Here is a 57,671-nt window from a genome sequence, read left to right on the forward strand (position 1 = left end):
CGGATTCGAACCATCGAAGGCGGAGCCGGCAGATTTACAGTCTGCTCCCTTTGGCCACTCGGGAACCCCTCCAGGGTGTTTTCCTAATCTCATCTGGATTAGGCTTAAGCGGTGTTTTCCCAACGCATCGCTCAAGTGCGGAGCGCATCATAGCAAACCAGTTCAGTGTGTAAAGCCTTTTTCTGTGCTTTACATGTTGAATGCTGCCTTTTTGGGCAAAGATGCCAGAAAGTACACATTTTGGTGACAACTTAGGCCGCTAAATCCTTCACTTCTCACCATAATTTACACAACTTGACGTTACAGTACGCTAGAGCTGATAAACTTATAATCTCAACTATGGCTTTATTGATTGACGGAACATGAAAAAACGCATTCTTATCTCATTTATTACTCTGGCTCTTATGGGGACTTCCTCTCTATCCCATGCTGCTCCAAGAGGGCCATCTGCTGTTACTGTGGTTGCAGAAGAAGTGCAAACACACCAAATTAGCCAATCTTTAGCGCTGGTCGGCAAATTGGAAGCGGTGCAGTCAGTGGTGATTGCGTCCGAAGTGTCCGGCAAAGTCGAAAGCATTCAAGTGAAAGCCAACCAGAATGTCACTAAAGGGCAACTGTTGGTCAAGCTTGAGGACGATAAAGCCTTAGCAGCGGTATCTGAAGCAAAAGCTTATCTAAAAGATGAGCAGAGAAAGCTGAAAGAGTTTGAGCGACTGGTCAGCCGCAATGCGATTACGCAAACAGAAATTGACGCGCAAAAAGCCAGTGTCGAGATTGCACAAGCGCGTTTGACCGCGGCCAATGCCAACTTGAATGATCTTCATATCACCGCGCCTTTTGCCGGAACGGTGGGTTTCGTCGATTTTAGCCGCGGCAAGTTGGTGAACTCAGGCACTGAATTACTGACGCTCGACGATCTGTCGTTGATGCAACTGGATCTGAGAATTCCGGAACGTTATCTGTCGATGTTGTCGATAGGCATGCCTGTGACAGCAACATCCAGCGCTTGGGGCAAACAAGTGTTCACTGGCAAGGTGGTGGGCATTGACTCACGGATTAATGCTGAAACGTTGAACCTACGCGTGCGCATTCAATTTGAAAATCCAGAAAATCAGTTGAAACCAGGGATGTTACTCAATACTGCCTTAGCGTTCCCGGCGATTGAAGCGCCGATCATTCCGGTGCAGGCATTAGAGTATTCCGGGACCAAACGTTACGTTTATGTCATCGGCAGCGACAACAAAGCGAAACGCACAGAAGTTCTGCTTGGCGCGCGAGTAGAGAACCAAGTGGTGATCGAGTCGGGTGTCAACATCGGCGATAAAATCGTCGTGCAAGGTATCGTGAACATGCGTGATGGTGTGTTAGTCAAAGAAATTGGCGGCGCAGCAGCAGGGCAAAAGACCGTAGCGAAGAAGGATGAGCAATAATGTTACTCTCTGATGTTTCGGTGAAAAGGCCAGTTGCTGCGCTGGTATTGAGTTTGTTGCTGTGTGTGTTTGGTTTTGTCTCGTTCAGCAAATTGGCGGTGCGCGAGATGCCGGACATCGAAAGCCCGGTTGTCTCCATTAGTACGCGTTACGATGGGGCGTCGGCGACGATCATCGAAAGCCAGATCACCTCAGTGCTTGAAGATCAACTCTCAGGCATCAGTGGTATTGATGAGATTTCGTCGACCACGCGTAACAGCATGTCTCGTATCACCATTACCTTTGAACTGGGTTATGACCTCAATACTGGGGTGAGTGATGTTCGTGATGCGGTTGCGCGTGCGCAGCGTTCGCTACCCGAGGAAGCCGACGATCCTATCGTGTTTAAAAACAACGGTAGCGGTGAGGCATCCGTTTACATAAATCTCAGTTCGTCAGAGATGGATCGTACTCAGCTCACCGATTACATCGAGCGTGTACTCATGGATCGCTTTAGTCTTATCACCGGAGTGAGTTCCGTTGATATCTCGGGTGGCTTGTACAAAGTTATGTACGTGAAGCTAAGTCCTGAGCTGATGGCCGGACGAGGTGTGACTGCCACGGACATTACCGCCGCGCTACGCAGCGAGAACCTTGAAAGCCCGGGGGGCGAAGTGCGTAACGATCAAACGGTGATGTCTGTTCGTACCGCGCGCAGCTATAACTCAGTAGAAGACTTCCAATATCTGGTGGTCAAGCGTGCCAGTGACAACACGCCGATTTATCTCAAAGACGTGGCGGATGTCTTTATCGGTGCTGAGAATGAGAACTCGACGTTTAAAAGTGACGGGGTAGTCAACGTCAGCATGGGGATTGTCCCTCAGTCGGACGCCAACCCGCTTGAGGTGGCAAAAAGAGTACATGAAGAAGTCGATAAAGTGCAGAAGTTTTTGCCAGAAGGGACACGTCTCGCTATCGACTACGATTCAACCGTGTTTATTGAGCGCTCTATTTCTGAAGTTTATAGCACCTTGTTCATCACTGGCGGGCTCGTGATTCTCGTGCTGTATATCTTCATCGGTCAAGCTCGCGCGACTTTGATCCCTGCGGTGACCGTGCCTGTGTCGCTGATTTCCTCGTTTATTGCCGCGTACTACTTTGGTTTCTCGATTAACCTCATCACCTTAATGGCCTTGATCCTCTCTATCGGTTTGGTGGTCGACGATGCGATTGTTGTGGTTGAGAACATTTTCCATCATATCGAGAAAGGTGAATCACCTCTGCTTGCGGCCTATAAAGGCACGCGAGAGGTGGGTTTTGCGGTTATTGCCACCACCTTAGTGTTGGTGATGGTGTTTTTACCGATCTCCTTCATGGATGGCATGGTGGGCCTGCTCTTTACCGAGTTTTCGGTGTTGCTGGCGATGTCCGTGATTTTTTCATCATTGATTGCGCTGACGCTCACCCCCGTCTTAGGCAGCAAAATTCTCAAAGCCAATGTTAAGAAAAACCGCTTCAATGACGTCGTGGACGTGTTGTTCGGCAAGTTAGAGTCCGGTTATCGCGCGTTGCTAAAGCGAGCCCTCGCATGGCGATGGCTTGCGCCCGTGATCATCCTTGCTTGTATGGGCGGCAGCTACGCGCTAATGAATCAAGTGCCAGCACAATTAACACCACAAGAAGACCGAGGGGTCATTTTTGCCTTTGTCCGTGGCGCCGATGCCACCAGTTACAACCGCATGTCTGCCAATATGGACTTAGTGGAAGAGCGTTTAATGCCGCTGTTAGGGCAAGGGTTCCTCAAATCATTCAGCATCCAGTCGCCGGCGTTTGGGGGCCAAGCGGGTGACCAAACCGGATTCGTTATTATGATCTTGGATGATTGGAATGAACGTTCAGTGACAGCGCAACAAGCCTTAGGCGAAGTGCGTAAGGCGCTGGCGGGCATTCCTGATGTCCGTGTATTCCCGTTTATGCCCGGATTCCGTGGTGGTTCGAGCGAGCCTGTGCAGTTTGTGCTTGGCGGTTCGGATTACAACGAACTGCGCGATTGGGCCGAGGTGTTGAAGAACAAAGCGGAAGAATCCCCAATGATGGAAGGGGCGGAGATCAACTATTCTGAGAAAACGCCGGAACTGGTGGTGTCGGTGGACAAACGTCGTGCCGCAGAACTGGGCATCAGCATCAAAGAGATTTCCGATACCTTAGAAATCATGTTGGGTGGGCGTAAAGAAACCACCTTCGTGGAACGTGGTGAAGAGTACGATGTTTATCTTCGTGGTGATGAAAATCGCTTTAATAACGCAGCAGATCTGAGCCAAATCTATCTACGAACAAAAAGTGGCGATCTGGTTACCTTAGATACAGTGACCAACGTTGAAGAAATTGCGTCGTCGATTCGCTTATCGCACTACAACAAGCAAAAGGCGATTACGATCACCGCCAACTTATCGGATGGTTACACGCTGGGTGATGCGTTGGATTTTCTTGATCAGCAAGCGATCGAGACGCTGCCGGGCGATATTACCATCAGCTACTCTGGTGAATCGAAGGACTTCAAAGAAAACCAGTCTAGCGTTGCCATTGTGTTTGCGTTGGCCTTGCTGGTGGCCTACCTCGTTCTTGCTGCGCAGTTTGAAAGCTTCATCAACCCTCTGGTGGTGATGTTTACCGTGCCGATGGGGGTGTTTGGGGGTTTCTTAGGCTTGCTCATCATGCAGCAAGGTATGAACATCTACAGTCAGATCGGCATGATCATGCTGATCGGTATGGTGACCAAAAACGGTATCTTGATTGTGGAGTTTGCTAACCAACTGCGTGACCGTGGCTTTGAGTTTGAACAAGCCATTATTGATGCCTCGGCACGACGGTTGCGCCCGATTTTAATGACCGCCTTCACGACCTTAGCGGGCGCGATTCCACTTATCCTGTCGGATGGGGCGGGCTACGAAAGCCGCGTGGCCGTTGGTACCGTTATTTTCTTCGGTATGGGTTTTGCCACCCTCGTCACTTTGTTCGTTATCCCTGCGATGTATCGTTTGATATCTCGATACACAGAAGCGCCAGGGCATGTGGAAGCGGAACTAAATCAAGCCCTCAGCCATGATACGAAAGGCCGAGTAAGCCACGGTTAAACCAATCCTAAAACCCAAAGAGCCGAGGAACAAAACCTCGGCTCTTTTATCTCGGCTGGTATAGAGTGCTACGATGCTAGAACTGCTTACCGATGGAGAGTTGGAAACCAGAATACTTATCGTAGAAATCGTCAAAGCCTGCGTCAGCAAAGCTATAGACATATTCGGCTTTCAGCCAGAAATTTTGCCCCATATCCCAGCCTAATCCACCCCCGACGTTGAAAATCATTCCCGCTTCTTCAGAGATTTTCACTGCGTTGTTTGTCACGTCATACATGTTTGCTTGGGTGATCAAACCCGACAAGCGACCGAAAAGTGAAATCGGGGTATCCCCTAAGTTGCCCGTGGAGAGCAGAGCGGAAACGCCCGCTTGATAATAGTCTAGGTTAAGGCTGGTTCCTGCCGTGCTGTTAGTGACTTCATTTTGCGTGTAGCGAAACAGGCCTTCCACAGCAACATGTTCATTGAAGTTTTTACCAAAGCCGATCGTAAAGTTTGGGGTGGAAAGCTCGCTGCCACTGTTGTCGCCGTAAGCAGAAACGTCAAAAGCGATGGTGCCTGCACCAAGGTAAAAGTAGTTCGGCAACTCGCCCATTTTCTCCGCGAAAACCGGTTGGGAAAGTAATAATGTTGAACACGCCAGCATAATTTTTTTCATAATTGTTCGCCACCTAAGAGTGTTTCAATAAGATGCATAAGAGAGTGTTGGCTGAGATAGTACACAATTCCTCGGCGAAGAGCTTGGTTTTATTAGTGGATTTTGTACTATGCTGGTCATCCGCCCGTGATTAAGACGGAAAAATGAGAATAAAGGAAAGTAAAGTGACACAGTTTAAATACCAAGAGTTGACTCAAGAGCAGCAAGACAAACTCGATGCTGCTGCATTTCGCCGTTTGCTGGCTCACCTTGATGCCAACAAAGAGGTGCAAAATATTGATTTGATGATTTTGGCTGGCTTTTGTCGTAACTGCTTTAGCAAATGGTATAAAGCCGAAGCGGATGTTTTAGGGCTAGATCTTGATTTAGATGATGCTCGTGAGCGTGTTTACGGCATGACTTATGACGAGTGGAAAACCAATCATCAACCTGAAGCCACGCCAGAGCAATTGGCGGCTTTTGAGGCAAAACAGAACAAGTGAGGCAGTTTTGTGTTCTATGTAATTATTTCGGTTTAAGTTGTAAAGGCTAAAGAAAAACCATTTTGGTGCGAGAGCACTTAAAGCCTTTGATTATTAGATTGTCAAATCGATAAAACAGTATTTAAACCTGATAAATAACCAAGGTGATCGTTGAAATAGTCTTGAATGTAAAAATTAACGAGCGTCTTGGTTATTAACAAGTTTATCGTGGCTTGTTATTTTTAATAGTAGTAATTTGCCAATATAAAGGACACAAAGACTAGCACTAAAGAGTACTTCCTATATCTTCTATTAAAAGAAGAAAAAAAACCAAGTGCGCATGCTAAAGATATTAGTAAACTACCTATTTTATCAACGATATAATCATTGTTATACCCCATAAAGACTGTTAAGTGAAAAACAGAATTTATCAGACAAAAAAATCTAAACAAAAACCACATATTGTTCATAAATAATAACCAGAAAAGATAGCAGTGAAATAAGAAATGACCAGTTAATGATGAGTCGCAACCTTTCCCTAATCAAAATCCCTTGTTCATTCAAAAACTCTTTTTTACTAAACAGCAATGTGAAGTCTCTAGGTCCTACTTTGCCATTGTCAGCTCTAAACCTTCTTAAAATAAGTGGGGAAAGAAAAAATGCCACTCCACAAGCAAAAAAAGTTATCGGCAATATAAATCGAAAAACGTCAAGAATATTCAATTTATTAGTTATCCTATATTATGAGATAGATTTGATATGTGAGTTTTTTACTTTCTAAAATAGAAGTGTTTAACTATAAATATGAATAATCTACTACACATTAGAAATTCTGTCACATCCACTCCTTTTATAAAATAATCTATATCTTATAAGCACAGCAATACTTAACCTTCTAGTAAATCTAAAAGATACTCTAAATCTGAAATAAACAACTCATCATCTTCATTTAAATGTTTCTTATTTTTACGTAAATAATATGCATCTTCCACAATGTTCTTACATTTTAAAATTGTTTCATAATCTATAAATCCATTTATATTCTCTATTGCATCCAAAGCATTATTTCTTGACTCTAATGTATCAGTTACTACATAGTGAGTCAGCTCATACAAGTATTCTTTAGCATTAAACTTTGAAATGGCGTAGAGAACTGTTCCTCTTCTTCTATAATTCTCCTCTGACCTTATACAGGCAAAAAGACACTCTAGAAAACTATCATCACCAATATCCCTCACTATCAAAGCCATGTTGTTTTTTACAAGATTCGAGCTAATTAAAAATATATTTTCCTTAATAAATATCCCTATTTCATTTATATCAACACACTCCAATTCATCTAGTTTTTTTCAGATCTATATAACGAGCTTCTTCACTACATAAACTTCTCTTAAAATTTGAAACTAAACTCATAACAATTAAATCTTGGCCTTAGCATTAAGAGATACAACCTACTCGACATTTAAGCTAAAGAATGAAAATATTAAGTGCAAACATAAAACTAAAAATTGTAGTGATCTTTTAGTTAAAAATAATACCAACTTCGGCCAGGATTGTGCATATATGAGCGCGCAAGTAATAATTTACTTTGATCATCATCTACGATATCCATAGCCAATTCTCTTTCTTTCGATAGTATATCTAATGACAACAATGACGAACTAGACACTAAAACAAAAATTATATAATTAACAATCTTTAAAGTAAATATCTTCATTTTATAATAACAAGTAAATACATGAATATTCATGCGTCCAACATTGACTCTTTATTTACCCTGACTATATCTATTACTCAAACGGGTATAGATCCACATCTAAACTAGCACCAATGTTACTGATCCAATTAATATATTTTCTTTCAAAGGTTAATGGCGGTGCATCTTCGCTGTAAATCGAAAGTGACACTTGAATATACACGTCCCCTCTATCAGACAACAATCTAATCGAATGTTCTTTATCTACAGTTCTCATGAATAAGCTTTCAAGGTGATCTTCAATTGTTGAAGAAGAATCGACTTCGGACTTTATTGTACAGCCATTGTCTTTCTCAACTATTGAACCTAATTTCCTTCTATCACCAACATCCCATAGCTCATCAAAGCTCATTCCAACCTGCCCTGAAATGTCTTTAGAAGAAACACTCTCACTCATAATACTTAATCTTGCATAAACTCTCATATTTTCCTCACAAGTTGTAAATATTTAAATCTTAACTCGCGTGGTTCTATTCCTTGGTCTTTTAGTTTATCAATTTCATCTTTAGAAAATTCCTATCATTGTAAGTCGTTATCGTGTGAAAGTATAATAGTGTTATATATCAATATATAGGCATATTTATAATGTAAAAGAAGAGATTTTAGCTTGTTATTTTTAATAGTAGTAATTTGCCAATATAAAGGACACAAAGACTAGCGCTAAAGAGTACTTCCTATATCTTCTATTAAAAGAAGAAAAAAAACAAGTGCGCATACTAAATATATTAGTAAACTACCTATTTTATCAACGATATAATCATTCTTATACCCCATAAAGACTGTTAAGTGAAAAACAGAATTGATCAGACAAAAAAATCTAAACAAAAACCACATATTGTTCATAAATAATAACCCCAAAAGACAGCAGTGAAATAAGAAATGACCAGTTAATGATGAGTCGCAACCTTTCCCTAATCAAAATCCCTTGTTCATTCAAAAACTCTTTTTTACTAAACAGCAATGTGAAATCTCTAGGTCCTACTTTGCCATTGTCAGTTCTAAACCTGCTTAAAATAAGTGGGGAAAGAAAAAATGCCACTCCACAAGCAACAAAAGTTATCGGCAATATAAAGTGAAAAACGTTAAGAATATTCAATTTATTATTAATCCTATATTAGGAGATATATTTTGCATGTGTGTTTTTTACTTTCTAAAATAGAAAAATTTAACTATAAATATGAATAATCCACTACATATTCGAAATTCTGTCACATCCACTCCTTTTATAAAAGAATCTATATCTTATAAGCACAACAATACTTAATCTTCTAGTAAATCTAAAAGATACTCTAAATCTGAAATAAACAAATCATCATCTTCATTTAAATTTTTCTTATTTTTTCGTAAATAATATGCATCTTCCACAATGTTCTTACATTTTAATATTGTTTCATAATCTATAAATCCATTTATATTCTCTATTGCATCCAAGGCATTATTTCTTGACTCTAATGTATCAGTTACTACATAGTGAGTCAGCTCATACAAATATTCTTTAGCATTAAACTTTGAAATGGCGTAGAGAACTGTTCCTCTTCTTCTATAATTATCCTCTGACCTTATACAGGCAAAGAGACACTCTAGAAAACTATCATCACCAATATCCCTCACTATCAAAGCCATGTTGTTTTTTACAAGATGTGAGCTAATTAAAATTATATTTTCCTTAATAAATGTCCCTATTTCATTTCTATCAACACACTCCAATTCATCTAGTTTTTTTTTCAGATCTATATAACGAGCTTCTTCACTACATAAACTTCTCTTAAAATTTGAAACTAAACTCATAACAATACAACCTAGTAATTAGTATCCACGCGGTTTTCCTAAACCTTTCCAGATATCATACAACTCTTCAACATTGGCTCTTGACTCTAAGTCAAATCCGTCATTAAAATCTTTTTTACCTTCTTTCTCAAACCATTTTTGAAAATCTCGATCTTTATTGCCATACCAATTATCACGCTGTTTCTTTTTTCCGCCTCTAAATTCTTTACCTTTTTTACCTCTGTTTCCACCAGCGCTTCCCCAACACCCATCATCATCGTGATCACTGTTTTTCCAATTTTCGCTATTTTGCCAACTCGGCCAATCAGGTAAGTTAGGTATTTCACAACCGCCAAGAGCCCTGCATACCGCGTAACTAACCGGGATAGCAACTGCAGGGTGGAACATCACTACTGCGAATCTCCCATCCGGATCCACATACCCCAGCGGGTCGCCATTTACATACGCATAAAGGTTTATCCCGCCTTGCTCTTGCAATGGATCGCGATTAAGCCAGCGGCCCAAGTTGGGCATATAGAAGCGATAACCAAAGTAAACCAACCCACTGGTAAAATCGCTGCGTTTGGTCGACATGCCAAACGGCTGTAGAACGAAGTCATCGCCACTTACTTGCCCGTAAGGTGAATAACCTCGCTGACTGAGTCTTTCTCCGGCCTGGTCAAACACACCATAGACATGACCAAGATGGTTAGTCATATAATAGATGTTTTGCTTACTCTGCTGCCGCATTAACAAGCCAGCGACACCGCCTTTTCTATCTGGTCTCCATATATTGTTTGCTAATACGTTGTTCTCGCTGTCGCGCTCTTGAAGCTCTATAAGACCTAGGCGAACAAAGCGTTTCTCTTCGACTTTAATATTATTTTCAAAGCGTTGATACACTCTTAGAAAATGATCGTGCCCATACTCAAACCGTTCCTCAACCTGAGTGCTATTTTTCTCAAAACGAATCGCGGTTAGTCTGTTTTCAGCGTCATAATCTGCTTCAAATGGAGTCTCGCCCGGCAGTAAGCCTCGAGTTAAGTTTCCGTCAGCATCATAAACAAAAGCCTTGCTGTCACCATTCCACGAGGAAATTTGGTTAAGCGAATTGTACGTAGCTTGTTTTTGTGGGCTCTCTAGAGGAAGTAACTCATTAGACTCTAGTTGGGTGAGCTTACCCGCCACGTCAAAACCAAAAGTAAACTCGCCAACTTTATTTTCGCTTTTTTGATATTCCAATTTGGAGAGATCGCCAATGTCGTCAAAGCTTAATACCTGTTCAATACCGTTGGGGTATTTCAAGCGACTGGCTACATTTTGAGGTGTATCATCGTAAGTGATTTCAAAGACTTGTTCTAACGCTGAAATGCTGGTTAGACGCCCGAAGGCATCGTATTGGTACTTACCAAAGTTAAGTCCATTTAACGTTAATGCTGAAAAACGATTAAGCTTGTCAAACTCAAGCTCAATGTTATCGTCCTGCCATGGGCCATCGATACGCTTAAGTTGGCCATCTGCGTAATAGTGATAACGCGTCGTACCTTGAGCATCAGACACAGAGCTAAATCGGCCTAGTGTATCGTATTGGTAGGAAACCTCTGGCGTTGCGTCACTGTAGCTGACGCGGGTTAGCTGATTTTTATCGTTGTATTGAAACGACTTGGTGATACCACGGGCGTTGGTTGTAGTGTGAATGTAACCTTGCTGATAGTCGTGTTTAATTTCACTGCCGTCGGCATAGTGTTTGGTGGTCAGTTGTCCAACCGAATTGTATTCAAATTCTGTTTTGTTTTGGTTCGCGTCGATTAGAGCCGTAGTGCGTCCTGACGCATTTCGCTCTATGCGTGTAACACCCAACATAGGATCAACGATGGCGACCAATTGCTTGGCTGAATTATATTGATATTGGTAGGTTCGACCTCCCGGAAGGGTTTCGCTCTCTAAAAGGCGAGGGCAACTTCCATAAACCACCTCGGTCTCACGATTTCCCTCTCTGCTGACATGAGTGAGTTGGTTAATTCGGTCATAACGATACTGTGTGGCTTTGCCATGTATATCCGTAGCTTGTGTTACTCGTCCTAGCTCATCATATTGATATGAAGCCAGAGCCTTACCTTGGCTAACAATCGATTCGAGTCTTCCGGATGCATAATGAAAGTCGACGACATTATCATCAGCAGATATTACTTGTAATAACTGTCCGTTTTTGTTGTATTTATAGCTAGTTTTCGCCCCGTTTAAATCAGTGGTACCAATTAGTAGGTTGTTTTTACTGTACTCATAGTGTTGTTCACCAGCAGGCGTAACGGCTTTAATTAAGTTTTGACGATCGTCGTAAACGTAGATCGTGCTGTTGTTGAGCGTATCAGTAAACTCCACCACTTTACCGAACGAGTTATTGCGATACTTTACTGAATTACCATCTGAGTAAATCGTTTTGGATAGGTTGCGATTTTTGTCGTATTCGAATCGAGTCCATGTACCATCAGGGTTTGTGATCTGTTGAACACGAGAGTAGCCTTTGGAGTATCGTTGATAATCGTAGACGGTTTTGGGGACATCAGCCTGACCGTTGTTGACGTTAACATCCACATAATCAACGTAGTGCTCTGGCGAGATATACCATGCCTTACCCGTTTGAGAGTTATAAAAATATTCCTCTTTATAGCCTAATGGGTTAACGACCGTCATTCGGCTGCTCATCCCCATCGGATCACCAAATGCTGGATACTCATCAATTCGAGTCGAGTCTGGGTCTCCGAGTTCAACAATGAACTTTGTTGTTCCCTTAGCATCTGTTAACGACGAGATAATCCCCATATCATCATAGGTAATCTGTGCCGAATACCCTTGCATGTCTTCAAGCGAGACTAATTCGCCTTTCTGGTTATAATCGAAATGAGCTTGATAGCCTGTTGAACCTGTGACTGAGACAATTTGTTTGGCCTGGTTGTAACTAAAAGTGAGAGACTGTTCTAGTGCGTTGGTCACTTTCAGTAACTGGTTGTCTTGGTAGGTAAATTTAAGCGCGTTACCACTTTGATCGACCGCAGAGCTTAATCGGTAGTCGCCACTTTCCACTTGAGTGAAAGTTTTGTAGCTACCATCAACATAAGTCGCTTTGATCACGCCTTCTTCCACACTCAAGCGTGGTAGCAGTGTCGCTTCTCCAGAAAGAAGTGACTGCGAGTTCAAAATATAGTTGGTACCGACTTGCTGGTATTCATCCACACGTCCGGTACCTGATACTAGCACTAACGAACTGGAATCTTTTGGTTTGGAAACGTAGTCAGCGTAATTGTGTGTCCAACGAGATCCTACCGAGCTTTGTTTGTTCTCTTTACCTAATGCGTTGTAGGTAAGTGTAAACTCAATACTTGGTCCATAGGCTGAATCTATCCATATTGGCGTATCTTGAACAACAATATTGAGGTTATTGAAATCAAAGTGCCAAATAGGAGCGCCTCGGGAAGAGTTGCAGTCTCCATCTCGGGAGCCATCGCCTTGTCCTCCTGTTTGATAAGAGCCATTGGGCCCTAAGGGACCTGTTGGTGGTTCAACTGCTGGCGAACACGATTGTAGTAACGCGAGTAAAACTAAGGCCAGCGCGACAAAAATAGCCAAAAGCATCTTATTTTCCTTATTGTTCTAATTGTTTTTCTACGACAAGATCTTCTGCCGAAAGTAACGCATCAAATTTATTGGTGGCGCGATTCATAATCATGGAGCCTAACCGAGACTCAAAGTCATAATAGGCTTGCAGCCCATGCTCATCGCCATTCGGGGCCTTAGTTTGATAATTGGATAGTTCTTCATCGCTCAAGGCGCGGTTCCAAAACTGCACGTTATCGATGAGCGCGTTCACAGTCGAAGTACCTCCTAAACTCAAGGGCAGTGAACTTTTGCCTTTAAAGCGAATATTCGAAAGCGTGCCTATTTGCTCTCCATCAATATAGGCTTGAGCGTTAGGGTGTTGATATCTCAGTGTAAAGTGGTACCACTGACCGGTATTTATTGTGACCTTCCTATACGCCCTTTCATCACCAACGCCATATGAGAAGTCGCCATCCTTGTCTAAGCCAATGTAAAAGCGATGGTTGTTATTATCATCCGCTCCTAGACGTTGGTTTAATCCCTTAAGCTGGTGATAATTGATGTCAAACATGAGTGTTTTGTCGGTTGCATCTGGATATAACCCAGTGATCAGTCGGCTATCGGCTTGACCCATTAGGTTTAGCATACCGTTAGATAGAGCAACGACTTGCTCTCCGTGCGATAACTTATGCTGCTGATACCAGTGGATAAATGAATACCAATTTGTGATGCCATCACCGTTGCTGTCTTTGTCACCATCACCAACATGCATGTTACTGCCTTCCAACATTTCAAAACCGTCTAGCATGCCATCACCATCAACATCGGCGTTGCATGCAGAGTTCAACTGCTCTAATTCTTGACGATCGGACAAACCATCTTGGTCGGTATCACTTTGGTTCGCATCAATACACAGCTGTGCTTCAACGTAATCTGGAATCGTATCGCGATCCGTGTCGTTGACTTGATGAGTCTCAATCTCAATGTCATCGACTAATTTGAGATCAAACTGGCCGTTCGCGAGATTTTTTACCCATTTGCCTTTTACAGACGAGAAGTCATAAGAGGCCACTAAACCTTCAAGATTCTCTGTAGGAGGTAGAGCCATAGAACGATATAGTTCTCTCTCAGAGAGCGCACGATCCCATATCTGCACATTGTCAATCAGCCCTGTGAAAAAATCAGAAGCCACTGATGCATTATTCAAAGCGCCTAGCCAGAGTGCGTGGTTAAATGGTTCGCTAATCTTGGCATAACTGCGTGACGCCTTTTCTATGAGCTGCCCATTGAGGTAAAATTTGACATATTCATCCTCAACCACCATTGCTATGTGATTCCAGCTATCAATTGAATACTGCGCAGGTTTAAACGAATAGCCTTTCCATCCAGATCCCCCCAACGCAAACTTCTTCTGAGCATACTGAACGCCAGCATAATAGTGCTGGGTGTTCGCATTACTGACACCAGATAACTGCGAATCCAAACTGTCAGATTTAAACCAGTACATAAAGGTTGAACGGTTATTTTTTGGGAAGTAGGGGGTAATCGCATAACCTTGACTAAGTGATAGAGCACCAAACTCGACGGTGGTTTCAGGTATATGCATGGTTTGCTGTTTGCGATACTCGTCCCAGTTAGAGATACCGTTACCATTGCTGTCAAAGTTGGCGTCTGCAATCAAACCATCACTGCCGTGAGTTCGTTCAAAATCGTCTGGTAGACCATCATTATCACTGTCAGGATCGCAAGGGTTGGTTATAAGAATAAACGGTTTACCCACTGAAAGTTCATCGCCATCACTAATACCATCTCCATCACTGTCGGCTGTTAAACCATCGGTACAAAATGCAAGCTCTAACCGATCAATTAAGCCATCGCCATCACTGTCATCATCTGTTGGTTCTGCCACCAAATGAGCGCCATTGACTAACAGAAGATCGTACTCACCCGTAGCCATATTCATCACCCAATCCCCTTTGGATTGGGTAAAATCGTACCATGCGCTTAGTCCCGAATTCTTCGGTGTTGGAGCGGTAAACATATATTGATAGATTTCCGCTGGCGCGAGTGCCCGCGTCCATATACCAACGTTGTCAATCAGCCCCTCCATATGCTCTTTGGCTACTCCATTATCGTTCACTGCTCCGATATAAGTCGCCCAAAGGTTGGGCAGATCTGCTCTGTATGGGCTTTTCTCGTCGACCATCATCCCATTGATGTAAAGTTGAGTCGGAGCTTCACTGGATAACACTAGGGCTAAGTGAACCCACCCATTTGGAGAAAGGTTACTAGGCTTAAAGCGAGTTGTGTATTTGTCACCATAAATAATATTACTAGACGCAAAGCCTAATTCGTGAGAACCCATATTCCCCAATCGCTGCCAACTTCTTTCCTGATATGGCGTCCAGAACATTAAGGTCATATCGTGCGATGCAGAAAAATGATTAGTAATTGCATACCCTTTGTTTTGCGTAAGCTGCAAGGCGCGTTTAGCTTCCACATGTGATTCTTGAGGCAACTTATTGACGTGGTTGTGGGCATAAACTTGCCAATTGTTTAACTGGCTTGTCGAGTTTGCTTTACTTCCTGCATCCGCAAATAGAGGGTTGCTGTAATGCTCAAGTTCAAAGCTGTCCGGTACATTATCCCTGTCGGTGTCCGCTAAACAAGGATCGGTAATCACTGAGTAGTTAGAGTTTACCCCATATTCTTGGCCATCTAGCAAACCATCGCCATCTGTGTCAGATACCGTCTCATCTAAACAACTCGCCACTTCTAGCTTGTCGTCCAACCCATCCTTATCTAAGTCAACAACTGGGCTCTCTGCCGAAATCTTGGCCCCATTAACTAGTTTTAGATCATAAAGGTTCGTTACTTCATTTTTAACCCAACCATTCTTTATGTGGTTAAAACGGTACAACCATTCCATGGCGTTATCTGATGCAGGGTTTGGTGGCGTGATCATAAAACGGCGGATTTCTTCGCGTGTGAGTTCACGCCGCCACTTCATAACATTATCTATTTGGCCATTCATGTGCTGGCTAGCCAGCCCTTCAACGTTTGCTGCCCCTAAGAAAAATGGATAGCCGATCGCTTTTAGAGTAGCTTTACTGTCCTTGGCACGTTGGCCATTGACATATAGCGTTGTTTGCTTTTGACTGAGTGTCAGCGCCAGATGATTCCACTGATTATTGACTAAATCGTGGTCATAAGCGTGTTCACCATACTTCTCGACCCTATACATAGCACCGTATATACTTTGGCCTAACGCTAGTGATGAGCTACTGTTCACATCCGTCACGCCTGAAAGTGATTGATTATAAACAGAGATTTCTTCATTTGGTTTATACCAAAACATAATAGTAATAGGGCCCGTTGTCGGGTAATAGCCCGAAATGGCATACCCCTTTGTGTCTTCGACGTCTAGAACACCAGGCATTGCCTGCTCGCTCGCCGATTTGAACGCATTGCTATTGTTAAGGTGTTCTACATAGCGCTGCCAGTGTGTCTGCTGCTCATTTGAATCAACAATATGACCGTCGGCTAACGTCGGATTCATATTATTGTCAACTTCAAAAGCGTCATCGATACCATCATTGTCGGTATCTGAAGAACACGGATCCGTCGTTACTTTTTTCCCATTGATCACAAAACCGACATTGATTTCTTGTCCATCGCTCAAGCCATCACCATCGCTATCAACGTTTTGAGGATCGGTGCAATAAGTCGCTTCGAACTCATCGCTTAATCCATCTCTATCACTGTCGTTGGATTGAGCCGATTCAACAATATGTGCACCCTTGACTAGCTTGAGATCATAGTTGCCAGTTACTGCATTTCTTACCCAGTTCCCTAAGTACTGAGAAAAGTCATACCAAGCCACAAGATCTTGATCATTAACATCGGGGCTTTTACGCATGTAATTGATGATATCCCCTTGCGTTAGTGGCCTATTCCAGACTTGAATATCATCAATTTGACCACTTTGGTGGTGTGTTTCTTTTCCTAAGTAGTTAACCGCGCCAAACCACATGGAGTAGACAGAACTCATGTCGTTACGACCATATAGGTTGAGATCAATCACTTCCTCTAACTGACCATTAACATAAAGTTTTTTCGTGTTTTTTGAGATAACGAGAGCGAAATGATTCCACTCATTGTTCTCAATGGCACCTTCAGCATTTAGTCCCTGAGCCCAAGACCGCGCAAACGGTTTATTGGCTGTGTCTATACCGATGAAATGACCACTATATTCGGTGTACTGCACACCACTAAATTGTGTTAAACCTGATTTATCCGATTTAAACCAATACATAAAAGTCACTTGTTCGCTTAACTTTTCAGGGAGAATGTCCGAGATGGCATAGCCTAGGTTACCCGACAGATTAAGCTCGCCAGCCAAGCTTTGAGCTTTATTTCCCAGTGCCAATAGTCGTTCAACACTTTGCTTCGCATAGAATTGCCAGTTAGTGGTATCACGGCCTGATTCAAGGTGGTTGAGGTCATGGCTGGTTGGGTCCATGCTATTCTCTAGCTCAAACTTATCATCGATACCGTCGTTGTCGGTATCTGCCGAACAAGGATCGGTTGATTTTAAAGTGATACTAGGAACTAACTCCTGTTTATCTGGAATGCCATCTCCATCACTATCCCGTTTGTTAGGGTCAAGACACAATCCTGCTTCAAAAGCATCCGAAAGGCCATCGCCATCGCTGTCTTGATCTGGTTCGGCAGGCTGTAAACGGCTTTTATCTGTCAGCTTGAGGTCAAATTTCTCAGTGGCTTTGTTGTATACCCATTCGCCACGGGACTTAGAAAAGTCGTAGTAAGCAACTAAACCCGGTTTTTTATCTTTTGGGGGCTCCGTCATGTAGCGGCGCACTTGATGCTGTGCTAACGAATGATTCCAAATTTGAACATTGTCGATGGTTCCATTCATATGATGTTCGGGAGAGCTATCTCTATTTTGCGCCCCTATCCAAAACGCAAGAGCCTCTTTTGGGGTATACCAAAGTCTCCATTTGGTTTCGTAAGCTAACTCTCCATTTAAATAGACGCAGAGTTGGCTAGATTTTTCATTCCAAGTAAGAGCAAAATGTTGCCACTCATTAGTGAGGATACTTTTACTGTGATCGCTGACTCCTAAGACATTAAACAATCCCTTTACCCTGGAATCTCTACTTATCCCAAGAGTGAGCTTATGTAAGCCAGATTCTGAAAAACCTGAATATTGCTCTGACAATGTTTTAGGTTTAAACCAATACATTAAAGAGAAGTCTCCCCCCTTATTTGTATAACCCGTGATGGCATAAGCCTTACTGTCCGTTACATCAAAGTGTCGGTCTTGCTCGACAACATCGAGATTGCTGTCAGCACTTTCATGATACAAAACGTAGCCATGCCAATATGTTTCGCCTGTTGCTGGGTCAAGCGCAAGAGCGTCATTGAGTACAGGGTTCATACCAAGCTGATATTCATAGCTGTCAGGTACCCCATCATTATCACTATCCATTTGACAGGCGTTGGATACCACATTTAACCGAGAGTCGAGACCGAACTCTTCTCCGTCGGATACTCCGTCCCCATCACTATCAGAGTTGCTGCTGTCGCTGCACAACGCAAGTTCAAAGGTATCGGGAATACCATCACCGTCTGTATCTAGATAGTCATCCTCTTTTGATAGCTTCGCACCAGCCGCGAGTTTCAAATCAAACTTGCTCGTCACTCGATTTTGAACCCACTCACCACGGCTTTGATTAAAATCGTAATAGGCAACCAAATGGCTACTAGTGATGGTGTCGAGGCTAAACATACTTCTAGCGACATCTTGATGAGATAAGGCAACATTCCAAACACTGAGGTTGTCGATGACACCTTCGATACTCTCAGGCTGCCAAGCTCGTTTATGATGACGAGAACCAAACCATAGCGCATACTGGCTTGCTTTTTTAAAGTTCACTCCAACAGCTGTGTGTTTCAGTTGACCATTAATGTATAGATGAGCAGTACCATTGGCATAACTCATCGCCACATGAGTCCAATGCTCGTCTTCGATTTTTTCTCCTTTCAACGTCCTGTACTCATCACCAACGCCATAGGTCACTTGGTTATTTTCATCAATTCCTACATAAAATCGTCGGTCACTATCATCATGGCTACCCATGGTTTGCTTGGCATCACTTTGGGAATGCTTAATCCAATAGGTTAGACTTAATGCTTCTCCATTCGGAGCAAAACCTGAAATTGCGTAGCCATCGTTATTACGTATATCCAGTACCCTTGGGTTTGAAACGATTTCGACTTGTTTCTGCTGATGTTTTTCTGCTATCCAATTGACATAGCGAGCCCAACTGTCTCCGCGATAGCTGTCGACAACCATAGGATCGCTCCCTACTTTGACTTCATAAGCATCTTCGATTCCGTCGAAATCACTGTCTTGAAGGCAAGGGAAAGAGCTTGTTATGGCTGATTCACCAAAACGTATTTCTTGACTATCCGTTAAGCCGTCGTTATCGGTATCGGAATCCAGAGCAGATGTACATAGTTTTTCTTCAATGTGATCGGGAAGTTGATCGCTATCGCTATCTAATGCTGAGAAAATATAAAGGGGACTACTTGAACTCATCCCTTTGCCATCATTGGCAACTACTTTCCAATATCTAGGTTGAATGTCAGAAACCGATGCGAAATCTGCATAGACAGACGCACTTCGAATTCCTGTTTTTAGTTGATGTAATTGTTCCGGGGCCTTACCCAGCCAAATATCGTAGGATTGCGCGCCATCAACAGGCTGCCATTGTAATTTGATTTCTTGAGAAAGATTAAGTTTGGCGTTGTTTACGGGCTCAACGATTACAACCGCTTCTAGTGGAGAGGTGAAGCCTCGTTGGGAGATGCTGATGCGATTCCCTAAAGCATCCAAAGAATGGTAGCGGTCCTGATCCCCATGTTGTTCACTGACTAACTGACCGCGGAGGTTATATTGATAGGATACTTGATTCGCTTTTGTATTAGGACAAGAGAGAAGGAAAAAAAGTATACACAGCTTTTTTAAGATGTTGAGTAGGGACACTGGCATCACTTAGTCATAGGGTAAGTTACCTGTATCTTATGCATCAATATTAATTAATTGAAATTAATTGATTTTATGTTTAGATAATCACGGCTTATGTCAGTTTCTTATATCGCTGAAACTACGTTTGGATTTAACTATGATTCCTTATCTCACACTTTTTTACAGAACTCTTCCTAGAGGCTAAATGTTCTCTAATGAGACTTAGAGCGACGCATCTTAGGTAAGTGATTACAGGATCCTGCTTATTGTAAAAATCTTATGCCTAAAAAATTTATACAAATGACGTTAATAAATAAAAAGTAAGGCTCTATTCCGATCACTCCGGTGGTTGTTATCTGGGTGTCAGTTGTGTTGTTTATATAAGCACGACTATCGCACTGCCTAAAACAAAATGCCCACGGAATCACGTGGGCATTTTTATCGCCAGTTGTTGAATTCTCTGCGTTACGCAGGGCAGCAGATGGGCGCAACGCAGCCATCGCGCTCAATGATTTCAAGCTGCTCTAAGTAGGGTTGAATGTCACCAATGTTGGTTTTTACCCACTCTTCATTAAAGTAGGTGTCTAAGTAGCGATCTCCGCTGTCACACAGTAGAGTCACGATAGAGCCACGCTCGCCACGCTGTTTCATTTCGCATGCCAATTGCAATACACCATACAGGTTTGTGCCCGTTGAGGCGCCAACTTTACGGCCAATCAGCTTAGATACCCAGTGGGTACACGCAACAGAAGCGGCATCAGGGATTTTTCGCATTTCATCCACAACGCCAGCAATAAAGCTTGGTTCAACACGTGGACGACCGATGCCCTCGATCTTACTGCCCGTATTACCAGTTATCGTGTTATCACCGTTTTGGAAGTAGTCAAAGAACACCGAGTTTTCTGGGTCAACCACGCACAGCTTGGTGTCCAGCTTTTGGTAACGGATAAAGCGACCGATGGTAGCCGAAGTGCCACCTGTGCCCGGGCTCATCACGATCCAGCTTGGTTCTGGGTGCTCTTCGAGCGTCATTTGGCTGAAGATAGAGTTCGCGATGTTGTTGTTGCCACGCCAGTCCGTTGCGCGCTCCGCGTACGTGAACTGATCCATATAGTGACCATTTAACTCTTTGGCTAAGCGGTGAGATTCTGCGTAAATTTGATCGGAGCGATCCACCAAATGGGCTTTACCGCCATAAAACTCAATTTGCTCGATTTTCTTTCTTGCGGTGCATTTCGGCATTACCGCGATAAAAGGCAAGCCCAGTAAGCGTGCGAAGTATGCCTCTGAAACGGCAGTACTGCCGGAAGATGATTCAATGACGGTGGTTTCCGGACCAATCCAGCCATTACAAATTGCGTAGAGAAACAACGAACGCGCTAAGCGGTGTTTTAACGAACCGGTTGGATGGGTGCTTTCGTCTTTGAGATAAATATCAATGCCTTCGAGAGACGGAAGATCAAGCTTAAATAAGTGGGTATCAGCAGAGCGTTGGAAGTCAGCTTCAATCTTGCGAATCGCGTTATTAATCCAGTTGTGGTCCGTACACATGGGAGCCTCTCTTAATTCTTATTGACGGTAACAAAGTACCTACCTTTGCAGAGAAAAGCTTTGCTTTTTATGTGGTGATGTCTCTATATTGTAGAAAAATTTTCTATAATTGAGTGGATTGATAATTGTATGCTAGATAAAGTTGATCTAAAGCTACTTTCGCTATTGCAGCAGGATGGCACCTTGTCGCTGAGTGACTTGGCTGAGCAAGTGAATCTCACCACGACACCTTGCTGGAAGCGTCTGAAGCGTTTAGAAGATGAAGGCTTCATTGAAAAGAAAGTCGCTTTGCTGAATGCAGAGAAATTGGATCTCTCATTTATCGCATTTGTGCAAATTAAAACCTGTGATCACTCTTATGCGTGGTATGACCGTTTCGTTGCGACGGTAAACGATTTCCCGGAAGTGATGGAGTTCTATCGCATGGCGGGTGAGTACGACTACATGATGAAAGTGCTGGTTAAAGATATGAAAAACTTCGATACTTTTTATAAGAAGTTAGTCAATAGTGTTGAGGGGATATCCAACGTCACCTCGACATTTGCTATGGAACCACTCAAATACACCACCGCGCTACCACTTGGTCAATGATGGAAGAGATGCATAAGTTTCAATGGTAGATAAATTGGTGTTACCAATTGAATCTATCTGTATCAAAGATAAGAATTTCAAATGAACAATGTTCACAATATCAGCTTTCTCTAATTTTTTATAACAGTGTAAGCTAAAGGTGAATTTCTATAACTGTATGTTTTATATTGTTTATTTATGAGTTTGGTAACGCATTTTTTAGCAATGTGATTCATTCCTATTTGCATGTAAGAAATCGCGCAAAATCTGCCGATTTCTTTGCCTGATTTAATTTTCTGCCTTGTGATAAGGTCCGCGCCTGTTGAGTAAATATTCAGTTGAGGCGTAATAATGCGAATAGAACATGGGTTAATTTTATTGCTCACTGCCAATGTGTTGGTGGGGTGTGGCGGCGGAGGTGGCGGTAGTTCGGCCCCTGCGGTTGTGAAACCAAGCAAGCAATATCGTGCGCCTCTTGAATCTTTGGACCTTACCACCACCTATGTACAAAGTGGCGAGATTGTTCAACCGCAACTTTTCGAAGTGAAAGGTGATGTCGCGTTTGAGTTAATTGGTGACGAAAGTGCACAAGTGGTGTTACTCGACAGCCAAGGCCGCATCAAAGTATTAAAGCCAGGTGTTGCCCATGTGAAGGCGATTGATACCAGCGACACCTTTCAAACCTCGGAGTCGAATTTTACGATTACCATTCAAAAGGGCTGGAATGATGCTCTCTCCATCAGTCCGCTTTACTTAACCACCACGCAATCCACGCCAAGTTCACTTACTGTCCGTGGTGCAAAAGGTGAGTTGAGTTATCGCGTTCTCTCCGATCCTAACGCTATCATTGATCTCTCTGCACAAGGAGAAGTACAAAGTCGAGGTCGCCCTGGTATTGCACGTATCCAAGTGATCGATTTGGGTGATGAGTTTTATTCTGAACGAAGCGTGGAAGCCGATGTTATTGTGAGAGCGGTAGACGCGGATTCTCTTAGCTTTGCGGCACTTTCTCGCGCATATCAACCTGGGTTGGTGTTAGCGCCAAAACGCTTAGATACGACGCCAACAGAACGCATCGTATATCAGATTGTTAAAAGCGAACCGGATTGGGAAGTCGCGGAGTTTTCGCAGCAAAGCCAAGGCATGCTGGCGATCAAAAACAGCGGCAAAGTGACGGTGCGAGCCACGGCATATTATCCGGAGACTTACAAAACGGCTCAGCAAACCAGTGAATACGAAGTGACGATTGATAAGGCTGCGCGCCAGCCGCTGTCGGTTGCCAATATGGTGACGGAATATCAAGCCAATGCCCGTCTACAACCCGTTGTGAGTAATGCCAAAGGCGAGGTTCAGTATCGCCTATTGAGTGGTGCTGATGTGCTCCACATTGATACCGTTGCTAACTTGCCCGTTATTGATGGTGTAGGGCAGGCGGAAGTGGAAGTGACAGAGCAAAACCTGCGCAACTATCAAGCCTCTAGTGCACGTTTTACCATCCAAATTGATAAAGCGCCACACCAAGGCATCAAGCAAGATCCTATCTCTTTAACCTATCAACAAGATCTACGTATTCCGTTTGAATTTGCGGGCCAAAAAGGTCGTTTAACATTAGTGAGTGGTTCATCCCCTCAACTGGCCCTTGTGGAGAAAACGTTATTCATTAAGCAAGCGGGGCAATACTCGTTGCAAATTGAGGATGATGGTGGCGAGTTGTATCAATCAACGCAGTTTACGCTCTCTATTGATGTGGCAAAGGCGGCCGCACAGCCTTATCAAACGCAAGATTATCAAGAAACCTACTACAAAGATCTTCAGATCAACCTTCAACAAGATCTCAATCCCCGTACCAATGATTTGTTGGTACTTAATAACAGCGATCCTAGCGTAGTCAAAGTGCTAGACGGAGGCATTCTGCACGTCTTAAAAGCGGGTGAAACCCGTTTGACCATTCGAAGAGCAGAAACAAACAACTATTTGGCAGGTCCGGTACAGTACGTCAATGTTCGTATCAATAGTGCTGATAGTCAGCTAAAAGCGGCGCAACCGCTTGTCGAGGGCACCTGGACTTCTGCAATCGGCTCGATTGGCGCTCCTTTAATCACGGGGGCTGTGGGAAAACTGAGCTATTATCTCGCCGAGGGGGAACCAAACGACGTTGTCGCATTGGATAAAGACTCTGGTTTGATGAAGATGCTCAATGCGGGCTCTGTTCGAGTCATCGTTAAAGACACGGGCAGTAGTGGTGTGAATGCAGGTGAAACCAGTTTTACCGCTCGCGTCTTACCCGCCGATAACCCGGTTGAGATTCATTATCCAAATACGATCTTTGAAGAGAACAAAACGATTGTGCCGTCTCTTTCACTTGTGATGGATAAACGCAGCTACCGCTTGATCAATCAAGCCGATCCAACAGTAAAACTGACTTCCAGTACTGAGGGATCTTTAAGTATGCTGCATGCAGGGAGCTTCGAGATTGAAGCGACGGTTTCTGCTCGCAACTATAAAACAGTGACCAAACGTGTAACGGGGACGATTAGCAAGGCCGCGGCCAAAGCGCTTGATTACAAGCCGCAGAGCGTTGATTTTGTGCCCTTCAAGCAGGTTAGTTTGGCGATGCGCTCACCGATAGGTACGCGCAGCTACAAAACGATGCTGTCTGATAGCACCATCTCCGTGGATCCTATCAGCGGCGTGATAACGCTCAAGGACTATTTGGGGGACAGCCAAGATCAAGTGGCGTCTATCGTCGTGAGTGAAGATGAGACGAGAGACTATCTTGCTCTGAGCCAAACGTCTCTGAACTTTACCTTGAACGCACCGAAAGCGGAGCAAGCGGATTCTAACCATACTCTTACCGAGAAGCAGACGGTCATTATCAGTAAACTGAGTGGTTCTGAATTTGCTAGTCTGCAAGAATCTCAATTTGGGTTGATGGGTGTTGATCGCTTGTTGCGACCAACCGATGAACAGTTCAAAGAGTACGGCGAAGGTATGATTGCCATCGTGAGAGTGAAACCTATTGGCTCCGATATACTCACTGAACGACGTCAATTGATGCTGCATATTGCCCGTTTTGATGATTGCGCCACTAAGTTAGACCCTGACAATATTGAACCATTCAAAGCGGTTGCATTTGATGCACCAGGATACTGCGAAGATGGGTCTCGTACGTTGCGAATGACGCGAGTTACGGTGGTGGATGATTCCCCGTTGCTGGAAGGCCCATATGAGTTTGTCCGTCCAATGATCTATTACCGTAAAGGCGAGCGCCGATTTTTACCAGAGCGAGATGGTGGCCGTTACCCAAGAGAGGGAGAGGTGGTATCTAGCCTCACCTATGGTGACCCAAGAACCTTGTATGAGTGGGGAATATTGCAGTTAAACTACCAACGACAATAATTAGAAGGAGCGCCGATGCGCTCCTTCTTTGTTCAAGGGTCAAATAACCTGCGCTGTTATTTTTTATCGATAAAGCGCATCACCCCTTCTTGCACCGCGGTGGCCACTAAGTGACCTTGCTGATTGTAGATCTCGCCGCGGACAAGTCCTCTGGTATTCGAGGCAGTTGGGCTTTCGATGGCATAGAGCAGCCACTCATCCATCTTAAATGGGCGGTGGAACCAGATCGAATGATCGATGGTTGCCACTTGGAATTTCGGTGTCATGAGCGAAACTTCGTGTGGATGTAATGCCGTGACTAAAAAGCCCCAATCGGACGCGTAGGCTAATAGATACTGATGGATCAATTGACTGTCTGGCATCTCGCCGTTGGCGCGTATCCAGAGATACTGTTTTGGCTCGGCCTTTTTAGGATTAAGCGGGTTGATGACGGTGACAGGTCTGGTCTCAATCGGTTTCTCACCACAAAAGGTTTGTCTCAGTTTCGCGGGAAGAAACTCAGCAATATGACTGGCGAGCTCCGATTCAGACATGAAATTTTCCGGCCCTGGAATATCGGGCATGGTATTTTGGTGTTCAAACCCCGGTGCTTCACCATGGTAGGAAGCGGTGAGATAGAATATTGGGCGTCCATTTTGGATCGCTTTAACACGGCGAGTGCTGAAACTTTTACCGTCTCTTAAATTCTCAACATCGTAGATGATGGCTTTTTCAGGATCGCCAGGATAGAGAAAATAGCTGTGAAACGAATGCACCGTGCGGTCGTCAGACACCGTATAGCGAGCCGCCGATAAGGCCTGCCCCAACACTTGGCCCCCATACACTTGTGGTAAACCAAGATTCTCACTTTGACCCCTGAACAGTCCTTCTTCCAGTTTTTCAAGTTGCAGCAAACTTAGTAACTCGTTTAAGGGTTTACTCATGTTGGTTGATTCCTCTCTTTAACACATGGGTTTGTCACTTTGATTCAAGTAACTGCGTTGAGTATAACGCAATTAACAACGGTGAATATTTTTAACTTAGTCAAACTATTGTCAATAAACATTTGATCCACAAGACAGAGTGACGTGCTCAAACTATAATCGTCGCGAATTTATTAATGAGTGAGGCTCTATGAAAAAAATAATCTTAGTGATGATGTCAGTGTTCTTTGGTGCTTTGTTAGCGGGTTGCCAGACTTCGGAGCCATTAGTGAAAGACCAAGGTATCCAAACCATCAGTGGGACGGTTTTTTATCGTGAGCGTATTGCCTTACCAGAAGACGCGGCTGTCACCCTGGTTTTGGAAGATGTCTCACTGGCTGATGCGCCTGCCAAAGTGATCGCAAAGCACAAGTTTATTACCAATGGTAAACAAGTCCCGCTGTCGTTCGATCTTGCTTATGACAGCAAAAAGATCATTGCTAATCACCGTTACAACGTACGTGCGCGTATCGAAGTCAATGGACGTTTACGTTTTATCAGTGACACCATCGTTCCTGTCATCACTGACGAGGCGAACACACATAATGTTGAAATTATGGTTGTGGGCGTTCGTTAATCACGACAAGGTGCTCAACACCACAACAATCGAATTTTGATGCCCCAATTTTGATACCGATGGCGACTATGGTTGCCATCGGTATTTTTTTAAACTTATTTTTCCTATCTCACTCACTTCAATCTGTTCAGCCAGCAACAATTGGCGTTGACGATTGAGATCCGAACCCTGCAACGAAATTCTGCCTTGGCTGTTGATCACCCGATGCCAAGGTAGTTTTGTGCCTTCTGGCAAGTTTCCTAACGCTTTACCGACATGCCTGGCATAACCAGGAAATCCAGCCATGCGTGCGATTTCTCCGTACGTGGTCACTTTACCAAAGGGAATTTGTTGAATTACAGCAAAGATTTGGGGCAAAAAATGGTCCATACTCAAATTGTCCTAGTTCGTCGTTTACCAAGGATTGGTAAGCCAGGTGTGCTGGAAATGAACCCACTTAGCGTACAACCTTTTGTGTTTTAAGTTTCTGCGTTGCGCTGAGTCTGATTAAAAACAGAATCGGGTCTTAAAGGAGGCGCTATGATATTTTCAATTCTTCAATTCACAATCACAAGCCTTTTAGCGGTGGTCTGTGCCAAAGCGATCAGCATGAGTGCTGGTGACATCCCTGTCCTCGCTTTAGTGATTCCTGCTTTGTGGATTCTACCTCAAGGTGGTATTGCTGGTCTCGTCTTGCTCGCTGCGATGACGGTGTATGGCCTCACGTTACCCATGCAGCCGATAGCTCTCTCTGTGTGCGTGTGGATTTTGTTTCCACTCCTTATGGTGGTGTTTTCCAAGAAAAGCAGCCTAGGAGTCTTGCTCACCGCAGGGATGATCGTATTGGCTCTGATGGTCGGCATCATGGTGACGCAAATGGCCGGTAAGTTGACCGGTTCTCCATGGGTAACCGTGGTACAAGTGCTATCGGTGACGGTCATTTGGTGGGCGGCAAATCACTGGCGACCTTCGAGCAAACATAGCTGGTGGCCATTGCTGCTATTGATTCCTCTGTGGATGGCAGGTTTGCCTTATGCGGTGTTAGTGGCGCTTTCAATTACCGGCATTATGGCGTGCATGGAAAGTCTTAACTCACTTAAAACTTTTTCATGGAACAAACTGCTGTGTTGGACATTACCGACCGTGGGGTTCGCCGCATTAGTGGTGACGCCGAATGTCGATGTGCCGAATTCCGTGTTTGTGGTGTGGATCTGCTTGTTGGGTACCGCTTGGATGACAGACTACATCTTAAATGCAGAAGAAGAGATGAAAGAGCAGGATTGAGTTGCCTAGAACAGTGACCGGTATTGCATATCAATAAAAATATTTATGCACGTGACAATGAGTTGATATAAGGTTTCTGCTTCATATTTTGACGCTTGTGTGAAACCTAGATTAAGTCAGTGACATGATAAAAAAATTTGGTTGGCTGCTTTCCTGCGTATTCGTTTGGGTATCGTTCAACTGTTGGGCAAAGAGTAAAGAGATCACAGTAGCAACGGAAGCGGATGATGTGGTGACGCGGGTTCTGTTTGATGCCATTGCAGAGCAGTTTGCGCTGGACGTCACCTATGTGAATATGCCGAGTTTTGATGCTATTCTCGATTCAGTTGCGCGTGGTGAAACAGACTTCGCAGCGAACATTACGTTTACGCATGAACGTGAAAAAAGATTTAGTTATTCACACCCAACCAACATTGAATATACCTATCTCTATTCTAATACGACCAATTCGTTGCGTGATGCGACACGTATTGGCGTACCTCAAGATACCATTTATGGGGAGCTGATTGCGGTAAATCATCCAGACATTCAGCTTGTTTCGTACCAAGGCCATGAAGAAGCTTATGCGCTGATCAGTCACGGTCAAGTCGATGGCATTGTGGATGCCATCAATCAACTTAAGCCTATGTTGCTTAAAGGAACCAATGCCCATCTTCTCAACGATGAAATATCGATAAAACCCGTCTCTATCGTCAGTCAAAAAGGGCAACACTTAGAAGAGTTGACTCAATTTGCTCAGTTCATTCACAGCGAGCAGATGCAAAAAAGGCTTCGTGAAGAAATTACGCAATACCAATTTGCTATTCGAAAACAGGCGCTACAACAGGCTATTGTTCAGGCACCCCTCGAGCTAGATGAACCATTAACCATCAAACTTGAGCCGATTTACCCTTATGTGATTTACCATCCTGATGGCCACGTGAGTGGGATTACTGCCGAAGTTCTGCAGCAAAGTTGCGATATTCTTGCCCTTAACTGTCAACTGGTGAGCCGTTCAGATGAACGTTGGGGAGAAATGTTACAAGGCTTCATACAGCAAGAGTTTGACCTACTGGCTCCGCTGGCGATGACCAAAGCGAGAGAGCAGTTTACCTATTACACAAGCCCACACTATGCGCCTCAGTCGGTTATCGTCAAACGTTTGGGGTATAAGCCCAATGTCTATTCTCATGTCTCCCAGTTAATTGCAGAGAGAGTCGGGGTGGTTGAGGATGACTACTTTGATGCGTTGTTGACGCAAATGTTGCCATTGAAAGATCTGAGTCGTTTTTCCGATCACGATGCGATGGTCAGTGCCTTACTTGCCAACCGAGTGGATTACATCACGATGGACACGGCAACACTCAACTACTTACTGCGAAATGAGTTGAAGCTGGCTATTGAGCAAGATGATGCGATTGGCGTATTTGATACGTCGAAAATTTCTATCGGTTTGGCTAACACGGAAAAGGGCAGAGTGCTGGCTCCGTATTTTAGTCGGGCGATAGAAATGCTCGATCTCAATAGCATTATCGAACGTTACGATGTTCGTCCTGACTGGCGAAGCTCGTTAGAAATGGAGCAAAAGTTTGCTGCAAAAACACAAACGCTATTTGCGGCGATGTTATTGCTAGCGTTTGCACTCTCGTATTATCTGCATCGTTTATCGAATACAGATAATTTAACTGGGTTAGGTAATCGACGCCAACTACAGAGAAAATATGGTAATGGCATCGCGGGCGACCTTGCGATTTTGTATATCGACGTTAACAATTTTAAACCGATTAACGACACATATGGTCATCACTGTGGCGACATGGTGCTCAAAGCCATCGCCCAAGAAATCAAAAGCCATTGGCGTGGCAAAGGTTTCCGCGTGGGCGGCGATGAGTTTATTTTAATTGGCAAAGCGTCTCAGCAAGAAGTTGAAGAAGCGTTTGATCGTTTTAGCCGAATTCGACTTGAACAGCATATTGCCGGAAAACCCTTGATCATCAGTTCTTCGATTGGCTTGTCCGCGAGGAGGGAGCGGGCCATGAGCTTGCAAAAAGCGCTGCATCTGGCTGATGTCGACATGTATCAGAGCAAGAATGAACAGCGTGAGATGGGGTATTCTTAACCTCCCTCACTTGAAAAGTGGTGTTTTGCACAAGAGTTAAGCAGTCGCTCGCCTCATCATGGATTATTGCCGAATTGGGGTTGCAATCTTGAGGGGGATGCTTAATAATCGTGCCCACATTGAGCGAAATGCTTGATAAACGAATCTATGGGGCTCTGGTCCTCTCGCAACAATAGTTCGTGAACTCGGTCAGGTCCGGAAGGAAGCAGCCGCAGCGAATGACTTGTGTGCCGGGATGTGGCTGGGGTCCCACCCATTAAAAAAGCCGCCTTTAGGGCGGCTTTTTGCTTTTTGGTCTCATTCGATTTCTGGGAAGCTCTTGCTAGTTTGCTAGTTTGCTAGTTTGCTAGTTTGCTAGTTTGCTAGTTTGCTAGTTTGCTAGTTTGCTAGTTTGCTAGTCCCTAGTCCCTCGTTCTTATTTTTCGCCCCCCAACTCCCTGCAATAGAGAAATTAGAGGGCGAAATTGCCTTAGCGGGCAGTATTGGTAAAGACCACTTGCCCACGGCTGATGGTTTGTTGGACTTGTAAGTCTTTTAACGTCGCACTCTCCACTTTGAGAGGATTCTTATCTAGCAGAATGAAATCGGCGTTTTTCCCCACTTCGATACTGCCTTTCATCGCTTCTTCAAAATGTTGGTAAGCAGGCCAAATGGTCATCGCTCTCAATGCGGTGTAGGCATCGACACGCTGATCGGGACCGAGCACTTTATTTGTGCGGGTGGTGCGGTTGACTGTTGCATCAAGCACCCGAAACGCATCTGGCAGGGCAACGGGAGCATCATGATGTGTACTAAACATCAATCCTGCATCACGCACGGCTTTGGTCGGTGAAATAAAATCGGCTCGAGGATGGCCAAGCACTGAATCACGGTGCCAATCTCCCCAATAGAAGGTATGCATTGGGAAGAGGGAAGGGAAGATTCCTTGCTCTGCGAGGCGCTGGATTTGGTCTTCACGAATGGTTTGGCCATGAATCAGCACTGGCCGTCTATCTTGTTTTCCGAGTTTATTATTGGCCGCGGTCACCGCGTCGATAAATTGCTCAATCGCAGCGTCGCCATTGCTGTGGGTGAGTACTTGCCAACCATTTTTGAACGCGGTTTCAACGTACTCAAATGCTTGTGCGTCAGTAAAGGTTGGGTAGCCCGCGTAATCTTTCGCAAGCCCGTGAGGCGGATGGAAATACGGTTGCGTTAACCAAGCGGTTTTCCCTTGCGGTGAGCCATCGAAGTTGAGTTTTACGCCACCGATGCGGAAATGATTGGTGTATTCAGGAGCGTGGTATTCTGAGTTCATAAAGTCGCTGCTGGTGGGCATATCGGCATAGGCGACAACGTCAATGAGTAAATGGCCTCCTGTTGCGGCACGTTTCAGAGCTTCATAGCCTTCTTTTGTCGCTCGTCCTTCTTGCGCAGTGGTATAGCCATATTGTGCGTACATTTTTTGTGATGCAGCCAGCATCATATCTTGCAGCTCTTGATCAATCAGAGCGGTGAGTCGAAATAACATGGCAAAATGCGCGTTTTCTTCAAGCACCCCATTCGGTTCCTGACTGCCAGGCATGCGACGTATGACGCCACCTTCTGGGTTCTTGGTTTTTGCCGTAATTCCCACCATTTCGAGGGCTTTGCTGTTGGCCACACTTAAATGACCAGAGGTGTGAATGATCAGCACAGGTTTATCACGGCTGACCTTATCGAGGTCTGCTTTGGTTGGATAGTAGTCCAGCAGTGAGTCGTCGTAACCAAAGCCAAGAATCCATCCTGTTTTTTCAATGAATAGGCGTTTGGTTTCGTCTTGATGGGAGGTTTTTAAAATCTCTACGATTTTTGCAACGGTATTGGCGTCGCCATCTGGTGGTGGCAACACGTTAGCCACCATGGCTTGTAAGCCAACGCCGTAGACATGGCTATGGGGGTCAACAAAACCGGGTAACAGTGTTTTGCCTTGCAGATCGACAAGTTGGGTCTGAGCAAATTGATGCTCTAAGGCGCCCGCTTTTGAGCCGACATAAATGATCTTTTCGTCTTTTGTGGCCACGGCTTCCACATATTCTGGTGTGTCGCCTGCCATTGTTAAGATCTCTCCGCCGAAATAGATGGCGTCTGCCGCGGTTACTTTTAGTGGCTGAGCGCTGGCTAAGGTTGTGTCATCTTTATCAGAAAAACAGCCCGTTAAGGCGAGCCCAGAAAGGGCGACAGGGATCCAAGGTGCTTTCATTTTTTACTCCCGTTGGAGGAAAGGTAATCATTCAGGCTCATATTACTGAGTCGAAGACGGTTTGCAATTATGGCTATCAAAGGATGTTGGTCCAGTATCAAAAATGATGATTGGTATATCTATCTTATTGTTTAAAAGGGTTGGTTAAGTGTTCTCCTTATCCCGTTGTTTGGCTGTGACGCCAAAGGCTAATCCGCTTGGTTAGCGCTGTTTTCCTTGTCTTTGCGGTCTTCCTAATTTGAGAATCATTCAAAGAAATCTCAGTAAGTCTCACTGAGGAAAGTAATATTTTTATTAAAAATCAGTTAGATGTGATTTGGCACACCTTTCGCTAAGTGTTCTAAAAACATGAAGGGAGAGCGACGATGAACGATTTCACGAAAGCAGTGGCTTGGGGGGCCGTCAGTTTAGGGCTTTTGACGGGTTGCGGTGGTGGAGACGGAGGCGGATCTGGTTCTGCCCCTACGCCTGAAGTTCAAACCCAGTTTAGCGATATTGCCGCGCCGACTGGCTTCGAATGGAAAGGGAGCGAACATCGGCAGGTCACGATTAAGCTGGTGAGCAATTTTAGTCAGCAGGGCGGGGAGTCAATGCCTATCCGCGGCCAACATGTGGTGCATTTGTTTAGCGTGGTTGGCGACGTAGAAGATTCAGTCGCCATGTTTACTGGCCTCACCGATGTCTCGGGGGAACTGACCTATCAAATTGAGTTGGCTGGGCATTGGCAAGCCATCAAAGCAATGTCGAGCGTGCGTGGCATTGAATGCGTATCTCATACTGATATCGCTGTGATTGTCGATGAAATTACGGTTGGCTGCGATATCGCGCTGGACTCGGATTAGGAGAACGACCATGACATCAACTAAGCATTTTAGCCCATTTGCCGTTTCTCTCTGTTTGCTGAGCCCAGTGGCTTGGGCGGCCGCAACGAACAACACCCAAGTCGTCAACGCTGATGGTTCTGTCACGATTACTCAAACGGTTGATGAAAGCAGTAGTGCGCCACACTATGTCTCGCCAGGTGCCTATGGTTTTGGCATCTATAGTAATGCCAATCAAGATTATGGCTGGCAGCATACAGTAGCGATCCCTGATGGCGCTCAGATTCTTGAAGCAAAATTGACCATCTATGCATACGACGTCGATTCAGAAGCCTTTCGCGGTGAAAACGGTGAATATGACGGCGTTTCCGTCGACGGTGTTCAACTGAATCCTGGATTTTTACAAGGGACCAACAATACATGGTCGATTACTGAGTTTGCTCTGCCGATAGCGTCGCTTCATGATGGTTTAGTGAATGTCTTTTTGGATATTGATATGAACAATGGCGGCTGGCTAACGACGTTAGACTACAGCTTAATGACGGTGACCTATTTGGTCACGAGCAATACACCGCCTTCTGTTCCTGAGCTAAGCCGAAGCCAAGGGCTATCGACCAATGATGACTTAGTCGTGTCGATTATTGGCCCGACTCCCGCCGATCCCGATGGTGATTCCGTCAGTTACAACTATCGTTGGTTTGTTGATGTTGGGCAGGGATTCTTTGTCGATGATGAGTTTGCGGGGAAAAATAATCATACCGGCGCAAGTGTATCAGCCTCTCAAACCAACAATGGTGAGCGCTGGAAAGTGCAAGTGCAAGCCGAAGATGCCAATGGTTTAATCAGCGATATCACCGAAATAGAATGGCCTGAAATAGGGGATTCAGATGGAGATGGTGTGGCGGATGCCAACGATTATGCACCTAACGACCCGACCATTGCCTTTTACGCACGTACCCCTACTTCGGGTTGGTATACTCTCACTTATGAAGACATGTGGCCATTTGCTGGCGATTATGATCTCAACGATTTTGTCTCACATTACGCGTACGAGGTGTACACCAACGCGAACAATCAGATTACTCGTCTAGATTTTACTGGTCAGGCGGTAGCCAGAGGGGCGTCTGTGGATAATCGCTTTGCCTTGTCGATCGCGGGCATAGAATCTACCAATGTGAGCAGTTTGACACGTGTCGTCGATGGCGTCAGTGCCAGCGTGGCGGCTGAAAATGGACACAGTGGCGAATTGGTCTTCGTGGTTTTAGAAAGCATCAGTACTTTGTTACCTGGCGATGCCAACAGTGATTTTTATAATACAGAGATGGGTGATGACAGACCTGTCGTCGATTACAGTGTCTCTCTCATACTCAAGAGCTCGATGCCACCACTTGCCAGCCATACGCTGAATCCCTTTATCTTCCGAGCAGCACAAAGAGGCCGGGAAGTGCACTTGATGAATTACCCAAGCAGTGATCTCGCCAATAGCAACTCGTTTGGCCAAGGGGTAGACGTCACAGACGCACAGGCAGGCGAGTTCTATTTAACGGCTGAAGGATTACCTTGGGCACTTTCGATTCCAACCGCTTGGAAACACCCGTATGAAAACATCGATAGCACCTTGGCTTATCCGCAGGTGGTGGATTGGGCTGAGTCGGGAGGCGTGAGTTCTACAACGTGGTTTAACACTTGGGTAAAAGGGAAGTGCTGGAAGTGTAATTAACACTCAAAGTCAAAGACAACAAAGGGCGAAAACTCGCCCTTTGTTTTTGCTCGCTCTTCGAATTAGTGAAAAAAGTCGACTTGCGATTTAAGTGAATTCGCCTGTTTTTGCAGCTCTTCAGCACTTTCAGACGTTTGCGCGCTGGTGGCTCGGCTCTGTCGGTTAAGATCACTGATCGAGTGAGCATTGGCTGCGATTTCTTGCGACACTTGAGCTTGTTGCTCTGAGGTGGCGGCAATGGTTTCGGCTTGTGCCGCAATGGCGTGAACTTGGCTCGCAATGGCTTCTAGGGCGCTACCTGCTTCTTGCGCCTTATCAAGCACTTGATTGGCACTTTGCTGGCTTTGGCTCATTAGCCCCACCGCATTACCTGTGGAAGCTTTAAGTTTCTCGATAATCTGAACCACATCCTTGACCGAAGTTTGAGTACGGTGAGCAAGCGTTCTTACTTCATCAGCAACCACTGCGAAGCCACGGCCTTGTTCGCCGGCTCGCGCTGCTTCGATGGCGGCATTGAGTGCCAGTAAATTGGTTTGCTCTGCAATTTCATCGATCATTTTCGTCACGGTTTGAATGCTTTCGCTGTCGGTGTTGACTTGTTTGATGGCATGGGCAGAGCGATCAAGTTGATCATTCAGTTCTGCCACATCAATGCAGACACCTTCCACTAGGCTCAATCCAGATTGACTATCCTCATTTGCACTGCGAACGTTATCCGCAATGTTCTCCACTTGTTGAGCGACCGACTGAGCTGAGGTGGCCATCTCTTCAATGGCCGTTACCACCTGCTCCACCTGTTCTTGTTGGCGATCTGCCTGAGTCAGGTTATTCCCTGCATCTTCAGAAACACTGTGTGACGCGATATACACGGTTTCAGCCGTTTGACGAATTTCACCGACCAGCATGTTGAGCTGATTTGCCATGTTGGCAACGCCGTTGGTTAGGTTGGTGATCTCATTTTTTGAAGGCTGACCCGTGCTCGCAATTTGAATGCTCACTTCACCTTTAGCAAGCCTTGCCATCAGAGCATTTAAGGTCGTCAAAGGGTGAAGATTGCGATTGATGGCAAACGTCAAGATTGCAAATGTAGCAACGGCCACGGCGGTGGCAATGGCGATAATCAATTTAAGCAGCGTTTGACTTCCTTTCGTCACTTCTGAAATGAAGGTGCCGCCAAGAAGCTTCCAGTTCCAGCCAGGAATTTCAGTATAGACGAGGTATTTCTCCCCAACAGTACCTTGATATTCATGGCGGTAGCGAATCAAACCGCTTTTGTTTTCAAAAATCGCGACATAGGGTTTGTTGCCGTCGTAATCTGCGGTATCGATAATAGAAGGGTCATGTTGGGTTCGGGTTGGATGCAGCAAGTACTTACCAAGGTTGCTTTGCTCGTTATCAACGACGATGGTGTAACCTGTGTCACCCCATTTCACCTGATTCAACGCACTGAAGAGATCTTCTGTTGCTTTTTGCACGGGTAAGCCAATGAAAGAAACACCAGTGACTTTGTTCTGTGCGTCAAGAATGGGCGAGTAATAGGTAATGTAGCTTTCACCAAACAACTTCACTTGCGCGTAATAGGCCTGTCCTGCTCGGAGCTTCTGATAGGCTGGGTGGTTGTAGCCTAAAGTGGTACCAACAACTCGTTGTCCGGAAGGATTTTTTAGCGAGGTTGAAACACGAATAAAATCATCGCCAAACGGAGCAAAAATAGTCGCTACTGCGCCAGTATCTCGCGTGAAACTGTCGACAAGTTTGGTGTCATTAATCAGGCTTTCACCGTATTGCGTGATATTACGCAGCGATTTGCCATTAAAATCCACTTGGTAATCTTCCACATAGATACCGGCTAAGTAACCATTGCGGAAAGTGGATTCAAGTACCTTCGCGGTTTGTAAATAGGCATCAAATTGGCCAGCAATGGTTGCTGCCATGGATTCCACTTTTGATTGGTGTTCCCGAAGCGTGTTTTCGAGTAGCACGTCAGACGCATTACGATAGACAAGAGTGGCGGTTCCGCCAAAGGCGATGATAAGGCATAGCGTAATCACCAGTTTTAACTGAAAACCGACGCTTTGATTTTTATATTTTTCTAGCACTGTTATTCCTGCTGAAATCAGCAGCCTCTACACGATGTATGTTTGAAAGAATAGATTGTAATAATGGAAGGGATAATAGCCGAAGATTGATAGAATTAATTGATATTTATTAAGTAATTGCTCATTTGTGGTGATGGAATGACCACGAATATTGATGGGATAAACAACGCAGTGAACATTTGCCCACTGCGTTTTGAACGATGGTCAGTTTTAGCGCGCAGAAAGCACAGTGATTAACTGGTGACTTTCGCCAGGGTTGAGCGTTTTGCCCTGAGTAATACTGTCTGCATGCAGAGTGGATTCTACACACAGCATGGTTTTGTAACCGTCATCGCTCATGTCCGCCATGCCAGCGGCACCTTGAGCCCAAGGGTTCCAGAGCACGGCGCTGTTGTGACCTTGGTTTTCAATGCACAGAGTACGTTCAATGACTGGGTCTTTAACCACAATCTCTTTCTCAGGTTGCGTGTAGACGCGATCGATCGTGTCGGTCAATTGTAAAACTTCACCACCATGGCATAGTTCGCCCGCTTTCAAACTGTCAATGTACTCAGAGCCCATGCCCATAGTTTGAGTTTGTTCAATATCACCGACGTTCAAATAGGTATGCAGAGCGCCCGAGAAAGTGAATGCGTCGTCATCAATATTAAGAATGTTGAGTGACACTTTCAGTTCATCACCGATCTCGACGATTAGGCGAACATCAAACATATGAGGCCAGAGATTGTGCGATTCTTCTGTCGGGAATAAGGCGAGTTCAACGATCACACCGTTGTCGTTTTCGCGGTGTTCAACCAGTTCCCACTCTGAAGTGCGAGCAAAGCCGTGTGCAGGTGCTGCAATGCGGCCAAACCAAGGCCAACAAACCGGAATGCCGCCGCGCAGCGCAGTTTTACCATCAAATACTGCCTTGTCACTCATCCAAATGACGTCAGCTTTACCCGTCGGCTGATAGGAGACAACATGGCCGCCAAACAAAGAGATACCTGCGGTTGCTTTCTCGTGAATCACACGAACAATTTTGACATTGTCTTTTTCAACAATGGTGACGCAATCAGACAGGACAGTCAGCGCCGGAAGTGAATTAAGATCCATCTGAATTTCCTTAACAATCAGTTTCAAAAGATTCGTTTTAGAAACGGACCGTGAAGTCAGACACTGCAGAGAGTCTAAAGCTCCATTGCTAACCTCAAATCCGTGATACTAAAAAGGCGACCTAAGGTCGCCTTTTTGTCTAACGAAATTCTTCGCTAAGTGCTTATTTTACTAAGTAGAAATTACTTAGAGATGTGAGCAATTAGGTCTAGAACTTTGTTTGAGTAACCGATTTCGTTGTCGTACCAAGATACAACTTTAACGAAGTTATCGGTTAGAGCGATACCAGCTTTAGCATCGAATACAGAAGTTTGAACTTCACCGATGAAGTCTTGAGAAACTACTGCATCTTCAGTGTAACCTAGAACGCCTTTTAGTTCGCCTTCAGAAGCTTCTTTCATTGCTGCACAGATAGCTTCGTAAGATGCACCGTTCTTAAGGTTAACAGTTAGGTCAACTACAGAAACGTTAGCAGTTGGTACGCGGAAAGCCATACCAGTTAGTTTGCCGTTTAGTTCTGGAAGAACAACGCCTACTGCTTTAGCTGCACCAGTTGAAGATGGGATGATGTTCTGAGAAGCACCACGACCACCGCGCCAGTCTTTAGCAGAAGGACCGTCTACAGTTTTTTGAGTTGCTGTAGTAGCGTGAACTGTAGTCATAAGACCAGATTCGATACCGAACTTGTCGTTAAGAACTTTAGCGATAGGAGCTAGACAGTTAGTAGTACAAGAAGCGTTAGAAACGATGTCTTGACCAGCGTAAGAAGTGTGGTTAACACCCATTACGAACATTGGAGTCGCATCTTTAGAAGGACCAGTTAGAACAACTTTCTTAGCACCAGCTGTGATGTGTTTACGAGCTGTTGCGTCGTCTAGGAATAGACCAGTTGCTTCAGCTACTACGTCAACACCGATTGCATCCCATTTTAGATCTTCTGGGTTACGCTCAGCAGTTACACGTACAGTTTTACCGTTAACGATTAGGTTACCGCCTTCAACTTCAACAGTACCGTTGAAACGGCCGTGAGTTGAGTCGTATTTCAACATGTAAGCCATGTAATCTACGTCGATAAGGTCGTTGATACCTACAACTTCGATGTCAGCACGCTCTTGCGCTGCACGGAAAACGAAACGACCGATACGGCCAAAACCGTTAATACCTACTTTGATAGTCATTATAGTTGCTCCACAACTTAATTTCTGATTAAAGATAACTGGTAGTAAAATTACAGAATCCAGTAAACATCTGCAAGTGATAATCGGACTTAACTTGTTTAAAGTCAAAAAAAAGCGACGCTTTTTTTAACAATTCTTTGCAAATGCTCGTTTTTTAAACTTTGAACCGGTTATTCTACTCACCAATTGGCGTAAAATAACTCAAGAGCAGGTGCTCTAAGCAATTTTAAAACATAGGACATGATGGTGAGAAAGTATGTGCTACAACCATGATGCTCCGCAAGTTTTTTGCACAAAAAGTCGTCAACATTAATAAGAAAAAGGGAAATTAGTGACGTGACAAAAGAAAGTAAAGTTGTGCTCAAGTCAGACCAGCAATGGCGTGAGCAGTTGTCTGGACAGGAATATCATGTGTGTCGTGAGCAAGGAACCGAACCTCCTTTTAGTGGCAAGCTACTGCACAATAAAGACAACGGAGAATATGCATGCACTTGCTGTCATGCGCCGCTGTTTTCTTCTGTTAACAAATACGACTCAGGCTGTGGTTGGCCAAGTTTTGATGCGCCGATTAATGAGACGGCTGTCCTGTATTTAGATGATTTTAGTCACGGAATGAAGCGAGTAGAGATCCGCTGTGCACGATGCGATAGCCACTTAGGGCACGTTTTTCCTGATGGACCTAAAACAACCGGAGAACGTTTTTGTGTCAATTCAGTGTCGTTAATTTTCAACAAAATTGAAACTAATGAGTGATTTTTCACCGAACGCTGTTCCCCGCTTTCAGTCATATCGTGTCTTGCTATCATACTGAAAGAGTCAAAATGGCGTTAGTAACCAAGAGACAAAAACCTTCCATGTGGAAGGTTTTTGTTTGAGTGCGTCGTTCTTTGAAAGAAGCGCTGAACTAAAGCAGCATTGTCATCAGCGTGTGGCTACGAAGGTATCAGGCTACAAGTCACTCGGGATCATCATAGAGCGGTATTGCCCTTTTTCGAGTGCGGATGCCACTTGCTCAGCTAAAGCATCCAACTGTTTGTATTCCTGTGCACTAAAGCCAAACATCAGTTGCATTTCTCGCTCTGTGGCTAAGGGCACATCAAACTCTTTTGCGACCATTGCCCAAACGTAAGCTTGCTTCATTTGACGTAACCCTTGATGGGTACTTGCCAATGACTTTAACGCTTCGGTATTCACTTTACCATCTTTAGTCAGCTCGAGAGAATGATTAAGCAGTTGGATGGTTTTCGTTTGATCACGTGTGGTATAAAACGTTGCCAAGGCGTATTGCATTTCAGCAGTTTCTAGCGCAGGTGTACCTTCCATCTGTAAAAACTGGCGACGTGCATTGGTATTGCCGGTCTGGCTCCAGAGGAAATAGAGGCTTTCAGGTTCACGTGAAGAGCTAAGTTCTTGCACAATACGTTCAAGCTCAGAGATGCTATGCACCAGCGCATTAAAACGTTTTTGTTTTAACGCACTTTGATCGATGGGTGTAATTTGCGAAGCCAACTCCAAGCACTTGCGATACTCTGCGGTTAGCTTGTATTCCTTAATCTTGTTACTGTCGGATGGGTTTTTCAGCACCTCAAAGCGGTGCCAAATAAGGTCAGTACGTGCAACACGGCACTGCCCGTCATCCATATTCAGTTTTTCACAGCGTAGCCCTGGTTGTGATTGACACAGTTCTTCCGTGGTTTTGTTGCCTTCTAAGCAGCCACTGAGTAGCAGCGGTATACTAAGGGCGAATAGCCAAGTTTTTTTACTCATGGTGATTTGCTTGTGATCCATTACAACAATTTATTTACTGTTTCTTGACTCAGTTTAGTATCCAGATATGTTCTGTGAACAAAATGTTAGTGTAAAGGTATGTTATGAACACAGAGCAGCTACTCAGCGCAATGACACCAGAAGTTTACCAACGTCTGACGTATGCAGTAGAAACAGGACGTTGGCCAGAGGGTACACCACTTTCACAAACACAGCGAGATTCCTGTATGCAAGCTGTGATGTTGTATCAATCTAAGCACAATATTGATGCTGAGCATATGTCAGTGGCTGCAGGTGGGGAAATCTGCTTTAAGTCGAAAGCAGAGCTGAAAAAACAGTTTCAATCGGGTCAGGAAGATATTGTCCGCGTTAATCCAAATAGAGATTAGTCGTTAAAGAACCTAGAACCTAGAACCTAGAACCTAGAACCTAGAATAGATCCAGGTTCTAGGTTTTTACTTTATAAGCTCATCTCACCACGCAGCACTTGCTGCATTTGTGCTTTCACTTCTTCATAAGACAGATTTTGACTCAATAGGTAGTGAAGTTTTGCTAAGGCTGCTTCAGGCGTCATATCGTAACCGCTGATCACGCCTGCTTCTGCAAGGGCACAGCCAGTTGCATAGCCACCCATGTTCACTTTACCCGCTAAACATTGAGTTAAGTTAACCACAATCACGCCGCGTTCAGACGCTTCTTTAAGATGGGCCAATAGCTCTGGATTTTGTGGCGCGTTGCCCACACCAAAGGTCAACAGAATCATCGCATTCACTGGCTGCAGTAAGGTGTTGCGAATCACTTCGTGTGAGATGCCTGGGTACATGGTGATCACACCGATAGGTTGCGGGGTGATGTTATGAACTTTGAATTCGCCTTCTGGTTGCGCGCCGACTTTGATGCTGTTGCTGATCTGGATGTTGATCCCCGCTTCAAGCAACGGTGGTAAGTTTGGTGATGTAAACGCATTAAAACCATCCGCGTGCGATTTCACACTGCGGTTGCCGCGCATCAACTGATTATTGAAGAACAACGTGACTTCGTTGATTGGGTAATTGGCTGCAATATGCAGTGCGTTAAGCAGATTCGCTTGGCCGTCAGAGCGCAGTTCCGCCAATGGAATTTGAGAACCTGTGACAATGACTGGCTTACCAAGGTTTTCCAACATGAAGGAGAGCGCCGAGGCGGTATACGCCATGGTATCGGTGCCGTGTAGGATAACGAAACCATCGTATTTGTCATAGTTGTCACGAATGTCGTTGGCAATGTGTTGCCAATCTTCAGGGGTCATATCTGAAGAGTCCATCAATGGTTCGTACTCGTGAATAGTGTACTGAGGCATTTCTGGACGATGGAATTCCGGCATGTTTGCTAACTGCTTTTCCATGAAGCCTGCGTCAGGAATGTAGCCATGATCGGATTTCTTCATGCCGATAGTGCCGCCAGTGTAGGCAATATAGATGTGTTTTCTTGTCATAGTGAGTGATCACTTAGGTGTAGGGGAACAGAGCGGCGATTATAGCGAAAACTTGGCTAAGAAAAAGAGGCATCTGCTACACAGATGCCTCTCACTTCTTACTTCTACTGTACTTCGCAGTTCAAACAGAAGGCGTAATAGCCTTTCGGATCGTTGAAATTTTGCAGCAGCGAAGCGTGCTGTTCCATTTGTTGGGCGACAGGCTGTAAGCTCGATGGTAGGATGCTTTGAATATCAACGCCCATAGAGATTTTCACTTGCTTCATAAACTCTTGGATAAACTGCTCTGTCGGTGAGAGCGGCTCTTCGACCCAGTAGAGGTTGTAGTTCTCTAGCTGAGCCATTTTTGCCGCTTCAGCAACGGCGTCATCGAAGTCGCCGATTTGGTCAACCAGACCGTGTTGCAGTGCATCGTAGCCGGTCCACACTCGGCCTTGAGCCACTTTATCCACTGCGTCCAATGACAGATCGCGATTATCACCGACTAGGCTGATAAAACGTTGGTAACCGTGTTCAATGCCCATTTGGAAGGCTTGTGACGCCCCTTTTGAAAGGCCTGTCGAGATGCCTTCACCAGAGAATGGCGATGTACCGACACCATCAGTGTAGATACCGAGTTTATTGAAGCCTTTTTCAAAGGTAGTAATGACGCTAAAAATACCAATCGAGCCAGTGAGCGTGGTGGGTTGAGCAATAATCTTATCCGCGCTCATGGAAATCCAATATCCGCCGGATGCAGCTAGGCTAGACATGGACACCACAATTGGTTTGCCCGCGTCTTTTAGTGCTTGGACCTCGTTACGAATCACTTCCGAAGCGAATGCGCTACCTCCGGGGCTATCCACACGCAATACCACCGCTTTCACTTTGTCATCGTTACGAGCTTGACGCAGTAATCCGGCAACGGTATCGCCGCCCACAGTGCCACGCGGTTGTTGACCATCCATGATGGTGCCGCTGGCGACGACAATGGCAATATCATCGGCATTCACATCAAAGTTATCGCGCATGGTTGCTCGGTAGTCGTAGTAGCTGATGGCTTTGTAGCTGTCATCCCCGCTCGCGCCAAACTTCTCGGCTAGTTGCGCTCTCAGTTGTTGGCGAGTTGCGAGCTCATCGACCAAACCAAGTTTGATGGAAAGGGCCGCGAGATCGCCGTTGACGGATTTCAACTGAGACAAAAACTCTTCCATCGAAGGATTGAGTGTTTTTGGGTCGATGTTGCGATTATTCGCCACATCGTCCACGAAAGCGCCCCACAGTTGCGTTAACCAACGTGTCGCAGATTCCTTAGCGGCTGGTGACATATCATCACGTACAAACGGCTCAATCGCAGATTTATAAGTGCCAACACGGAAAACATGCGTTGTCACATCGAGCTTTTCGAGGAGCGTTTTGTAATAGAGATTAAAAGCGCTATAGCCCTTCAGCATTACCCCGCCATCAGGCGCGAGATAAATTTTATCGGCGTAGCTGGCGAGGTAGTATTGGCTTTGATTATAGAAAGCACCGATGGCGTAAATGGGCTTGCCAGAGGCCTTAAATTCATTGAGTGCTTTGGCGATGTAACGCAGCTTGGTGAGGTTGGTCTCTGGCATATCACGCAACGACAACACTAAGCCAGTGATCTTCTCGTCGTCTTTGGCGTAGCGAATGGTGTCCACCACATCAAACAACACGTTCTCTTTAGGAATTTCTTCACCAAACAATGAGCTGGTGAAAGAATCCATCGGATTGATATAAAGGCTTTGTTCGACGATAGGTCCGGATAGGTTCAGCACCAATGCGGAAGGCTGCTCAACCTGAGGCTGAGTGTCATGGCCGTAGAAATAGACAAAGTAAACGAGCGCAACAGACAGTAGAAAAATCAGGTTGGTGAGTGCGAGACGCACAAAGGTAATGGCTTTCCATATTCCTTTAAAAACCAAACCGATGAGTTTGAATAATGATTTCATTGTTTCTCCGTAACGAGATGCCTCAACCATTCACATGAAAGATCGATATGATCGCCAAACTGGCACCAACGCCATCAATAAGTCATGCAAAAGATAACAGTTATCAAAGCTTAACACGCAAATAATCCAAATGGCATAGCTCACTTAAGATTGATCGGTGTTACAAAAATGTAAACGCATGTTTGATTTTTTAGATAAGAGCTCATACTCTGGTCTGACCACGATAATAAAAATGGAAGTTTGTCATGTCTGCCATGTACCCACATTTGTTACAGCCTTTGGATCTCGGATTCACTCAACTGCGAAATCGAGTGCTCATGGGTTCGATGCATACAGGCCTTGAGGAGCATAAGGAAGGCTTACAAAAACTCGCTGCGTTTTACGAAGAGCGTGCCAAAGGTGGCGTCGGTCTGATCGTGACGGGCGGTTTTTCACCGAATTTACGCGGTCGTCTGCACCCGCTGAGTGCAGAATTTAGTAAACCCAAACACGCTCAAGCGCATAAAGTGGTGACGGAAGCCGTGCACAAACATGGTGGAAAAATCGCGCTGCAGATCCTGCATGCTGGCCGCTACGCGATGCATCCTTTTGCGCAAAGTGCCTCTGGCATCAAAGCCCCTATCGCGAAGTTTGCACCCAGCGAAATGAGCCCAAGACAGATTCGCAAAACCATCGAAGCGTTCGCCAACAGTGCAGGTCTCGCACAACTGGCAGGATACGATGGGGTAGAGATCATGGGTTCCGAAGGTTACCTGATCAACCAATTCCTGTGTAAGCGTACCAATATGCGTTATGACGAGTGGGGCGGTACCTACAAAAAACGCATGCGCTTTGCTGTGGAAATCGTCAAAGCGGTGCGCAAAGCGGTAGGCAGTGACTTCATCATTATTTTCCGCCTTTCTATGTTGGACTTGGTGGAGCAAGGCAGCACGTTTGAAGATGTGATTATGCTTGCTAAAGCGCTTGAAGACGCAGGGGTGACGATCATTAACACTGGCATCGGCTGGCATGAAGCGCGAGTACCGACAATCGCAACGCAAGTGCCTCGTGGCGCCTTCACTTGGGTTACTGAGAAAGTGAAGCCGCATGTCTCTGTGCCGATTGTGACCTGCAACCGAATCAACACCCCAGAAGAAGCAGAGCGTATTCTCGCTTCTGGGCAAGCGGACATGGTGTCGATGGCGCGACCTTTCCTCGCCGATCCGCATTTCATTGCCAAAGCTGAGCAAGCGAAATCTCACCTTATCAATACCTGTATTGGCTGTAATCAGGCGTGTTTGGACAACGTATTCAAAGGCAAACGAGCCAGCTGCTTGGTTAACCCACTGGCGTGTCATGAAACCGAGTTGGTGGTGACGCCTGCGAGTGAGAAAAAACGCATTGCGGTGGTGGGCGCAGGTCCTACTGGGTTAGCGTGTTCAACCACCTTGGCGCAACGTGGCCATAGTGTTGATTTGATTGAACGAAATGATCGCATTGGTGGTCAGTTCCGCCTTGCGATGCAGATCCCTGGCAAAGAAGAATTTCGTGAAACCATTCGCTACTTCGCCAATATGATTGACGAAACAGGGGTGAACTTACGCCTCGATACCGACGCTACGTTAGAACTGCTCAAAGAGTACGATGAAGTGGTGCTTGCCACTGGGGTTGAACCGCGCAAAGTGAAAATTGACGGCTTAACCGAAAGCAGTAAAGTGATCGATTATCAAACATTGATCCGAGAGAAAACCCCAGTCGGCAACAAGATAGCGATTGTCGGTGCAGGGGGAATTGGTGTCGATGTCGCGAGCATGGTCACAGAACCCGCTCAGCACAACCTAGACGACTGGCTACAAGAGTGGGGCATCGATAAAGAAATGACGCAACCGGGTGGCTTGTACCCATTCCCGGATGCGATGAGTGACAAAACGGTGTGGTTGCTGCAACGTCGTAAAGGCGCGGTAGGCAAAGGTCCGGGGAAAACCACAGGTTGGATTCACAAGCGTACATTGGAAAAACGTGGCGTGAATCTGCTCGGAGGCGTGAGCTACGACAGTATCAAGCCTGAAGGATTGGAAATTACCGTCAATGGCAAGAAGCAGTTGCTTGATGCCGACACCATCATCATTTGTGCAGGGCAAGAATCGGTTCGCCCATTTGAAGACAAATGGCATGAGCTTGGCGATAAACTGCATGTGATCGGTGGGGCCGATTACGCAGGAGAACTGGATGCGGTTCGCGCGATTAAGCAAGGGGTCACGCTTGCGACAAAACTTTAATCGGTGAAGGTTGAAGGTTTGAACATAAAAAATGCCGCGAAGTGATTCGCGGTATTTTTGTTTGAGCAGTTCTTGCGTAAATCGTGAATTTCCACAATAAACAGGCGGTTATATGGCGTAGTGAACTATGCTAAAGTGTAAACGCAAATCGATACCACTATAAGGATTCTTGGATGGACGCTCTCGATCTTCTACTTAATCGTCGTTCTATTGGTAAATTGGCCGCTCCAGCCCCAGAAGGCAAAGCACTTGAAAATATCATTCGTGCGGGATTAAGAGCACCAGATCACGGCGCGCTGACGCCTTGGCGCTTTGTCATCGCGCAAGGTTCTGGCCTGCATAAGTTGTCAGACATCCTAGTGAAGGCGGCACAGGCCAAAGGCAGTGAAGAATCGGTGGTGGAAAAAGTGAAAAATGCCCCATTTCGTGCGCCGATGGTGATCACCGTGATTGCGAAAGTGACCGAGAGTGAAAAAGTCCCGGCATTTGAACAGCATCTTTCCGCGGGTTGTGCTGTGCAAGCAATGCAAATGGCGGCTGTGGCTCAAGGATTCCAAGGTTTTTGGCGTTCGGGTGAATGGATGTTCGATACGGAAGTGAGACAAGCGTTTGGCTTACAGGGAGACGATGCCATTGTGGGCTTCCTCTACTTGGGCAGCGCAGAATGTTCCGCGATGAAAGTACCAGAGCGTGATCTGGCTAAATTTGTTGAGTATCTATAACTGTCTATACATACAGTTTTTGTTGATTTTTAAGGGCCACATCCGCTAATGTGGCCCTTTGTTTGTTGAGCTCGAAAAATTTGTTATGACCCGTCTGTTTATTGCTGAAAAACCCAGCTTAGGCCGCGCGATTGCTGCCGCATTGCCCAATCCTCAAAAGAAAGAACAAGGCTTTATTCGCTGTGGCAATGGTGACATCGTGACGTGGTGTATTGGGCATTTGCTGGAGCAAGTTGAGCCAGATGCTTACGACGAACGTTATAAAAAATGGAACATGGCGGATTTGCCCATCATCCCTGAGCAATGGCAACTGCGCCCACGTCCATCGGCCAGTAAACAATTGACCGTGATTCGCAAGCTGCTAAAAGAAGCAAGTGAAGTGATCCATGCAGGCGACCCTGACAGAGAAGGGCAATTGCTGGTGGATGAAGTGCTGGATTACTGCAAACTGAGCCAAACCAAAAAAGCACAAACCCAGCGATTGTTGATCAGCGATCTCAACCTGCCTGCGGTTAAGCGTGCGTTGAATAGTCTGCGCAGCAATCGTGATTTCATCCCACTGTCGGTTTCTGCACTGGCGCGCTCACGGGCTGATTGGCTTTATGGCATGAATATGTCACGCGCTTACACTTTGCTGGGGCAAAAAGCAGGCTATCAAGGTGTGCTGTCTGTCGGACGAGTACAAACGCCGGTATTGGGGCTGGTGGTGCGCCGTGATGAGGAAATCGAGAATTTCGTTCCGCGTGATTTCTTCACTCTGCACGCGCTGATCCCTTATCAGAATGGCAGTGAACCGTTTGACATCAAAGCACGTTGGAAACCGAGCGACGCTTGCCAGCCTTGGCAAGACGAAGAAGGGCGAGTCTTGAGTCGTAAACTGGTGGAAAACGTTGCCAGTCGTATTGCCAATCAACCTGCTACCGTGACGGAATCGGAACACAAACAGACCAAGCAAGCACCGCCTTTGCCTTATTCACTGTCGGCGCTGCAAATTGATGCGGCTAAACGCTATGGTATGAGTGCACAACAGGTGCTGGATACGTGTCAGTCACTGTACGAAAAGCACAAACTGATCACCTACCCACGCTCGGATAACCGCTATCTGCCTAAAGAACATTATGCGCAAGCCGCCAGTGTCAGCCAAGCCATTGCCAATAATGCGAAAGAGCTGTCCGATGCGGTGAGTGGCGCTGATCTTTCTTTAAAATCTAAAGCGTGGAACGACAGCAAAGTCGAAGCTCACCACGCGATTATCCCCACGCCGAAACAAGCCAGTGTTAACGCACTGTCTGGTTACGAAATGAAGATCTATCAATTGATCGCCAGACAGTATTTGATGCAGTTCTATCCCGCCGCCACATACGCTGAAGCCAAACTGGTGTTTGAGATTGCTGGTGGTGTCTTTACTGCGAAAGGTCGCCAATTGACATTTGCTGGTTGGAAAGCACTCACGGGAGCAACAGAAAAAGAAGAGGACGGCGCGGATACCGTACCACCCCTTGCGAAAGGGACGGTGCTCACCTGCCGAGAAGGGGTAATTAAAGACTGTAAAACCGAGCCGCCAAAGCACTTTACCGAAGCGACCTTATTGCAGGCGATGACGGGAATTGCACGTTACGTCAGTGATAAAGAACTGAAAAAAATCTTAAGAGAGACCGACGGATTAGGCACGGAAGCGACCAGGGCGGGCATACTCGATACTCTGTTTAAACGTCAGTTACTCTCTCGACAAGGCAAAGCCATTCTTAGTACTCCAGCAGGGAGAGGGTTGATCCATGCGTTGCCACAAGAATCAACTTATCCGGATATGACGGCTCACTGGGAGCACCAATTGCAAGGCATGGCTGAACGCAACCAAGCCTACCAGCCATTTATGGCCGCCTTGCAACAGCGTATTTCGGAATTAATGCAGCAGGTCAAAACATCACCCGTACCGAGCTCGCTTCGTCAACTGCCACCAGTGGAGCGCCCAGCGTTTAAGCGCAAGAGACGCGCCAGTAGCAGCAAGAAAACGGCGTCAGCCACGACCCAAAAAAGAACCAACAAGTCGGCTTAAACCCCATGATGAGCATTCCTCTGATCTATCACCCAATCTACTCTCAGTTGCCCCTGCCAGAGGGGCATCGTTACCCGATCATGAAATATCACCATCTCTACCAAGCGGTGTGTCGATATCAGCAACAGCATCTCGAGTGGCAGCAGGCATTTGCTTTTTATCAGCCAGAAGCGTTATCGATTGAAGCCATCAAGCAAGTTCACCAACAAGAATATGTGGATCTGCTGACGACAGGCTTATTGCCTGCGGCGAAAATGCGCAGAATCGGTTTTCCTTGGAGTGAAAAACTGATTGAACGCACGTTAACCTCAACCGCCGGAACTGTGCTGACAGCGGAAAAAGCCTTACAACATGGCGTTGCGATTCATCTTAGTGGCGGCTATCACCATGCCCATTTCGACTATGGCAGCGGTTTTTGCTTGTTCAACGATCTCGTGATGGCAGCACACAACGCGCTGGAACACGCCAGCGTCGACAAAGTGTTGATCATCGATAGCGATGTGCATCATGGCGACGGGACGGCCACTTTATGCCAACGGCGCGACGACATTGTGACGCTTTCTTTCCATTGTGATAAGAACTTTCCTGCCCGTAAGCCGGACTCTGATCTCGATATTGGTTTGCCAAGAGAGTGTGGTGATGAGGCGTTTCTTGCGGCGTTTAAAGAGGTGGTTCCGATGGCAATACGTCTCCATCAACCGGATCTCATTATCTACGATGCCGGTGTCGACATTCATCATGAAGATGAGCTGGGATATCTCAACGTCTCCACCGACGCTTTGTATCAACGTGACGCTTTTCTCTTTGGGCAGGCCAAAGCCAATGCGATCCCGGTTGCCGCGGTGGTAGGTGGTGGATATCGCACGGATCATGAAGCGCTGGTGCCACTGCATTTGCAACTGCTCAACGCGGCGTTCGATGTGTATCGTTCTACACCAGATTGATGCATATTCGTGCCAAGATTTTTGCTCGAAAACGTTGTTTTGACAAAGTGTGCTATGCATCAACTTTCACTATAAATTTGAATTAATTAAATAAGCGTACGCTCATATGTTTAGTACGATGATGTTTTGCACAATAACGAGTGGAGATGGCCTTACTCTGAAGGTGGGCGTTAGGTCTTCGCACTCCTCGTTAACAAAAGCAAGCAATCAAAGGACAATGTCTTCGAAGGGCATTGAGCAAGGGAATGGCAATGATAACGATTTGTCCCGAAACGCTTCCCATTGGTTGGCTTTCAATCACTCAAGAAGGATGGATTGAAGCGTATAACCAGCAAGCACAATCTTGTGAGCTTTGGCATCAACCCTTGATGGTAGGGGAAGCACTCACGTGCGCTCACCCCAGTCGAACTTTTCATGAATGGGTAAAGCAGCTTTCCGAACAATCCCCGCCACTCAGCATCATGTCTGCCCACGCGACACATTGGACGCTCTCGGCTAGCCCAAGAGCGCAAGGTGGTTTCGATTTATGGTTACAAGAAGCCGTTTGTGATGATGCGCTCAGGGACGAAAATGCCCGCTTACGTCGTGACATTGAAAGACTCGACTTTGCGGCTCAAGGCGCGAATTTGGGCATTTGGGATTTCAATCCGTCAACGGGCTGTATCATTGGCAATAAAACGTGGGCGACACAGAAAAAACTCGATCCTAATCATTTGTTTGCTGATGATGCCCTGTTTTCTGAGATCATCAATGGCATCGTAAAATGGTCTGAAATCGTTCACCCTGATGACGTGGCTGAAACCACAGATAAGATTCAAGCCCATTTAGACGGTGAGACGGAGCTCTACCATGCCGAGTTTCGCGTACGTTGCGGTGATGGTCAGTGGAAATGGATTTTAGATCTTGGGCGAGTGTTCGAACGCGATCAAGATGGTGTCCCTGTGCGCATGAACGGCATCCATGTTGATATCGATAAACTCAAGCGCCTGCAACAGAGTCTTTCTGAAACCAAAGACAAAGCGGAAGTGGCAAACCGTGCAAAATCGATTTTTTTAGCCAACATGAGCCATGAGCTTCGCACACCGTTGAATGCCGTGTTGGGCTATACGCAGTTGATGAAGTGCGATCAACGCTTAACTGCAAAACACCACGAATATCTCGAAATCATTAACCGCTCTGGTGAGCACCTGTTATCGCTGATCAACGATGTGTTGGACATGTCAAAGATCGACGCTGGCCATAGTGTAGTAGAGCGCAAGTGGTTTAATTTCCGAGAAGTTTCTGAAGAGATTAATGACCTCATGCAGATGAAGGCAATGCAAAAGCAACTGACATTGCACTGCCGCGTTGAAGATTCAGTACCGCATTTTGTATTAGGTGATGTCGTGAAAACGCGACAAGTGCTGATCAACTTGCTGGGAAATGCGATTAAATTTACATATCGAGGCAATGTCCGTTTAAACATTGCCAGCGAGGCTTTGCAAAATGGCCAGCACAAAGTAACGTTTGAAGTGAGTGATTCGGGCATTGGTATTAGTGAAGAAAACCAAGAACGCGTCTTCCAACCTTTTGAGCAACTGGATTCTGATATTACGCAAAATGGCACAGGGCTGGGATTGAGCATCAGTAAGCAGTTTGTCGAATTGATGGGAGGCCAATTGGTGCTCAAAAGTGAGCTTCATCGAGGCTCTACTTTCTCATTCAGTCTTGTGATGGAAACCAGTGAGCATTTGGTTGAAAACAAGCCTGCGAATTTGCCCAGAGTCTTAGGGTTAAAAAGTGGTTCATTCAGTCCTAAGATTTTGATCGCAGAAGACCAGCTAGACAACCAGACGTTGCTTGCCACGCTTTTGCAGGAAGCGGGCTTTACCGTCAAACTGGCCAGAGACGGCGAAGAAGCGGTTGCTCTGCATAAGAGTTGGGGCCCTGATTTTATTTGGATGGATCGTCGTATGCCGAAAAAAGATGGCTTGCAAGCGACGAAAGAAATCCGTGCCGCCTCAGAGAACAGCCAGGTAAAAATTGTTGCCTTGACCGCCAGTGTCTTTAATGACGAGATAGAAGAGATGTTAGCGTCAGGTATGGACGATTTTGCGCGTAAGCCGTTTATGCCGCAAGATTTGTTTTACATGATGAAGAAGCATCTCGATCTCGAGTATGACTATGAACAGAGGCAAGACGAGGCAGAGAACACATCCTTCGATGACTTGGATCTGAGCTTTTTGGATGATTTAACCCACGAGTCGACTCAAGATATTGTTGAAGCGATAGAGCAAGGGCAGCAGCAGGAGCTCTATTACTTGTTCGAACAAACGATAGCGAACAGTGAGGTTCGCACCCGTCTAAACAGCTTGGTAGAGAACTATCAATTTGATGAGCTTTACGAGTTATTTCAAGAATAAAAAAGGGCATTGCGGGAAAAGCGTCGCAATGAAAGCAGATGAAAGTAGAACCATCGAATACGGAAATTTTGGTTGTTGATGATACCGTTGATAACGTCAAGCTTTTAAGTCAGTTGCTGCAAAACGAAGGTTATTTGGTGAAAGGCGCTTTGAGTGCCAAGAGTGCATTACGCATGTGCCAAAAAAAGAAACCTGATTTGATATTGCTCGACATCATGATGCCAGAGGTGGATGGCTATGAACTGTGTCGACAGCTAAAAAAGGATCCCTCGACACAAGATATCCCGGTGATCTTTCTCAGCGCCTTAGATCATGTTCAAGATAAAGTGCGCGCATTTCAGATCGGTGGTGTCGATTATATTCAAAAGCCTTTCGAGGTGATGGAAGTGTTGGCCAGAGTTCGCACTCATGCGGGTTTGGTGACATTGCAGCGCGCATTGATCGAACAAAATGAACAACTAAAAAGAATGGCGACCACCGATGCACTGACGGGATTGGTCAACCGCCGCTATCTTGCCGATATGGCGGGGAAAGTGTCAGGGAACTTTGCTCTGATTTTGTTTGATATCGATGATTTCAAGACTATCAATGACCAATATGGGCATCATGTCGGAGACGAAGTTTTAGTGAGAATCGCTGAGATTACTCGCAGAGTCATTGGGCAGCATGGTTACTGCGCAAGATGGGGTGGGGAGGAGTTCCTGATCTTACTGCCGAACTTTGATGCCAAACGTGCCTACGATCTGGCCGCTTGTATTCAAGATGAGTTCAATGAATCGAAGGGTACGCTGGGTGCTTACCACTTCACCGCAAGCTTCGGAGTCGCATGCAATCAAGGTGCACTCTCGTTTCATCACGTCATTCGCCAAGCTGATGCCGCAATGTATCAAGGCAAAAAGAGTGGCAAAAACCGTGTTGTATCAAGCAGCGCCATGGAGAGCCGCGAAATTTAAAGATGCGGCATTGCTAGTTAGGGCTAAAGTTGCTCTTCAATGGGTAAAATGCCAGCAAACCAAGCGCCGATTTTCCGCCATACCGTGGCTTCCGGTTCGGAATCAAACCAAACTTGAGATTGGTGATCAAACCAAGCCACTTCACCGTTTTTCATTCGCACCTGATAGGCATTGTTTTCTAAACCCATAGGCAATTTGGCTTCTGACGATTGAACATAATCAGGATGTTCGATCACCGCTGCCATTTCGGTGTTGAGCAAAGCCGAACGAGGATCCCAGTTCATGGAGCCGGCAAACAGCAATCGGTGGTCGATTAACAGCACTTTGGCATGTAGGCTTGAGCGGCTGCTGCCAGTGAAACTCCATTTGCTGTCGATTCTTGCGCTGGCTTTGGTTTCCCATAACTGAATGCCCGCTTCGACAAGATCTTGTCGATACTTGGCGTACCAGCCGTGAACAGCAAAGACGTCATTTGAGGCCAAGCTGTTGGTGACAATGGTGATTTCGACGCCGCGATGGGCCGCTTCTACCAAGGCTTGTGTGCCGCGTTCTGTTGGAACGAAATAGGGCGAGATAAGGACCAAGGAATCCTTCACGGTTCTTAACAGCGAAGTGAGGTTGTCTGCCAATTGTTGTTCTTGTGTGTCGACTTTGTCAGGCAGATCATACCAAACCTGCCCCTTACCCCAATACCAAACTAAACTCTTGTCGGTAAACTGTTGGTACAGTTGCAACTGAGTAAAGTCGTATCGCCCTTGAGTAAACTTTTGTTCTAGCTGGGTTTCTTTTAGCCAAGCTTGCAATTCCTCTTCGGTGACGGGAATGGGGTTGTCGGTGAGCCACTCAATTGGTACGACATGGAGACTGTTCCAATACAAATCAAATTGCTCGGCGGTCTGTTCAACGCTGTTGCCATAAAGCATCAAATCAAAATCCCCAAATTCGACTGGAGAGTTAACCGAAAAATACTCGTTACCGATGTTACGGCCACCAACAATGGCCACCACACTGTCTGCGGTGAGGGACTTATTGTGCATGCGCCGATTGAGTCGTGAAAAATCACTGGCCATCGCAAGCGTGCGTGCCGTTCGATATTGATGCGGGTTAAACAAGCGAATCTGAATGTTGGGATGAGCGCTTAATCGAGCCAATCCTTCATCGTTTCTTTTCTGCATATCATCGAGGAGAATTCTAACTCGAACCCCTCGTTGGGCAGCTTCAAATAAACGCCATGTCAGTAATTGTCCGGTTTCGTCATTACGGAAGATGTAGTACTGCAAATCGAGCGTTTTATCGGCTGCCTCGATTAACGCCAATCTCGCGAGAAGCGCATCATGCCCTTTGTCCAGAGGGAAAAAAGCGGTCAAGTTTTCTTTGTCTTGAGGATGATGGTTAAGATAGGCCGAAAGGCGAGAGTCGGCTTGGTAGCCCAGTTGGTAGCTCGGTTGCTTGTCGAACGGTGAGTGATTTTCGAGTGATGTACACGCGCAGAGCAACATCACAGAACAATACGTTAATGCTTTATGGATAAATATTCGCAACGGACCAAGCCCAAAAAATGGATTCTTCAGATATTTTGGAAGTGGCACGGCAGGCATGCAAGTCGCGTGAGGTTTAAATCCAGTAAAGCTCACGATATTGGAGGGAGAAACGATGCGGCCCAAGTGCGTGGCGCATCGTTTTATCATATGGACCTTGAGTGAGATTAAAGCGTTGCGCCATCCACCTTAATGACCACTTTACGCACGGGTGAGCCTTCGCCTTCTGGTGCGATAAGCGGACGATGGGGCTGCCCTGGCGGGAAAATAATGAACTCGTTTTCGCCGAGTGTCACAAACTTTTCATCCACAACATGGTGACTAAATGCCAAGTCGCGCTCTGCGAGATAGTCTTCATCCAATCCTGCAAACGGTAGCAAGCTGTAGCCAAACGTCTCTTTCCCGCTTAACAGAATTTGTACGTCGAGGTAGCGCTGGTGGCATTCTGATTTTCTTAACGCGAGCGGCTGAGTATGATCACTCATGACCAGAAAGAACGCGTTGTCGCCGTCCAACTCATGACGCCCATCTTCAATTGGCTCAGCCAGTTTAGCTAACACCTGCGCAATGATTTGCTTGAGATTTGAAGAGAGACAAGATGTAAAGGCGAGCTCTGTTGTTTTACCGACAAACACGGTGATTACCCCCAAAAAGAAAATAAAAGTCGCAAACCAGTTTTTACTGGCTTGCGACGATTTTACTGCTCGCGAAAGCGAACGCCAGTCATTTTTCAAAACGCTGTTTCTAAAATGAGATATTGTGCGTGCTTTGTTAGCCCGTCAATACGGTGTCTTCAGGGTATTTGATCAGGGTGGGTTCCGGCCTCGCCAGCATGTAAGCCAGCGTTAGTGGCCCAATTCGTCCGATGATCATCACCACGATCATGATGTACTTGCCCGGTTCCGAAAGCTCAGCGGTTAAGCCTGCCGTTAAACCGACCGTGGCAAATGCAGAGATGGTTTCAAACATCACTTTGTCAAACTGAGCTTGCTCGGTGATCATGAGTAAGAACATCGCCGTGGTAAGAATTGCGCCGCTGACCACAATGATTGCGAGAGATTTGGTCACAGTTGGCCAGTTCACGGTGCGCTGAAACATCACCACATGTTTCTTTTGACGCAAAAATGCCCAGGTCGCCATAAACGCGACGGCGAAGGTAGAGACTTTGATCCCGCCACCTGTAGAGGTTGAACCTGCACCAATTAGCATCAACACAATCATCACCAGTAGGGCTGGTTGCGTGAACTGGGCGAGGTCGACACTGTTGAATCCGGCTGTTCGCGCGCTGGCGGATTGGAAAAAGGCGGCAAGCCACTGCCCAGAAGTGCTTAACTCGCCCATCGTACTGGCATTGTGCTGTTCTAAGACGAAGAACAACAGCGTACCAATAATGAGCAGTGCAGGGGTGGCGACTAACATGATTTTGGTGTGCAAATGCAGGAAATGAAAACCGCGTCGCCAGTTCATCCACACGTCGCCCACCACAGTGAACCCCAAACCACCGAAAATAAACAGCGCAGCGAGGGTGAAGATGACCAGAGGATCGTCGACAAAGCTCATCATGCTGTCAGAAAAGAGCGCAAAGCCAGCATTGTTAAATGCAGAAATAGCGTGGAAAAGGGCATAAAACAGCCCGCTTTGCCAGCCCATTTCCGGCACCCAACGAAACGCCAATAACACAAAACCGATCAACTCTGCGACACAAGCGAAGATGACGATTTTTTTCACCAATCGACGCAGATTCACTTGTCGATCCTGCCCTAGCGCCTCTTTGGCTAACGCTTGCTGGCGAAGGCTCAGTTTCACACCAAACATATAAAGTAGCACGGCAGAAAGCGTCATTTGTCCCAAACCACCGATTTGCATCAGCAGCATCAGCAAGATTTTTCCTGCTAAGGTGAAGTGTTGACCGGTATCCACCACACCAAGTCCAGTCACACTAATGGCGGATGTTGCGGTAAAAAGCGCATCGGTTATCGACAAGCCTGAGACAGAAAAAACGGGCAATGTCAGCAGGATTGCGGAGGGTAATAGCACGGCCAAAAAACTAAGCAGAATGATGCGAGGCTCATTCCCTTTGCTCTGTTTCGATGCTTTATCGGCGAGGTAAAACAAGCCGTTGTTAGAAGAAAATGGATTCATAGTGAACTGAGTTTGTTTGCCAATGCATCTTGTGGGCCAACCAGAATGATCATGTCACCAATTTCGAGTT

Annotated in this window: 38 protein-coding genes and 1 other RNA gene (1 of these 39 running past the window's edge); 19 read left to right on the forward strand and 20 right to left on the reverse strand. The window is 45.7% G+C overall.

From position 1 onward, the window contains the following. Nucleotides 1-404: 404 nt before the first annotated feature. Together PQQ36_RS15610 and vexH are read left to right on the forward strand one after the other, a co-directional pair. The gene (locus tag PQQ36_RS15610) at nucleotides 405-1,430 is read left to right on the forward strand and encodes an efflux RND transporter periplasmic adaptor subunit (protein ID WP_372456870.1); all 1,026 of its coding nucleotides are present in this window, start codon (nucleotides 405-407) and stop codon (nucleotides 1,428-1,430) included. Next, complete coding sequence (gene vexH / locus PQQ36_RS15615; protein WP_013572167.1) at nucleotides 1,430-4,543, forward strand: vibriobactin export RND transporter permease subunit VexH; 3,114 nt, start codon at nucleotides 1,430-1,432, stop codon at nucleotides 4,541-4,543. The genes PQQ36_RS15610 and vexH overlap by 1 nt, the downstream gene beginning before the upstream one ends. A 76-nt stretch (nucleotides 4,544-4,619) precedes the next feature. Here vexH and PQQ36_RS15620 read toward each other — a convergent pair whose 3' ends face one another. Further along, the gene (locus PQQ36_RS15620; RefSeq protein WP_011149860.1) at nucleotides 4,620-5,201 is read right to left on the reverse strand and encodes a porin family protein; all 582 of its coding nucleotides are present in this window, start codon (nucleotides 5,199-5,201) and stop codon (nucleotides 4,620-4,622) included. Nucleotides 5,202-5,365: 164 nt separating this feature from the next. Here PQQ36_RS15620 and PQQ36_RS15625 point away from each other — a divergent pair, with 164 nt between their 5' ends. Next, entirely contained in the window at nucleotides 5,366-5,683 is a 318-nt protein-coding gene (locus PQQ36_RS15625; protein ID WP_188011573.1) for a DUF1244 domain-containing protein, read from the forward strand. 866 nt (nucleotides 5,684-6,549) lie between these two features. On the opposite strand, the gene PQQ36_RS15630 is transcribed toward PQQ36_RS15625, so the two are convergent. The 6 genes from PQQ36_RS15630 to PQQ36_RS15655 form a co-directional block, all read right to left on the reverse strand. Next, a complete protein-coding gene (locus tag PQQ36_RS15630) occupies nucleotides 6,550-6,912 on the reverse strand; it encodes a hypothetical protein (RefSeq protein ID WP_146043218.1) in 363 nt (120 codons plus the stop codon). Between the two features lie 540 nt (nucleotides 6,913-7,452). Next, nucleotides 7,453-7,842, reverse strand: coding sequence for a DUF4279 domain-containing protein (locus tag PQQ36_RS15635; protein ID WP_072603496.1), 390 nt, complete (start codon nucleotides 7,840-7,842; stop codon nucleotides 7,453-7,455). 836 nt (nucleotides 7,843-8,678) lie between these two features. After that, nucleotides 8,679-9,206, reverse strand: a complete 528-nt coding sequence (locus tag PQQ36_RS15640; RefSeq protein WP_039467581.1) for a hypothetical protein — start codon at nucleotides 9,204-9,206, stop codon at nucleotides 8,679-8,681. Nucleotides 9,207-9,224: 18 nt separating this feature from the next. Beyond that, nucleotides 9,225-12,818 carry an RHS repeat domain-containing protein gene (locus PQQ36_RS15645; protein WP_263180636.1) on the reverse strand — a complete coding sequence of 1,198 codons (3,594 nt, stop codon included), beginning with the start codon at nucleotides 12,816-12,818 and terminating at the stop codon, nucleotides 9,225-9,227. Between the two features lie 10 nt (nucleotides 12,819-12,828). Beyond that, on the reverse strand, nucleotides 12,829-19,854 hold the full coding sequence (locus PQQ36_RS15650) for a LamG-like jellyroll fold domain-containing protein (RefSeq protein ID WP_263180637.1): 7,026 nt from the start codon (nucleotides 19,852-19,854) through the stop codon (nucleotides 12,829-12,831). Between the two features lie 447 nt (nucleotides 19,855-20,301). Further along, nucleotides 20,302-21,387: a PLP-dependent cysteine synthase family protein gene (locus PQQ36_RS15655; RefSeq protein ID WP_011149862.1), complete on the reverse strand. Its 1,086-nt coding sequence runs from the start codon at nucleotides 21,385-21,387 to the stop codon at nucleotides 20,302-20,304. Between the two features lie 129 nt (nucleotides 21,388-21,516). Between PQQ36_RS15655 and PQQ36_RS15660 the strand changes: the two genes are divergently transcribed. Both PQQ36_RS15660 and PQQ36_RS15665 read left to right on the forward strand, forming a co-directional pair. Then, complete coding sequence (locus tag PQQ36_RS15660) at nucleotides 21,517-21,978, forward strand: Lrp/AsnC family transcriptional regulator (protein WP_011080950.1); 462 nt, start codon at nucleotides 21,517-21,519, stop codon at nucleotides 21,976-21,978. A 330-nt stretch (nucleotides 21,979-22,308) separates the two neighbouring features. Further along, entirely contained in the window at nucleotides 22,309-25,356 is a 3,048-nt protein-coding gene (locus tag PQQ36_RS15665; protein ID WP_194593320.1) for a D-tyrosyl-tRNA(Tyr) deacylase, read from the forward strand. Between the two features lie 56 nt (nucleotides 25,357-25,412). Here PQQ36_RS15665 and tesB read toward each other — a convergent pair whose 3' ends face one another. Beyond that, the gene (gene tesB / locus PQQ36_RS15670) at nucleotides 25,413-26,279 is read right to left on the reverse strand and encodes an acyl-CoA thioesterase II (RefSeq protein ID WP_011149866.1); all 867 of its coding nucleotides are present in this window, start codon (nucleotides 26,277-26,279) and stop codon (nucleotides 25,413-25,415) included. 190 nt (nucleotides 26,280-26,469) lie between these two features. Between tesB and PQQ36_RS15675 the strand changes: the two genes are divergently transcribed. Further along, on the forward strand, nucleotides 26,470-26,895 hold the full coding sequence (locus PQQ36_RS15675; RefSeq protein ID WP_011080947.1) for a YbaY family lipoprotein: 426 nt from the start codon (nucleotides 26,470-26,472) through the stop codon (nucleotides 26,893-26,895). Between the two features lie 66 nt (nucleotides 26,896-26,961). Here the strand turns inward: PQQ36_RS15675 and PQQ36_RS15680 are convergent, their stop codons facing one another. After that, nucleotides 26,962-27,264 (reverse strand): DNA base-flipping protein, encoded by a 303-nt coding sequence (locus PQQ36_RS15680; RefSeq protein WP_011080946.1) that lies wholly within the window; start codon nucleotides 27,262-27,264, stop codon nucleotides 26,962-26,964. 150 nt (nucleotides 27,265-27,414) lie between these two features. Here PQQ36_RS15680 and PQQ36_RS15685 point away from each other — a divergent pair, with 150 nt between their 5' ends. The 3 genes from PQQ36_RS15685 (at nucleotide 27,415) to ffs (ending at nucleotide 30,506) form a co-directional block, all read left to right on the forward strand. Continuing rightward, nucleotides 27,415-28,158 carry a hypothetical protein gene (locus PQQ36_RS15685; protein WP_011080945.1) on the forward strand — a complete coding sequence of 248 codons (744 nt, stop codon included), beginning with the start codon at nucleotides 27,415-27,417 and terminating at the stop codon, nucleotides 28,156-28,158. A gap of 124 nt (nucleotides 28,159-28,282) precedes the next feature. Beyond that, nucleotides 28,283-30,256 carry a GGDEF domain-containing protein gene (locus PQQ36_RS15690; RefSeq protein WP_194593321.1) on the forward strand — a complete coding sequence of 658 codons (1,974 nt, stop codon included), beginning with the start codon at nucleotides 28,283-28,285 and terminating at the stop codon, nucleotides 30,254-30,256. 153 nt (nucleotides 30,257-30,409) lie between these two features. Beyond that, an RNA gene (gene ffs, locus PQQ36_RS15695) (signal recognition particle sRNA small type) lies at nucleotides 30,410-30,506 on the forward strand. Between the two features lie 219 nt (nucleotides 30,507-30,725). Here the strand turns inward: ffs and PQQ36_RS15700 are convergent. Next, entirely contained in the window at nucleotides 30,726-32,477 is a 1,752-nt protein-coding gene (locus PQQ36_RS15700; protein WP_194593030.1) for an amidohydrolase, read from the reverse strand. Nucleotides 32,478-32,842: 365 nt separating this feature from the next. On the opposite strand from PQQ36_RS15700, the gene PQQ36_RS15705 reads away from it, so the two are divergent. Together PQQ36_RS15705 and PQQ36_RS15710 are read left to right on the forward strand one after the other, a co-directional pair. Then, nucleotides 32,843-33,319, forward strand: a complete 477-nt coding sequence (locus PQQ36_RS15705; RefSeq protein WP_072614995.1) for a hypothetical protein — start codon at nucleotides 32,843-32,845, stop codon at nucleotides 33,317-33,319. A 10-nt stretch (nucleotides 33,320-33,329) separates the two neighbouring features. After that, nucleotides 33,330-35,018, forward strand: coding sequence for an LruC domain-containing protein (locus PQQ36_RS15710; RefSeq protein ID WP_194593031.1), 1,689 nt, complete (start codon nucleotides 33,330-33,332; stop codon nucleotides 35,016-35,018). Between the two features lie 62 nt (nucleotides 35,019-35,080). On the opposite strand, the gene PQQ36_RS15715 is transcribed toward PQQ36_RS15710, so the two are convergent. The 3 genes from PQQ36_RS15715 to gap form a co-directional block, all read right to left on the reverse strand. Further along, entirely contained in the window at nucleotides 35,081-37,117 is a 2,037-nt protein-coding gene (locus tag PQQ36_RS15715) for a methyl-accepting chemotaxis protein (protein ID WP_263179918.1), read from the reverse strand. A gap of 210 nt (nucleotides 37,118-37,327) precedes the next feature. Beyond that, nucleotides 37,328-38,212 (reverse strand): D-hexose-6-phosphate mutarotase, encoded by an 885-nt coding sequence (locus tag PQQ36_RS15720; RefSeq protein ID WP_053542221.1) that lies wholly within the window; start codon nucleotides 38,210-38,212, stop codon nucleotides 37,328-37,330. Between the two features lie 182 nt (nucleotides 38,213-38,394). After that, nucleotides 38,395-39,390 carry a type I glyceraldehyde-3-phosphate dehydrogenase gene (gap, locus tag PQQ36_RS15725; RefSeq protein ID WP_011080938.1) on the reverse strand — a complete coding sequence of 332 codons (996 nt, stop codon included), beginning with the start codon at nucleotides 39,388-39,390 and terminating at the stop codon, nucleotides 38,395-38,397. A 336-nt stretch (nucleotides 39,391-39,726) separates the two neighbouring features. Between gap and msrB the strand changes: the two genes are divergently transcribed. After that, nucleotides 39,727-40,143 carry a peptide-methionine (R)-S-oxide reductase MsrB gene (gene msrB / locus PQQ36_RS15730; protein ID WP_200905315.1) on the forward strand — a complete coding sequence of 139 codons (417 nt, stop codon included), beginning with the start codon at nucleotides 39,727-39,729 and terminating at the stop codon, nucleotides 40,141-40,143. Between the two features lie 195 nt (nucleotides 40,144-40,338). Here msrB and PQQ36_RS15735 read toward each other — a convergent pair whose 3' ends face one another. Continuing rightward, a complete protein-coding gene (locus PQQ36_RS15735; protein WP_370293212.1) occupies nucleotides 40,339-41,157 on the reverse strand; it encodes a DUF2989 domain-containing protein in 819 nt (272 codons plus the stop codon). Nucleotides 41,158-41,261: 104 nt separating this feature from the next. Here PQQ36_RS15735 and PQQ36_RS15740 point away from each other — a divergent pair, with 104 nt between their 5' ends. After that, a complete protein-coding gene (locus tag PQQ36_RS15740) occupies nucleotides 41,262-41,546 on the forward strand; it encodes a YeaC family protein (RefSeq protein ID WP_011080935.1) in 285 nt (94 codons plus the stop codon). 71 nt (nucleotides 41,547-41,617) lie between these two features. Here PQQ36_RS15740 and ansA read toward each other — a convergent pair whose 3' ends face one another. Together ansA and sppA are read right to left on the reverse strand one after the other, a co-directional pair. After that, the gene (gene ansA, locus PQQ36_RS15745; protein WP_011149877.1) at nucleotides 41,618-42,631 is read right to left on the reverse strand and encodes an asparaginase; all 1,014 of its coding nucleotides are present in this window, start codon (nucleotides 42,629-42,631) and stop codon (nucleotides 41,618-41,620) included. A gap of 104 nt (nucleotides 42,632-42,735) precedes the next feature. Next, entirely contained in the window at nucleotides 42,736-44,586 is a 1,851-nt protein-coding gene (sppA, locus tag PQQ36_RS15750; protein WP_072616395.1) for a signal peptide peptidase SppA, read from the reverse strand. Between the two features lie 245 nt (nucleotides 44,587-44,831). Between sppA and PQQ36_RS15755 the strand changes: the two genes are divergently transcribed. The 6 genes from PQQ36_RS15755 (at nucleotide 44,832) to PQQ36_RS15780 (ending at nucleotide 53,921) form a co-directional block, all read left to right on the forward strand. Continuing rightward, entirely contained in the window at nucleotides 44,832-46,844 is a 2,013-nt protein-coding gene (locus PQQ36_RS15755; RefSeq protein WP_273661775.1) for an NADPH-dependent 2,4-dienoyl-CoA reductase, read from the forward strand. 173 nt (nucleotides 46,845-47,017) lie between these two features. After that, on the forward strand, nucleotides 47,018-47,566 hold the full coding sequence (locus PQQ36_RS15760) for an NAD(P)H nitroreductase (RefSeq protein WP_017790715.1): 549 nt from the start codon (nucleotides 47,018-47,020) through the stop codon (nucleotides 47,564-47,566). An 85-nt stretch (nucleotides 47,567-47,651) separates the two neighbouring features. Further along, the gene (locus PQQ36_RS15765) at nucleotides 47,652-49,622 is read left to right on the forward strand and encodes a DNA topoisomerase III (RefSeq protein WP_053542235.1); all 1,971 of its coding nucleotides are present in this window, start codon (nucleotides 47,652-47,654) and stop codon (nucleotides 49,620-49,622) included. 5 nt (nucleotides 49,623-49,627) lie between these two features. Then, the gene (locus PQQ36_RS15770; protein ID WP_045623490.1) at nucleotides 49,628-50,566 is read left to right on the forward strand and encodes a histone deacetylase family protein; all 939 of its coding nucleotides are present in this window, start codon (nucleotides 49,628-49,630) and stop codon (nucleotides 50,564-50,566) included. 251 nt (nucleotides 50,567-50,817) lie between these two features. Then, nucleotides 50,818-52,968: a PAS domain-containing hybrid sensor histidine kinase/response regulator gene (locus PQQ36_RS15775; RefSeq protein WP_228510323.1), complete on the forward strand. Its 2,151-nt coding sequence runs from the start codon at nucleotides 50,818-50,820 to the stop codon at nucleotides 52,966-52,968. A gap of 38 nt (nucleotides 52,969-53,006) precedes the next feature. Further along, nucleotides 53,007-53,921 (forward strand): diguanylate cyclase, encoded by a 915-nt coding sequence (locus PQQ36_RS15780; RefSeq protein WP_011080927.1) that lies wholly within the window; start codon nucleotides 53,007-53,009, stop codon nucleotides 53,919-53,921. A 23-nt stretch (nucleotides 53,922-53,944) separates the two neighbouring features. On the opposite strand, the gene PQQ36_RS15785 is transcribed toward PQQ36_RS15780, so the two are convergent. The 4 genes from PQQ36_RS15785 to PQQ36_RS15800 form a co-directional block, all read right to left on the reverse strand. Further along, complete coding sequence (locus PQQ36_RS15785; protein ID WP_263143060.1) at nucleotides 53,945-55,420, reverse strand: phospholipase D family protein; 1,476 nt, start codon at nucleotides 55,418-55,420, stop codon at nucleotides 53,945-53,947. Between the two features lie 206 nt (nucleotides 55,421-55,626). Further along, complete coding sequence (locus PQQ36_RS15790) at nucleotides 55,627-56,094, reverse strand: YhcH/YjgK/YiaL family protein (RefSeq protein ID WP_053542234.1); 468 nt, start codon at nucleotides 56,092-56,094, stop codon at nucleotides 55,627-55,629. A gap of 136 nt (nucleotides 56,095-56,230) precedes the next feature. Then, on the reverse strand, nucleotides 56,231-57,601 hold the full coding sequence (locus PQQ36_RS15795; RefSeq protein ID WP_053542215.1) for a TrkH family potassium uptake protein: 1,371 nt from the start codon (nucleotides 57,599-57,601) through the stop codon (nucleotides 56,231-56,233). Then, nucleotides 57,598-57,671 carry the end of a potassium channel family protein gene (locus PQQ36_RS15800; RefSeq protein ID WP_011080923.1) on the reverse strand. It continues 589 nt past the right edge of the window, so 74 of the gene's 663 nt are visible here — the last part of the coding sequence; its start codon lies beyond the right edge, outside the window; the stop codon is at nucleotides 57,598-57,600. Before PQQ36_RS15800 ends, PQQ36_RS15795 begins: the two co-directional genes overlap by 4 nt.

Origin of the sequence: Vibrio sp. CCUG 15886 (assembly GCF_028570825.1) — a bacterium.
GTDB classification, from domain to species: Bacteria; Pseudomonadota; Gammaproteobacteria; order Enterobacterales; family Vibrionaceae; genus Vibrio; species Vibrio vulnificus_B.

Bases quoted from the DNA above. Each gene is read 5' to 3' on its own strand.
- PQQ36_RS15610 (WP_372456870.1), top strand. From the start codon at position 405: ATGGGGACTTCCTCTCTATCCCATGCTGCTCCAAGAGGGCCATCTGCT.
- vexH (WP_013572167.1), top strand. From the start codon at position 1,430: ATGTTACTCTCTGATGTTTCGGTGAAAAGGCCAGTTGCTGCGCTGGTA.
- PQQ36_RS15620 (WP_011149860.1), bottom strand. From the start codon at position 5,201: ATGAAAAAAATTATGCTGGCGTGTTCAACATTATTACTTTCCCAACCG.
- PQQ36_RS15630 (WP_146043218.1), bottom strand. From the start codon at position 6,912: ATGGCTTTGATAGTGAGGGATATTGGTGATGATAGTTTTCTAGAGTGT.
- PQQ36_RS15635 (WP_072603496.1), bottom strand. From the start codon at position 7,842: ATGAGAGTTTATGCAAGATTAAGTATTATGAGTGAGAGTGTTTCTTCT.
- PQQ36_RS15640 (WP_039467581.1), bottom strand. From the start codon at position 9,206: ATGAGTTTAGTTTCAAATTTTAAGAGAAGTTTATGTAGTGAAGAAGCT.
- PQQ36_RS15645 (WP_263180636.1), bottom strand. From the start codon at position 12,818: ATGCTTTTGGCTATTTTTGTCGCGCTGGCCTTAGTTTTACTCGCGTTA.
- PQQ36_RS15655 (WP_011149862.1), bottom strand. From the start codon at position 21,387: ATGTGTACGGACCACAACTGGATTAATAACGCGATTCGCAAGATTGAA.
- PQQ36_RS15660 (WP_011080950.1), top strand. From the start codon at position 21,517: ATGCTAGATAAAGTTGATCTAAAGCTACTTTCGCTATTGCAGCAGGAT.
- PQQ36_RS15665 (WP_194593320.1), top strand. From the start codon at position 22,309: ATGCGAATAGAACATGGGTTAATTTTATTGCTCACTGCCAATGTGTTG.
- tesB (WP_011149866.1), bottom strand. From the start codon at position 26,279: ATGAGTAAACCCTTAAACGAGTTACTAAGTTTGCTGCAACTTGAAAAA.
- PQQ36_RS15675 (WP_011080947.1), top strand. From the start codon at position 26,470: ATGAAAAAAATAATCTTAGTGATGATGTCAGTGTTCTTTGGTGCTTTG.
- PQQ36_RS15680 (WP_011080946.1), bottom strand. From the start codon at position 27,264: ATGGACCATTTTTTGCCCCAAATCTTTGCTGTAATTCAACAAATTCCC.
- PQQ36_RS15685 (WP_011080945.1), top strand. From the start codon at position 27,415: ATGATATTTTCAATTCTTCAATTCACAATCACAAGCCTTTTAGCGGTG.
- PQQ36_RS15690 (WP_194593321.1), top strand. From the start codon at position 28,283: ATGATAAAAAAATTTGGTTGGCTGCTTTCCTGCGTATTCGTTTGGGTA.
- PQQ36_RS15700 (WP_194593030.1), bottom strand. From the start codon at position 32,477: ATGAAAGCACCTTGGATCCCTGTCGCCCTTTCTGGGCTCGCCTTAACG.
- PQQ36_RS15705 (WP_072614995.1), top strand. From the start codon at position 32,843: ATGAACGATTTCACGAAAGCAGTGGCTTGGGGGGCCGTCAGTTTAGGG.
- PQQ36_RS15710 (WP_194593031.1), top strand. From the start codon at position 33,330: ATGACATCAACTAAGCATTTTAGCCCATTTGCCGTTTCTCTCTGTTTG.
- PQQ36_RS15720 (WP_053542221.1), bottom strand. From the start codon at position 38,212: ATGGATCTTAATTCACTTCCGGCGCTGACTGTCCTGTCTGATTGCGTC.
- gap (WP_011080938.1), bottom strand. From the start codon at position 39,390: ATGACTATCAAAGTAGGTATTAACGGTTTTGGCCGTATCGGTCGTTTC.
- PQQ36_RS15735 (WP_370293212.1), bottom strand. From the start codon at position 41,157: ATGAGTAAAAAAACTTGGCTATTCGCCCTTAGTATACCGCTGCTACTC.
- PQQ36_RS15740 (WP_011080935.1), top strand. From the start codon at position 41,262: ATGAACACAGAGCAGCTACTCAGCGCAATGACACCAGAAGTTTACCAA.
- ansA (WP_011149877.1), bottom strand. From the start codon at position 42,631: ATGACAAGAAAACACATCTATATTGCCTACACTGGCGGCACTATCGGC.
- sppA (WP_072616395.1), bottom strand. From the start codon at position 44,586: ATGAAATCATTATTCAAACTCATCGGTTTGGTTTTTAAAGGAATATGG.
- PQQ36_RS15755 (WP_273661775.1), top strand. From the start codon at position 44,832: ATGTCTGCCATGTACCCACATTTGTTACAGCCTTTGGATCTCGGATTC.
- PQQ36_RS15760 (WP_017790715.1), top strand. From the start codon at position 47,018: ATGGACGCTCTCGATCTTCTACTTAATCGTCGTTCTATTGGTAAATTG.
- PQQ36_RS15765 (WP_053542235.1), top strand. From the start codon at position 47,652: ATGACCCGTCTGTTTATTGCTGAAAAACCCAGCTTAGGCCGCGCGATT.
- PQQ36_RS15770 (WP_045623490.1), top strand. From the start codon at position 49,628: ATGATGAGCATTCCTCTGATCTATCACCCAATCTACTCTCAGTTGCCC.
- PQQ36_RS15775 (WP_228510323.1), top strand. From the start codon at position 50,818: ATGATAACGATTTGTCCCGAAACGCTTCCCATTGGTTGGCTTTCAATC.
- PQQ36_RS15780 (WP_011080927.1), top strand. From the start codon at position 53,007: ATGAAAGTAGAACCATCGAATACGGAAATTTTGGTTGTTGATGATACC.
- PQQ36_RS15785 (WP_263143060.1), bottom strand. From the start codon at position 55,420: ATGTTGCTCTGCGCGTGTACATCACTCGAAAATCACTCACCGTTCGAC.
- PQQ36_RS15795 (WP_053542215.1), bottom strand. From the start codon at position 57,601: ATGAATCCATTTTCTTCTAACAACGGCTTGTTTTACCTCGCCGATAAA.